Annotated in this window: 54 protein-coding genes and 3 pseudogenes (1 of these 57 only partly in view); 45 read left to right on the top strand and 12 right to left on the bottom strand. The window is 71.0% G+C overall.

What is annotated here, in order from left to right; genetic code table 11:
- Positions 1-174 precede the first annotated feature (174 nt).
- Positions 175-486, bottom strand: a complete 312-nt coding sequence (locus EDD32_RS14080; protein WP_123918441.1) for a hypothetical protein — start codon at positions 484-486, stop codon at positions 175-177.
- Positions 487-629: 143 nt separating this feature from the next.
- On the opposite strand from EDD32_RS14080, the gene EDD32_RS14075 reads away from it, so the two are divergent.
- The 5 genes from EDD32_RS14075 (at position 630) to EDD32_RS14055 (ending at position 4,987) form a co-directional block, all read left to right on the top strand.
- Positions 630-1,583 carry an ABC transporter ATP-binding protein gene (locus tag EDD32_RS14075; RefSeq protein ID WP_123918439.1) on the top strand — a complete coding sequence of 318 codons (954 nt, stop codon included), beginning with the start codon at positions 630-632 and terminating at the stop codon, positions 1,581-1,583.
- Positions 1,580-2,395 (top strand): ABC transporter permease, encoded by an 816-nt coding sequence (locus tag EDD32_RS14070; RefSeq protein ID WP_123918437.1) that lies wholly within the window; start codon positions 1,580-1,582, stop codon positions 2,393-2,395. The genes EDD32_RS14075 and EDD32_RS14070 overlap by 4 nt, the downstream gene beginning before the upstream one ends.
- Before the next feature lie 44 nt (positions 2,396-2,439).
- Positions 2,440-3,546, top strand: coding sequence for a sensor histidine kinase (locus EDD32_RS14065; protein ID WP_123918435.1), 1,107 nt, complete (start codon positions 2,440-2,442; stop codon positions 3,544-3,546).
- Positions 3,543-4,148 carry a response regulator transcription factor gene (locus EDD32_RS14060; RefSeq protein WP_123918433.1) on the top strand — a complete coding sequence of 202 codons (606 nt, stop codon included), beginning with the start codon at positions 3,543-3,545 and terminating at the stop codon, positions 4,146-4,148. Before EDD32_RS14065 ends, EDD32_RS14060 begins: the two co-directional genes overlap by 4 nt.
- A 116-nt stretch (positions 4,149-4,264) precedes the next feature.
- Positions 4,265-4,987, top strand: coding sequence for an alpha/beta fold hydrolase (locus EDD32_RS14055; protein WP_123918431.1), 723 nt, complete (start codon positions 4,265-4,267; stop codon positions 4,985-4,987).
- A gap of 123 nt (positions 4,988-5,110) precedes the next feature.
- Here EDD32_RS14055 and EDD32_RS14050 read toward each other — a convergent pair whose 3' ends face one another.
- Positions 5,111-7,063, bottom strand: coding sequence for a PTS mannitol transporter subunit IICBA (locus EDD32_RS14050; protein ID WP_123918429.1), 1,953 nt, complete (start codon positions 7,061-7,063; stop codon positions 5,111-5,113).
- A 174-nt stretch (positions 7,064-7,237) separates the two neighbouring features.
- Between EDD32_RS14050 and EDD32_RS14045 the strand changes: the two genes are divergently transcribed.
- The 6 genes and pseudogenes from EDD32_RS14045 (at position 7,238) to EDD32_RS14020 (ending at position 11,408) form a co-directional block, all read left to right on the top strand.
- Positions 7,238-8,284 carry a zinc-dependent dehydrogenase gene (locus tag EDD32_RS14045; protein ID WP_123918427.1) on the top strand — a complete coding sequence of 349 codons (1,047 nt, stop codon included), beginning with the start codon at positions 7,238-7,240 and terminating at the stop codon, positions 8,282-8,284.
- A gap of 230 nt (positions 8,285-8,514) precedes the next feature.
- Entirely contained in the window at positions 8,515-9,282 is a 768-nt protein-coding gene (locus tag EDD32_RS14040) for a DeoR/GlpR family DNA-binding transcription regulator (RefSeq protein WP_123920561.1), read from the top strand.
- Positions 9,283-9,386: 104 nt separating this feature from the next.
- Positions 9,387-9,629: pseudogene (locus tag EDD32_RS14035) on the top strand (response regulator transcription factor); the annotation flags it as partial.
- 266 nt (positions 9,630-9,895) lie between these two features.
- Positions 9,896-10,270 (top strand): DUF1622 domain-containing protein, encoded by a 375-nt coding sequence (locus tag EDD32_RS14030; RefSeq protein WP_123918423.1) that lies wholly within the window; start codon positions 9,896-9,898, stop codon positions 10,268-10,270.
- Positions 10,267-10,572, top strand: coding sequence for a hypothetical protein (locus EDD32_RS14025; RefSeq protein WP_211338835.1), 306 nt, complete (start codon positions 10,267-10,269; stop codon positions 10,570-10,572). The genes EDD32_RS14030 and EDD32_RS14025 overlap by 4 nt, the downstream gene beginning before the upstream one ends.
- 260 nt (positions 10,573-10,832) lie before the next feature.
- A complete protein-coding gene (locus tag EDD32_RS14020) occupies positions 10,833-11,408 on the top strand; it encodes a DUF305 domain-containing protein (protein ID WP_211338834.1) in 576 nt (191 codons plus the stop codon).
- A 211-nt stretch (positions 11,409-11,619) separates the two neighbouring features.
- On the opposite strand, the gene EDD32_RS14015 is transcribed toward EDD32_RS14020, so the two are convergent.
- Both EDD32_RS14015 and EDD32_RS14010 read right to left on the bottom strand, forming a co-directional pair.
- Positions 11,620-13,620, bottom strand: a complete 2,001-nt coding sequence (locus EDD32_RS14015; RefSeq protein ID WP_123918421.1) for a heavy metal translocating P-type ATPase — start codon at positions 13,618-13,620, stop codon at positions 11,620-11,622.
- Positions 13,620-14,051, bottom strand: a complete 432-nt coding sequence (locus EDD32_RS14010) for an ArsR/SmtB family transcription factor (RefSeq protein ID WP_123918419.1) — start codon at positions 14,049-14,051, stop codon at positions 13,620-13,622. The genes EDD32_RS14015 and EDD32_RS14010 overlap by 1 nt, the downstream gene beginning before the upstream one ends.
- 515 nt (positions 14,052-14,566) lie before the next feature.
- Between EDD32_RS14010 and EDD32_RS14005 the strand changes: the two genes are divergently transcribed.
- The 14 genes and pseudogenes from EDD32_RS14005 (at position 14,567) to EDD32_RS13945 (ending at position 26,538) form a co-directional block, all read left to right on the top strand.
- On the top strand, positions 14,567-15,628 hold the full coding sequence (locus EDD32_RS14005; RefSeq protein ID WP_170175306.1) for a DUF418 domain-containing protein: 1,062 nt from the start codon (positions 14,567-14,569) through the stop codon (positions 15,626-15,628).
- 346 nt (positions 15,629-15,974) lie between these two features.
- Entirely contained in the window at positions 15,975-17,456 is a 1,482-nt protein-coding gene (locus tag EDD32_RS14000; RefSeq protein WP_123918415.1) for a gamma-glutamyltransferase family protein, read from the top strand.
- 167 nt (positions 17,457-17,623) lie between these two features.
- The gene (locus tag EDD32_RS13995) at positions 17,624-18,694 is read left to right on the top strand and encodes an ABC transporter permease (RefSeq protein WP_148087414.1); all 1,071 of its coding nucleotides are present in this window, start codon (positions 17,624-17,626) and stop codon (positions 18,692-18,694) included.
- Positions 18,691-19,833, top strand: a complete 1,143-nt coding sequence (locus EDD32_RS13990) for an ABC transporter permease (RefSeq protein WP_123918411.1) — start codon at positions 18,691-18,693, stop codon at positions 19,831-19,833. Before EDD32_RS13995 ends, EDD32_RS13990 begins: the two co-directional genes overlap by 4 nt.
- A pseudogene (locus tag EDD32_RS13985) lies at positions 19,830-20,516 on the top strand (ABC transporter ATP-binding protein); the annotation flags it as partial. The gene EDD32_RS13990 and the pseudogene EDD32_RS13985, both read left to right, overlap by 4 nt.
- Before the next feature lie 9 nt (positions 20,517-20,525).
- Positions 20,526-20,735 carry a YHS domain-containing protein gene (locus tag EDD32_RS20135; protein WP_447926000.1) on the top strand — a complete coding sequence of 70 codons (210 nt, stop codon included), beginning with the start codon at positions 20,526-20,528 and terminating at the stop codon, positions 20,733-20,735.
- 182 nt (positions 20,736-20,917) lie between these two features.
- Positions 20,918-21,319: a four-helix bundle copper-binding protein gene (locus EDD32_RS13980; protein WP_123918409.1), complete on the top strand. Its 402-nt coding sequence runs from the start codon at positions 20,918-20,920 to the stop codon at positions 21,317-21,319.
- A gap of 73 nt (positions 21,320-21,392) precedes the next feature.
- Positions 21,393-22,001: a DUF305 domain-containing protein gene (locus EDD32_RS13975; RefSeq protein WP_123918407.1), complete on the top strand. Its 609-nt coding sequence runs from the start codon at positions 21,393-21,395 to the stop codon at positions 21,999-22,001.
- Between the two features lie 183 nt (positions 22,002-22,184).
- A complete protein-coding gene (locus tag EDD32_RS13970) occupies positions 22,185-22,421 on the top strand; it encodes an SHOCT domain-containing protein (RefSeq protein ID WP_211338833.1) in 237 nt (78 codons plus the stop codon).
- Positions 22,418-23,206, top strand: coding sequence for a hypothetical protein (locus EDD32_RS13965; RefSeq protein ID WP_211338832.1), 789 nt, complete (start codon positions 22,418-22,420; stop codon positions 23,204-23,206). Before EDD32_RS13970 ends, EDD32_RS13965 begins: the two co-directional genes overlap by 4 nt.
- The gene (locus EDD32_RS13960; protein WP_123918405.1) at positions 23,203-23,940 is read left to right on the top strand and encodes a response regulator transcription factor; all 738 of its coding nucleotides are present in this window, start codon (positions 23,203-23,205) and stop codon (positions 23,938-23,940) included. Before EDD32_RS13965 ends, EDD32_RS13960 begins: the two co-directional genes overlap by 4 nt.
- Positions 23,937-25,052: a sensor histidine kinase gene (locus EDD32_RS13955; protein ID WP_123918403.1), complete on the top strand. Its 1,116-nt coding sequence runs from the start codon at positions 23,937-23,939 to the stop codon at positions 25,050-25,052. Before EDD32_RS13960 ends, EDD32_RS13955 begins: the two co-directional genes overlap by 4 nt.
- A gap of 104 nt (positions 25,053-25,156) precedes the next feature.
- Entirely contained in the window at positions 25,157-26,038 is an 882-nt protein-coding gene (locus EDD32_RS13950; protein ID WP_211338831.1) for a potassium channel family protein, read from the top strand.
- Positions 26,039-26,196: 158 nt separating this feature from the next.
- On the top strand, positions 26,197-26,538 hold the full coding sequence (locus EDD32_RS13945) for an NADH-quinone oxidoreductase subunit A (protein WP_123918401.1): 342 nt from the start codon (positions 26,197-26,199) through the stop codon (positions 26,536-26,538).
- A 362-nt stretch (positions 26,539-26,900) separates the two neighbouring features.
- Here the strand turns inward: EDD32_RS13945 and EDD32_RS18900 are convergent, their stop codons facing one another.
- Positions 26,901-27,164 carry a hypothetical protein gene (locus EDD32_RS18900; protein ID WP_170175304.1) on the bottom strand — a complete coding sequence of 88 codons (264 nt, stop codon included), beginning with the start codon at positions 27,162-27,164 and terminating at the stop codon, positions 26,901-26,903.
- Between the two features lie 132 nt (positions 27,165-27,296).
- On the opposite strand from EDD32_RS18900, the gene EDD32_RS13935 reads away from it, so the two are divergent.
- The 10 genes from EDD32_RS13935 to EDD32_RS13890 all read left to right on the top strand — a co-directional run bounded on the left by EDD32_RS13935 (position 27,297) and on the right by EDD32_RS13890 (position 38,307).
- Entirely contained in the window at positions 27,297-27,776 is a 480-nt protein-coding gene (locus tag EDD32_RS13935; RefSeq protein WP_123918399.1) for a hypothetical protein, read from the top strand.
- Positions 27,769-28,713 (top strand): complex I subunit 1 family protein, encoded by a 945-nt coding sequence (locus tag EDD32_RS13930; RefSeq protein WP_123918397.1) that lies wholly within the window; start codon positions 27,769-27,771, stop codon positions 28,711-28,713. The genes EDD32_RS13935 and EDD32_RS13930 overlap by 8 nt, the downstream gene beginning before the upstream one ends.
- A gap of 111 nt (positions 28,714-28,824) precedes the next feature.
- A complete protein-coding gene (locus tag EDD32_RS13925; RefSeq protein WP_123918395.1) occupies positions 28,825-29,394 on the top strand; it encodes an NADH-quinone oxidoreductase subunit J in 570 nt (189 codons plus the stop codon).
- Positions 29,391-29,708, top strand: coding sequence for an NADH-quinone oxidoreductase subunit NuoK (locus tag EDD32_RS13920; RefSeq protein ID WP_123918393.1), 318 nt, complete (start codon positions 29,391-29,393; stop codon positions 29,706-29,708). Before EDD32_RS13925 ends, EDD32_RS13920 begins: the two co-directional genes overlap by 4 nt.
- On the top strand, positions 29,705-31,636 hold the full coding sequence (locus EDD32_RS13915; protein ID WP_211338829.1) for a proton-conducting transporter transmembrane domain-containing protein: 1,932 nt from the start codon (positions 29,705-29,707) through the stop codon (positions 31,634-31,636). Before EDD32_RS13920 ends, EDD32_RS13915 begins: the two co-directional genes overlap by 4 nt.
- A gap of 2 nt (positions 31,637-31,638) precedes the next feature.
- Positions 31,639-33,630 carry an NADH-quinone oxidoreductase subunit M gene (locus EDD32_RS13910; protein ID WP_246006301.1) on the top strand — a complete coding sequence of 664 codons (1,992 nt, stop codon included), beginning with the start codon at positions 31,639-31,641 and terminating at the stop codon, positions 33,628-33,630.
- 5 nt (positions 33,631-33,635) lie between these two features.
- The gene (locus EDD32_RS13905; RefSeq protein ID WP_123920554.1) at positions 33,636-35,042 is read left to right on the top strand and encodes an NADH-quinone oxidoreductase subunit N; all 1,407 of its coding nucleotides are present in this window, start codon (positions 33,636-33,638) and stop codon (positions 35,040-35,042) included.
- A 402-nt stretch (positions 35,043-35,444) separates the two neighbouring features.
- Positions 35,445-35,729: a YHS domain-containing protein gene (locus tag EDD32_RS19570; protein WP_123918391.1), complete on the top strand. Its 285-nt coding sequence runs from the start codon at positions 35,445-35,447 to the stop codon at positions 35,727-35,729.
- 22 nt (positions 35,730-35,751) lie between these two features.
- A complete protein-coding gene (locus tag EDD32_RS13895; RefSeq protein ID WP_123918389.1) occupies positions 35,752-36,639 on the top strand; it encodes a F510_1955 family glycosylhydrolase in 888 nt (295 codons plus the stop codon).
- A gap of 15 nt (positions 36,640-36,654) precedes the next feature.
- Positions 36,655-38,307: an ABC1 kinase family protein gene (locus tag EDD32_RS13890; protein WP_123918387.1), complete on the top strand. Its 1,653-nt coding sequence runs from the start codon at positions 36,655-36,657 to the stop codon at positions 38,305-38,307.
- Between the two features lie 63 nt (positions 38,308-38,370).
- Here EDD32_RS13890 and EDD32_RS13885 read toward each other — a convergent pair whose 3' ends face one another.
- From EDD32_RS13885 to EDD32_RS13870, 4 genes are all read right to left on the bottom strand, one after another.
- Complete coding sequence (locus tag EDD32_RS13885) at positions 38,371-39,111, bottom strand: SGNH/GDSL hydrolase family protein (protein WP_123918385.1); 741 nt, start codon at positions 39,109-39,111, stop codon at positions 38,371-38,373.
- Between the two features lie 826 nt (positions 39,112-39,937).
- The gene (locus EDD32_RS13880) at positions 39,938-40,204 is read right to left on the bottom strand and encodes a hypothetical protein (protein ID WP_123918383.1); all 267 of its coding nucleotides are present in this window, start codon (positions 40,202-40,204) and stop codon (positions 39,938-39,940) included.
- 365 nt (positions 40,205-40,569) lie between these two features.
- Positions 40,570-41,799: a heparan-alpha-glucosaminide N-acetyltransferase domain-containing protein gene (locus tag EDD32_RS13875; RefSeq protein WP_170175303.1), complete on the bottom strand. Its 1,230-nt coding sequence runs from the start codon at positions 41,797-41,799 to the stop codon at positions 40,570-40,572.
- Positions 41,796-42,581: a cytochrome b family protein gene (locus EDD32_RS13870; protein WP_123918379.1), complete on the bottom strand. Its 786-nt coding sequence runs from the start codon at positions 42,579-42,581 to the stop codon at positions 41,796-41,798. The genes EDD32_RS13875 and EDD32_RS13870 overlap by 4 nt, the downstream gene beginning before the upstream one ends.
- 331 nt (positions 42,582-42,912) lie before the next feature.
- Here EDD32_RS13870 and EDD32_RS20130 point away from each other — a divergent pair.
- The 5 genes and pseudogenes from EDD32_RS20130 to ccsB all read left to right on the top strand — a co-directional run.
- Positions 42,913-43,051, top strand: a pseudogene (locus EDD32_RS20130) (IS256 family transposase); the annotation flags it as partial.
- A 607-nt stretch (positions 43,052-43,658) separates the two neighbouring features.
- Positions 43,659-44,132: a TlpA family protein disulfide reductase gene (locus EDD32_RS19565; RefSeq protein WP_246006142.1), complete on the top strand. Its 474-nt coding sequence runs from the start codon at positions 43,659-43,661 to the stop codon at positions 44,130-44,132.
- A 3-nt stretch (positions 44,133-44,135) separates the two neighbouring features.
- On the top strand, positions 44,136-44,918 hold the full coding sequence (locus EDD32_RS13860) for a cytochrome c biogenesis CcdA family protein (RefSeq protein ID WP_123918375.1): 783 nt from the start codon (positions 44,136-44,138) through the stop codon (positions 44,916-44,918).
- A 5-nt stretch (positions 44,919-44,923) separates the two neighbouring features.
- A complete protein-coding gene (resB, locus tag EDD32_RS13855) occupies positions 44,924-46,660 on the top strand; it encodes a cytochrome c biogenesis protein ResB (protein WP_123918373.1) in 1,737 nt (578 codons plus the stop codon).
- A complete protein-coding gene (gene ccsB / locus EDD32_RS13850; protein WP_123918371.1) occupies positions 46,660-47,643 on the top strand; it encodes a c-type cytochrome biogenesis protein CcsB in 984 nt (327 codons plus the stop codon). Before resB ends, ccsB begins: the two co-directional genes overlap by 1 nt.
- 453 nt (positions 47,644-48,096) lie before the next feature.
- Here the strand turns inward: ccsB and EDD32_RS13845 are convergent, their stop codons facing one another.
- Together EDD32_RS13845 and EDD32_RS13840 are read right to left on the bottom strand one after the other, a co-directional pair.
- Positions 48,097-49,173: a cytochrome b gene (locus EDD32_RS13845; protein ID WP_123918369.1), complete on the bottom strand. Its 1,077-nt coding sequence runs from the start codon at positions 49,171-49,173 to the stop codon at positions 48,097-48,099.
- Positions 49,173-49,889 carry a hypothetical protein gene (locus EDD32_RS13840; RefSeq protein ID WP_123918367.1) on the bottom strand — a complete coding sequence of 239 codons (717 nt, stop codon included), beginning with the start codon at positions 49,887-49,889 and terminating at the stop codon, positions 49,173-49,175. Before EDD32_RS13840 ends, EDD32_RS13845 begins: the two co-directional genes overlap by 1 nt.
- 331 nt (positions 49,890-50,220) lie before the next feature.
- Here EDD32_RS13840 and EDD32_RS18890 point away from each other — a divergent pair, with 331 nt between their 5' ends.
- The 5 genes from EDD32_RS18890 to EDD32_RS19205 all read left to right on the top strand — a co-directional run bounded on the left by EDD32_RS18890 (position 50,221) and on the right by EDD32_RS19205 (position 55,745).
- A complete protein-coding gene (locus EDD32_RS18890; protein ID WP_123918365.1) occupies positions 50,221-50,856 on the top strand; it encodes a hypothetical protein in 636 nt (211 codons plus the stop codon).
- Between the two features lie 165 nt (positions 50,857-51,021).
- The gene (locus EDD32_RS13830) at positions 51,022-52,494 is read left to right on the top strand and encodes a glucose-6-phosphate dehydrogenase (protein ID WP_123918363.1); all 1,473 of its coding nucleotides are present in this window, start codon (positions 51,022-51,024) and stop codon (positions 52,492-52,494) included.
- A gap of 115 nt (positions 52,495-52,609) precedes the next feature.
- The gene (locus tag EDD32_RS13825) at positions 52,610-52,840 is read left to right on the top strand and encodes a hypothetical protein (protein ID WP_123918361.1); all 231 of its coding nucleotides are present in this window, start codon (positions 52,610-52,612) and stop codon (positions 52,838-52,840) included.
- Positions 52,841-53,002: 162 nt separating this feature from the next.
- Positions 53,003-53,131, top strand: a complete 129-nt coding sequence (locus EDD32_RS19815) for a hypothetical protein (protein ID WP_281274885.1) — start codon at positions 53,003-53,005, stop codon at positions 53,129-53,131.
- A 1,795-nt stretch (positions 53,132-54,926) separates the two neighbouring features.
- Positions 54,927-55,745 (top strand): prolipoprotein diacylglyceryl transferase family protein, encoded by an 819-nt coding sequence (locus EDD32_RS19205; RefSeq protein ID WP_211338827.1) that lies wholly within the window; start codon positions 54,927-54,929, stop codon positions 55,743-55,745.
- Positions 55,746-55,847: 102 nt separating this feature from the next.
- Here EDD32_RS19205 and EDD32_RS13815 read toward each other — a convergent pair whose 3' ends face one another.
- On the bottom strand, positions 55,848-56,592 hold the 3' portion of the coding sequence (locus EDD32_RS13815) for an SAM-dependent methyltransferase (RefSeq protein ID WP_123918359.1). Its footprint extends 512 nt past the window's final position; only the last 745 of its 1,257 coding nucleotides appear in the window; its start codon lies off the right edge, out of view; the stop codon is at positions 55,848-55,850.

Below are 56,592 nucleotides of genomic sequence, written 5' to 3'. Positions count from 1 at the left end.
CACCACGGACGTGGGGTCGCTGTCCGTGGTGGCCATTGATGAGCCTCAAGGCTCTCTGGTGGGCGATCGCCGCTCCACCGTCACCACCCGCACAGTGCCTGGACGCAGCTGGTCCACCCAGCGCCCGCACGGGCGGGCCCGGTCTGCCGGGCTGTCAGGGCGGCCCGACTCGAGCTACGACCACTCCACGAGTCGTCCGGCGTGGCGGACCAGCTCGTCGAGGACACCCAGGTCGACATCGTCGGCGGAGGTGAACGACACGCTGGCCGAGCCGACCTTCGTCCTCCCCAGTCGCTGCCCGTAGGTCTTCGCCAGGTACGCGCCGTCGTCGGCGGCGTTGACGTCGACGCTCAGGTAGTTCTTCTGCCGGGCCAGGCCGATGAGGAACCACTCGACGGTCCTGCCCTTCGGCCGGGGCTGCTCGATCTTCCCGTAGCCAATGATCGACTGCTCCGTACCGCCCCAGAACACGCCTTGCCACAGCACCCGCGTCGCGCCGGGGAGGGCCGCGGTGATGACGACTCACCACGGGACTCCGCCTATCTGCGCCCCCGCACATGACATCTGTCATGCCGAGATCGTGATTCCGGTCACTACTCGCGCTGCACCGACGGCGTGAGCATGGATGTATGACAACCACGCAGCAGACACACCGTCACCCACCCACCAGCCACGACACGCCTGTTCTGGCGGAGCTGCTCGGCGCCTCCAAGCAGTTCGGCAGAGGCCCCGCGACGGTTCGTGCGGTCAGCGGCCTGGAGCTGGAGGTGCGTTCGGGTGAGCTCCTGGCCCTCCTGGGACCCAACGGGGCGGGCAAGTCCACGGCGATCGGGATGCTGACGGGTCTGACAGCACCGACGTCCGGACGGGCGCGGCTCTTCGGGCGCGACCCCCGCGACGTCTCTGCGCGACAGCGTCTCGGTGCGATGCTCCAGGCCTCCGGCGTACCCGACACGCTGCGGGTGCGCGAGCTGCTCACCCAGTTCCGGGGCTACTACCCCGAGCCCCTGCCCATGGCGCAGATCGTCGCCGCGGCCGGCCTCGACGGGCTCGAGGGCCGGATGTTCGGCGAGCTCTCCGGCGGCCAGCAGCGTCGCGTGCTGTTCGGGATCGCCCTGGCGGGCGATCCCGACCTGGTGGTGTTCGACGAGCCGACCACCGGCCTGGACGTCGAGGCTCGGCGGGGCCTGTGGGCCACGTTGCGCGATCTGGCCCGGTCGGGGCGCGGCGTGGTGCTCACCACGCACTACCTCGAGGAGGCCGACGCCCTGGCGGACCGGATCGTCGTGATCGACCGCGGCGTGGTGATCGCGCAGGGCACGCCCGCCGAGATCAAGGCGCGGGTGCCGGGGCGACGAGTCCGTGCCCGTACCTCGGCGAGCCTGACGGTGGCGCACCAGTGGCCCGGCGTGGCTCGCGCGTCGCGCGAGGGACCGTGGCTCGAGCTGCTCGCCGCGTCCGCCGAGCCCGTCCTGCGCGCACTGCTCGACCTGGACCCGTCGGCCACCGAGGTGACCGTCACCGAACCAAGCCTCGAGGAGGCCTTCCTCGCCCTGACCCACGACCTGGAGGACCCACGATGATCACCACCCCAGCGGTACGGATGACGACCGACGCCGAGATGCCCCGGTGGAGCACGGCGAGGATCTACGTCACCGAGGCCCGGCACGAGTTCCTCAAGCTGATCCGCATCCCCATCTTCGCCGTGAGCACGATCGCCCTGCCGGTGATGTTCTACGTGCTGTTCGGGTTGGCCTTCGGTGGCGGCGACGAAGCCGGCGGAGTCGGCCGGAGCACGTACATGCTGGCGACGTACGGCACCTTCGGCGTCATCGGCGCGGCCCTGTTCGGCTTCGGGGTCTCGGTCGCCCTCGAACGTGGGCAGGGATGGGTGCGACTCAAGCGGGTCTCGCCGATGCCCCCACAGGCCTACTTCGTGGCCAAGGTCGTGATGAGCGTGACCGTCTCCGCGCTGATCATCGGGGCGTTGTTCGTCCTCGGGGCCACACTGGGTGGTGTGCGCATGCCCGCCACCCAGTGGATCGGCCTCGGCCTCGTGCTCCTCATCGGGGCGCTGCCGTTCTCGGCCATGGGCCTGGCCTTCGGCTACCTCGTGGGCCCGAACTCGGCACCGGCCATGCTGAACCTCGTCTACCTCCCGATGGCGTTCGCCTCCGGGCTGTGGATCCCGATCCACCAGCTGCCCGCCTTCGTGCAGGGGATCGCTCCTGCACTCCCGCCCTACCACTTCGCTCAGCTCGCCCTCGGCACCGTCGGTGCCTCGGAGAGCGGGGCACCGACCATGCACGCCGCTGTGCTGCTCGCGTTCACGGCGTTCTTCCTGGCCGTGGCCGTCTGGGGCTTCCGGCGCGACGAGGGCCGGACCTACGGATGAGGCGCACCCGATGAGCCAGAGCCCGCCGCAACCCCGCCGCTGACATGCGCTACGTCTGGCTGGTCTACCTCGGAGCCCTGTTCTACCAGCCCCTCTTCAACCCCACGACCGACGCCCGGGACTGGCTGGCCGTCGCGGTGCTGATCGCCCTGTTCCTCCCGATCTACGCAGCCACGTTCCGGGCTCGCGGCGACCGGCAGACCCTGATCCTCATCGCGGGCCTCGGCGCCCTGGCCCTTGCGGGTTCGCTGGTCAACAGCGGGGCCAGCGTGTTCGCGATCTACGCGGCGGCCGTGGCCAGCCGCCTGTACCCGGTCCGTCGGGCCGTGTACGTCGTCGCCGCTCTCGTCGGGGTGCTCGTGCTGATCTTCGTGATCTCGCCCGTCCCGATGCCGTGGCGGCTGGCGGCACTGGGCCCCGCAGTCTTCTTCACCCCGGTCGTGGTGGCGACGAGCATCTTCGACGCGGAGCGCCGACGGGCCAACCGTCGTCTCCTGCGCGCCGACGAGGAGATCGAGCGGCTGGCGACGATCGCCGAACGCGAGAGGATCGCGCGGGACCTGCACGACCTGCTGGGGCACACACTGTCGGTCATCGTGCTGAAGAGCCAGCTGACCGCCCGACTGGTGCGCGTCGACCCGGATCGGGCAGCAGCGGAGATCGACGACGTCGAGAAGATCAGCCGCGAGGCCCTGGACGAGGTGCGCGCCGCGGTCGCCGGCTACCGGGCCCGTGGCCTCGGCGCCGAGCTCGACGGTGCACGGGTGGCCCTGCAAGCAGCAGGCGTCGACGTCGACATCCGGGCCGACCGCACCGAGCTGCGCCCCGAGCAGGAGTCAGCCCTGGCCATGGCGCTCCGTGAGGCGGTGACCAACGTGGTGCGTCACGCCGACGCCCGGCGTGCCACCGTCACCATCACCACGGCCGGTACCGACGTCCGACTCGAGGTGAGCGACGACGGCCGCGGCTACGCGGGGGAGGCAGGATCAGGGCTCACCGGCATGCGGGAGCGGATCGCCGCCGTCGGTGGCCGTGTCGTGCTGGGCGACCCGCAGGGCGGCGACGAGAGGCCCGGGACCGTCGTCCAGGTGACGGTTCCCCACGCGGGTGCGACCGACGAGCACCGGACAGGACAGGAGGGCGGACGATGACGATCACCGTGGTCCTGGCCGAGGACCAGCTCATGGTCCTCGGTGCCCTCAGCACCCTCTTGGGGCTGGAGGACGACATCACCGTGGCGGGCACCGCCGCTGACGGCGAGGAGGCCGTGCGCCTGGTGGAGGCGCTGCGGCCCGACGTGCTCCTGGCGGACATCGAGATGCCCGGGATGACGGGGCTCGAGGTGGCCGCCGAAGTCCTGCGACGGGGCCTGCCGACCCGGGTGGTCATCCTCACCACGTTCGCCCGCAGCGGGTACCTCCGGCGAGCGCTGGACGCCGGCGCCGTCGGCTACCTGCTCAAGGACGCGCCCGCCAGCGCCCTGGCCCAGGCCGTCCGCGACGTGCACGCCGGAGGCCGCGCCATCGACCCCCAGCTCGCCGCCGACGCGTGGGGCGAACCGGACCCGCTGACCGACCGCGAGCGCCGCGTCCTGCGCCTGGCCGGCGACGGGCTGGCCAACAGCGAGATCGCCGGGCAGCTGCACCTGTCCGAGGGCACGGTACGCAACTACCTGTCCGAGGCGATGAGCAAGCTCGGAGCCCCCAACCGCATCGCGGCGGCCCGGAAGGCACGGGACCGAGGATGGCTGTGATGTCCCCGCGCTCACAGCCTGGCCGGTGACGCGGCGGAGTAGCCTCGAAGCCCCGGGGTCCGAGGAGAACGCGCGGACGCCGGCACGGAGTGCCCACGAAGCCCCGGAGCGTGGCCATGGACGTCCTTGGCACAGCGGTGCTGGTGCACGGCACCTGGGGGCATCCGAGCGACTGGGCCTGGGTGACACCGTTCCTGCAGGAGCGCTCCGTCGAGGTGCGGGCCGTCGACCTCCCGTCCCACCGCGTTCCTGGCGCGAGCCTCGTGGACGACGCCGAGCACGTCCGGCATGTCGCGGCCGAGTGCCGGGCGCCGGTCGCCCTCGTGGGCTGGTCGTACGGGGGGCGGGTCATCACGGCCGCCGGCCAGGGCGCCGACCCGCGAACCACGGCGCTCGTCTACGTCAGCACGATCCCGGAGCAGCTCGGTGGGGTGAACGACACCGCGTGGATCTACGAGAACCCGCGGATCCATGTCCTGCCCGGCGACAGGCACGTGCTCGACACGCGCGAGTGGTTGGAGGAGGACGGCATGCTGACGTTCCCGGAAGCGGTCCGCGCGGCGCTGCGAGACCCGCCGCGCCGGCCGGTCCCGTTCACCATCGAGACGGATCCCGTACCCGCGATCGCCTGGCAGGACCTGCCCACGACCATCCTCATCGGTACGGACGACGGCTTCGCCTCGCCGGAGGACCAGCGGCAAGCCGCCGCGACATTCCCCTCGACCACGATCGTCGAGGGCGACCACCTGCTCATCTTCCGCCAGCCGGCCGTCGTCGCCGACGTCATCACCACGGCCCTCGAGGACCTCCGCCACCACACCGACGACCACCCGCACTAGCCGCAGAGTCTCGACGGCGACCGCCTCGGACCCCCGCCGGTTGCCCTCTCCGCGCTGCCGGCGCCGTCGCGGACGACGACGCCGGCCGGTGTGGCCAGGGCGCGGACACCCTGGCCGACCTGGTCAGACGCGGGCACCCTCGAGGATCTCGCGCACCTGCGCCGTCGAGGTCGCCGAGCGGAGCAGCTCGACCTGGGCGGGGTCGGTGAAGACCCCCGCGATCTTCCGCAGCAGGCCCAGGTGGTCGTTGCCCGTGCCGGCGATCCCGATGACGAACTCGGCCGGCTTGCCGTTCCAGTCGATGCCCCGCGGGTAGCGCACGAAGGAGATCGCGGTCCGGTGGATCGACGACTTGGCGTCGTTCGTGCCGTGCGGGATGGCCAGGCCGTTGCCCATGTGGGTCGAGACCGACGTCTCACGCTCGTGCATGGCATCGACGTATGACGGGTCGACGGCGCCGCTGGCCACGAGCAGCCTGCCCGCCTCGGTGATGGCCTCGTCGCGCGTGGCGGCGGTGCCGTCCAGGACGATGGAGTCCTCGGCGAGGACCGCGTGCGCGGCGACGTCGTCATCCGCCGCTGCCGTGCCCCCGGTACCCGCCCCGAGCATCCCGACGATCTCGTCGTAGCGGGGGCTGTTCATGAAGTTGTCCACGGAGACGTGGGTGGCCGAGGGGGTCCGCTGACGGGCCCGCTCGGTGAGGTCCTGGTGCGTCACGACGAGGTCGTAGGTGTCGCTGAGGTTGGCGATGGACGCGTTGGTCACCGTGACCTCGGGGTGGCCGGCGTCGCGGATCTTCTTGCGGAGCACCGACGCGCCCATGGCCGAGGAGCCCATGCCGGCGTCGCAGGCGAAGACGATGGTGCGGATCTCCGCGCCGGCGGCCGCGCGGGCCCCGAGCACCGTGGAGGCGACGGACTTCTTGCCCTTCATCGCCTCCATGTCGGCCGTGGCGGCGACGAGGTCGCCCTCGTCCGCGGAGCGGTCGGTCTTGAGCAGGACGGCGGCGACCGCGAAGGACGCCGCGGCGGCGCCCGCCATCGCGACGGTCACGCCGAAGATGTTTTCGCTCGCCACCTGGGCGTACACGGCGAAGACCGACCCGGGGGCCGCCGGGGCGCGCAGGCCGACGCCGAACAGGACGTTGAGGAAGACGCCGGTCATGCCACCGACGATCATCGCGATGATGAGCTTCGGCTTCATGAGGACGTACGGGAAGTAGATCTCGTGGATCCCGCCGAAGAAGTGGATGATCGCCGCGCCGGGCGCGGAGGCCTTGGCCATCCCGCGGCCGAACAGCGAGAAGGCCAGCAGGAGCCCGAGGCCCGGGCCGGGGTTGGCCTCGAGCAGGAAGAGCACGGACTTGCCCTGCTCGACGGCCTCGGCCGTACCGAGCGGCGTGAGTACGCCGTGGTTGATGGCGTTGTTGAGGAACAGGATCTTGGCCGGCTCGATGACCACCGAGGTCAGCGGCAGCACGCCGTTGGACACCAGGAAGTCGACGCCGGAGCCGAGCCGGTCGCTGAGCCAGGTCACGATCGGGCTCATGACGAAGAAGCCGAACGTGGCCACGACGGCGCCCCAGATGCCCGCGGCGAAGTTGTTGACCAGCATCTCGAAGCCGGGCCGGATCTTGCCGTCCCAGATCGCGTCGATGTGCTTCATGGTCCACGCGCCGAGCGGGCCCATGATCATCGCGCCCATGAACATGGGGATGTCGGTGCCGGCGATCACGCCGATCGTGGCGATGGCCCCGACGACGCCGCCGCGGGTGTCGTAGACCATCTTTCCGCCGGTGTAGCCGATGAGGATCGGCAGCAGGAAGGTGATCATCGGGCCGACGATGCCGCCGCTGGTGGAGTCGCCCCACCCGCCGATCTCGGCGACCCAGCTGCCCGGGTCGTCACCGATGCCCAGCTGGGGCAGCCAGCCGACCTCGATGAACAGCGCTGTGATGAGACCCCAGGCGATGAAGGCGCCGATGTTGGGCATCACCATGTTGGACAGGAACGTGCCGAACTTCTGGACGTGCACGCGCGCTCCGGCGCGTGGTGCCGCTGTTGTAGTGGTGGACATTTCGGATCCTCCCGAGGAGACGTCATTGACCCCGATCACGCAGTGCTGCCCAGTAAACATCATGATCGGGGCAGTTGCCAACCACTCGGGCAGACATTCATGCCCGAACCTGTGGCGTTCGGCGGGGGACGCGGCTACTGTGGGCACCATCGGAATGCCAAGGAAGGAATCACGATGAAGGCTCTGCGCTTCTACGCCCCCGAAGACGTCCGGCTCGTCGACGTCCCCGAGCCCGAGTGCGGGCCCGCCGAGGTGAAGATCAAGGTCAAGAACTGCTCCACGTGCGGGACGGACGTCAAGATCAAGAAGAACGGGCACGTCAACATCACCGGCGAGACCACGATGGGTCACGAGGTCGCCGGCGAGGTCGTCGAGGTCGGCGCCGACGCGCTGGGCGGCTTCGTGGTCGGCGACCGCGTGCAGTGCATCGCCGCGGTCCCCTGCGGGGAGTGCCACGAGTGCCGCAAGGGGTGGATGGAGGTCTGCCAGAACCAGACCTCGGTGGGCTACCAGTACGACGGCGGGTTCGCCGAGTACATGATCGTGCCGGAGCAGGTTCTCAAGGTCGACGGCCTCAACCGCATCCCCGACAACGTCGGGTTCGACGAAGCCTCGGCCGCCGAGCCGTTCGCCTGCGCGATCAACGCCCAGGAGCAGCTCGGCATCGAGGAGGGCGACTTCACCGTCATCTTCGGCGCCGGCCCGATCGGGTGCATGCACGTGCGGATCGCCCGCGGTGTCCACAAGGTCGGCACCGTCGTGCTCGTGGACGTCAACGCCGAGCGGCTGCAGATGTCGGCCGACGCCGTCTCCCCCGACCACACCATCGACGCGTCGAAGGTCGACGTCGTCGAGGAGATCATGCGGCTGACCGGCGGCCGGGGCGCGGACGTCGTCATCACGGCCACCCCGGCCAACGTCACCCAGGAGCAGGCGGTCGCCATGGCCGCGCGGCAGGGCCGGATCTCCTTCTTCGGCGGGCTGCCCAAGACCGACCCGTCCATCAAGCTCGACTCCAACCTCGTCCACTACCGCCAGCTGCACATCCACGGCGCGAACGGCTCCTCCCCCGACCACAACAAGCGGGCGCTGGAGTACATCTCGACCGGCCAGGTGCCCGTCAAGGACCTCATCACCCGGCACGTGCCGCTGGCCGAGGTCATGTCGGTCTTCGACATCGTGGCCAAGGGCGAGGCGATCAAGGTGACCGTCGAGCCCTGACCCCGCGCCGTCCGGACCAGCCTGCTGACCGGACCCGCCCGCCGACCCACCTGCCCGCCTGCCCGCCTGCCCGCCTGCCCGCCTGACCGACCCTGCCAGCCGCGACACGTCGGCGGACGGTCGCCTCCGGATCCTGCCCGGGTGGCAGGATCCGGTTACGGACCCACAGAGACCCACAGGCACGGGCGCCGCGGGAGCCGCCCATGTCCCGCACCCACGAAGGAGCGCCGGTGTACGCCGAGGAACGCCAGCACGCCATGGCCCAGGTGATCACCCGGCAGCACCGGTCCTCCGTCGCGGAGCTGGCGGAGGAGTTCTCCGTGACGACCGAGACCGTCCGGCGGGACCTCTCGGCTCTCGAACGGCTCGGCCTGGTCCGGCGGGTGCACGGCGGCGCCGTCCCGGCCAGCGCGCTCGCCGTCGCGGAGCCGGGCCTGACCGAGCGGGACGTCGCCAACACCGCCGCCAAGGACCAGATCGCCGCTGCGGCGCTGTCGCTGCTTCCGCCGCCCGGGTCGACCATCATCCTCGACGCGGGGTCCACCACGGTCCGGCTCGCCGCGATCCTTCCCCGGGACCACCGGCTGACCGTGGTCACCCACGCCGTCCCGATCGCCGCCCGGCTCGCCGGACTCCCGTACATCGACCTCGTGCTGCTCCCGGGCCGGGTGCGCCGTACCACCCACGCCGCGGTCGGTGCCGACACGGTCGGGGCCCTGGCCGACATCCGGGCCGACGTGTCGTTCCTCGCGACGAACGGCCTGAGCACGACGTACGGGCTGACGACCCCCGACCGGGACGAGGCCGCGACCAAGCGCGCCATCGCGTCAGCCGGGCGACGGACCGTCGTGCTGGCCGACTCCAGCAAGATCGGGGTCGAGTCGTCCCAGCGGTTCGCGGCGATCACCGACGTCGACGTGCTCGTCACCGACTCCGGCATCAGCCCCGACGACCGGTCCGCCCTGGACGCGGCGGGCGTGGAGGTGGTGGTCGCGTGACGGCCCGCCCGCGCCCCGCTCGACTGCGGTGATGGTCAGGCGGCGAGGGTTCCGACGAAGATCTGCCAGGCGCTGTCGCCGGTTTGGTGGTAACGCTCCTGCAAGGCCGGGCCGTCGACCCCCACCTCGCCGCCGACGCGTGGGCCGAACCGGAGCCGCTGACCGACCGGGAACGCCGAGTCCTGCGCCTGGCCGGCGACGGGCTCTCCAACGGCGAGATCGCCGGGGAGCTGCACCTGTCCGAGGGCACGGTGCGCAACTACCTGTCCGAGGCGATGAGCAAGGTCGGAGCGCCCAACGGGGTCGCGGCGGCGTACAGGAAGGCACGGGACCGCGGGTGGCTGTGAGGCTCCGCCGTTGCGGGTCATCACCGTCTCCGGCCTGTTCGGGTCGCCCCGGGGGACTCCCAGCCCCCGGCCGAGCAACTGATCGATGACGCAACCCTGCTCCGTCGGCCGGCGAGTGCGGCGTCCCTCTCGAAGGCTGCTGCCGCCCGCCAGCCACGTTCGCCCGACGGCGACATCTCGGCGAACCTCCCGTCGCCCGCTGACGCCGGGTTGCGCGCTCATGCGAGTCGCGTGAATGTGGGTCCCCCGCACCTCCGGGAGGAACCGTGTCTGAGGAGCTGCTCCGTCAAGCCGTCGACTGGCTCGTCCGACTCATCGAGGCCGCCAGCGCCGTGGTCGTCGGTGCTGGCGCACTCACGGCATTCGTGCTGTTCCTCACCGCCCTGGTACGGCGCGACACGTCCGGCTTCGTACGGGTCCGCCTGCTGCTTGGCCGATTTCTCGCCCTCGGTCTGGAGTTTCAGCTCGCCAGCGACATTCTCACCACCGCCGTGGCACCGACGTTCGAAGAGATCGGCAAGCTCGCCGCCGTCGCCACCATCCGTACCGCGCTGAACTACTTCCTCGCGCGCGAGATCAGGACCGAGCGTCGTGAGCTCGAGGAGACCGACACCCCCACGGACCAGGCATCGCCGTCATGATCGCGGACGCGATGAGTGCCGCCCTCGCGATCACCGCCGCCGGAGTCGTCATTTCGGTCGGTGTGGCTTCCCGTGCCGGGCTGCACCAGGCGACACCGGTCCTCCTGGACTTCATGCTCGCGGCCGGTCTACTCCTGCTCAGCTCGGGGCCGGACTGGGACGTTATCGCCGCCGTCGCCCTGGTCGTCGCGATTCGCCATCTCGCCACCGCCGGTCTCTCCGTCGGCACACCGCCGGCACGGTGGCACGACACCCTGCGCTGTCCGCGTCAGGGTTCGGTGGACCGCCTCGCGCACGAGTAGGTCCGCCCGAGCAGCGGTTGCGCCAGGGACGCCCGGATGCGGTCCCTCTCGTTCCTGGCTAGCGTCGGTGCCGACCACGAGGGCGCCGGCAACTCCCGCCCTGGGAAGCCTGGGTGGGCTGCAGCACGGTGGGTCGCGCCAGGCGGCCCGGAGCCGACGCGGCGCCGTGTGCCGCGACCTCCCGCGCTCGGGTGGACGTGGACACGACGATCCCGCAAGGGTGATTGGGAGGCTGACCTGTGCCGAACAACGAAGACAACATGACCGAGATGCACCACGACCAGGGCCGTTCGCACGACCCGAAGAAGATGTACCTACGCTTTGCGGCGATGATCCTCACCGCGATGGTTGTCATGTACTTCGTGATGTTCGTCGGCTCGTGGGAGTGGAGCCACATCCGCTTCAGCCAGAGCCGGGTGTTCATGGCGATCACCATGGGCGGGGCGATGGGCCTGGTGATGCTTGCCTGGATGCTCAACATGTACAAGAGCGCCAAGGCCAACATCGCCGTCGTCGCCGTGAGCCTTCTGCTCCTCGGCGGTGGGACCGCGCTCGACCGCAGCCAGGCCACCGTGGACGACACCGCCTTCATGCGCGGGATGATCCCTCACCACTCCCTGGCGATCACCCGGTCGGAGCGGGCCGGCATCGAGGACGTCCGGGTGTGCGAGCTGGCGGTGGAGATCAGCGAGGCCCAGCGCCGGGAGATCTTCGAGATGGACTGGCTGATCGAGGACATCGAGCGCAACGGTGTCGCGGCGTCACCGGCAGAGGCTGAAGCGCGCTCGGTCCCCGAGTACGAGGAACCGGCTGAGCGTGAGTGCCCCAGCTCCTGACCCAGTCACCCGTGAGGCGGGCGCCCGAACGAGACGCCGCGACCCTGGAGCTGGCTGCGCGTGCCGGAGACTCCCGGTTGCTCCCTCGGGGCGAGGTCGCGGCGTGGCCAAACAGGCCGCAAACCCCGCCCGACGAGGACGACCACGCCAAGGCCGATCAGGACGAGGGGCACGGAGGGCCGCGGTCGCGCGACCGCGGCACCGCTCGTGCTCAAAGGACTGTCGGGACACGGGCGGTGCCCGCCGCTCCCCTGCTGTGAGGGTGGCCGGCGACGGACGACGACGCCAGGGCGATGATGGCGCTCAGGTCCGCGGACCGGCCGGCCCGGACGCCGTTGGCGATGACGACGACCTCGGCGAGCTCGTGGACCAGGACGACCGCGGCCAGGCCGAGGATCCCGGCGAGGGCGAGCGGGATGAGGACGGCGATCAGGACCAGGGACAGGCCGACGTTCTGCAGCATGATCCGCCGCGAACGGCGCGCGTGTGCCAGGGCCTGGGGCAGCAGCCGCAGATCGTCGCCCATCAGGGCGACGTCGGCGGTCTCGATCGCCACGTCGCTGCCCATGGCGCCCATCGCCACCCCGAGGTCGGCGGTGGCCAGGGCCGGGGCGTCGTTGACGCCGTCGCCGACCATCGCCGTGACGCCCCGGGCGCGGAGCTCGCCGACGAGACGGGACTTGTCCTCCGGGCGAAGCTCGGCGTGCACGTTGGTGATGCCGGCCTCGGCGGCCAGCGCCTGCGCGGTGGCCGCGTTGTCCCCGGTCAGCATCGTCACGGTGTACCCCTCGCGGCCCAGTCGTGCTACGACCTCGCGGGCCTCGGTCCGGAGCTCGTCACGCACCGCGATCGCGCCGAGCACCCGGCCGTCGACCTCGAGGAGCACGGCGGTGGCACCGGCCTGCTGCATGCCGGTGACCTGGGCGGCGAGCCCGGCCGGGTCGACCCACCCCGGACGCCCCAGCCGGACACGGCGGGCGCCGACGGTGCCGGTCAGCCCCGCGCCGGTGACGGCCTCGACGTCGGCCGCTGCCGGCACGGTGCCGGCCGCGGCCAGGACGGCTCTGGCGAGGGGGTGGTCGCTGCGGGCCTCGAGCCCAGCGGCCAGCGAGAGCACCTCCTCGCGGGAAGTTTCGTCGGTGGTGGCGACATCCACGACCACCGGGCGGTTCGCGGTCAGGGTCCCGGTCTTGTCCAGGGCGATCGTGCGGACCCGGCCCAGGGTCTCCAGCGCCGCCCCGCCCTTGATCAGCACGCCGAACCGGCTGCCGGCCCCGACCGCGGAGACCACCGCGACCGGCACGGAGATCGCCAGGGCGCACGGGGACGCGGCGACGAGGACCACCAGCGCCCGCTCGATCCAGAGCTCGGGGTCACCCGCGAGGGAGCCGACGACGGCGATGAGGGCGGCGAGGATCATGATGCCGGGCACCAAGGGCTTGGCGACCTTGTCGGCCAGGCGCTGGGTCGCGCCCTTCCGGGACTGCTCGGCCTCGACGATGTGGACGATCCGCGCCAGGGAGTTGTTCTCCGCGGTCGTGGTGACCTCGACCTCCAGGGCACCGGTGCCGTTGATGGACCCGGCGTAGACCTCCGCGCCCGGACCGGCCTCGACCGGCATGGACTCCCCGGTGATGGCCGAGACGTCCAGCGCGGTGCGTCCCGCAATGATGGTCCCGTCGGTGGCGAGGCGCTCACCGGGCTTGACGAGCATGACCTCACCGACGTGCAGGTCCTTGGGGGCGACGGCGACCTCGGTGCCGTCGCGGCGCACGGTGGCAAGCTCCGGGACGAGGGAGAGCAGGGCGCGCAGACCCCCACGGGTCTTGGCCAGGGAGTACTCCTCCAGGCCCTCGCTGACGGAGTACAGGAACGCCAGCGTCGCGGCCTCCTGCACCTCACCGAGCACCACCGCGCCGACCGCAGCGATGGTCATCAGGGTGCCGACCCCGATCCGGCCCTTGACCAGGGCGCGCAGCGTCCCGGGAACGAACGTCGCCGCCCCCGCCAGCAGGGCGGCGATGTTCAGCCCGAGCGCCCAGCCGTCCTGCCCCGCCCGGGAGAGCAGGAAGCCGGCGGCCAGCAGTACGCCGGACAGCGCTGCCCCGCGGATCTCGTCGACGTCCCACAACCGCTCGGCCTGGGCCTCACCGTGCTCGTCGTGGTCGGTGCGCTCGTCCTCGTCGGGGTGGGCACAGCAGGCGTCGCTCATCAGGCACTCTCCGACTTCTCGTGAGACTTCAGGTGCTCGACGTCCGGGGTCGTGGTGGCACCGACGCCGTAGTTGGGGCACAGCTCGACGGCATATCCCGTCGAGGCCAGCAGCTGCTCCGCCGCCGCAAGCACCGCAAGCAGCTCCGGGGCCGTGGTCAGGGAGAACATCGACGCCCGTCCCTCCGGACGGGAGGTCACCAGGCCGCAGTCCCTCAGGCACGCCAGATGCGCGGACACCGTCGACTGGGCCAGCCCGAGGTGCTCGGTCAGGTCCCGCACCCTGTGCTCGCCCACCGTCAGGTGCTGCAGGATCGCCAGACGGGCCGGGTCCGACAGCCCGTGGAACATCGCTGCCGCCGGCGCGAGAGCGGCAGCATCGACCGCGCCCCGTTCTGCGCTGATATCGGGATACGAGGCTTGCATCGTCATACGACGATGTTACGCGTCGGGCCGAGATCAGACGAACGTGACCGCCGGGCGGGCCCTGGCTCAGTCCCTCGCCAGACCTCCCGGTGCTCTCCACTGCGCCGCTTGACGCCGTCGCCCCAACCTCCACGCCCGCCGCGATGTGGTGAGGACGACACCGCGTATGAAGAATCGATGAAGACCGTTACCATAATGTGACACCGGCGGCGGGGGTGGTTAACGTGGCACCGCCCGCAGGCCTCAACCGGTGGTCAGGCGGACATCTCTCTGCCGCCGACGCACCTCCGGTGCGAGGGGCGTGCGCTCGTGACAACATCCGGCGGCACCCGGACAACAGCACCCGCCCATCTCGAGCTCGGCCGATGGGCGACCCCGCCGGCACGGAACCTCCGGCCGCACATCGAATCGGAGTGATGGTGACGGCAGTCAGACCGGCCCCCGTGGCCCCGATCAGCTCACCGCCCTCACCCGGGCGTGGGCGGGTCGCCGCGATCGACGCCGCCCGCGCCCTCGCCGTCATGGGCATGATCGTCGTCAACGTCGGCCCGCGCAGCGGGGACAGCATCTCCGACGTCCTCTACCGGCTTCCCCTCGGGCGAGCCTCCCTCCTGTTCGTCCTCCTCGCCGGGGTGGGCATCTCACTCCTCACGAGGCGGGCCCGTCTGCCCGGGGGCCGCCTACCCTGGGCCACCCTGCTCTGGCGCGCGGGCCTGCTCATGACCGGAGGGCTGGCGCTTCAGCTGCTCGACCACGGCGTCAGCGTGATCCTGCCGACCTACGCCCTGCTTTTCGTCATCGCGATACCCCTGGTCCGCGCGGGGAGCCGCGTCGTGGGGCTTCTTGCCGTCGCGCTCACCGTGCTCGGCCCAGTTGCATGGATCGGTCTGCAAAGGATTCAGGGGGTCACCTGGGACGTCCGGTCGGCGACGGCTGCCGACTCGCCGTCTGAGGTCCTGCACAGCGTCCTGCTCTCGAGCCCCTATCCCGTCATCACGTGGGCCGGGCCATTCCTGCTCGGCATGTGGCTGGGCCGACTCGATCTGGCCGACCGGGCCCTTCAGCACCGGATGATCCTGTTCGGTGCGTTTGCCACAGTCATCGGTCGAGCCGTGTCTCTGGTCCTGGTCGCATGGCGGGGTGATCCCGCAGAGACCATAGGGTTCGACCGACTGGTGACCTCGGTTGCCCACTCACAGATGCCGCTCTGGCTGATCAGTGGCACGGGGAGCGGTGTCCTCGTCCTCGGCCTGCTGTTGCGGACAGGCACCGTTGTGGAACGCCGACTGCGGCCGCTGGTCGCCATGGGACAGCTGGCACTGACGATCTACGTGGCCCACCTGCTGGTTCTCGATCTGCTCGTCCGGCCCGAGCCTCACGTCCTCGCCGAGGGCATCGGCATCAGCCTCGCCCTGAGCGCCTCAGCACTGATCTTCGCGACTTGGTGGCGCCGGAACTTCGACCGGGGACCGCTTGAACGGCTGCTCCGGCCGCCGTGGAGAGAGGCGAACGCCCCGGACGGGCTCGGCGAGATCCGCACCCAGCGGTCGGCCGCTCCCGGACGACTTTCTGCCTCCCGGTGACCCGCCCAGGATCCCCGTTCCGGATCCCATGCCGACCATTGACCGTCGCCGCCCGTCACGAGACGCTCTGCAGTCTCGGCGTCGTGAGCTGCGCAGAAGAGGAAACCCGTTGCTAGCCCGCCTGAGCCGATCTCTCCCTGCCGCCGGGGCGGCGCTCGCCCTCGCCCTCGTGGCCGGATGCTCCCAGACACCCGCCCCCGCGCCGGCGCCGACACCAGCCCCCGCACCCTCAGCCGCCCCCGACGCGTCGGAGCCGCCGAGGAGCCCGGGACCGACGACGCAGTCCCCATCGGCGTTGGTGAACCAAGCCGTCAGTGCGGCCCATCCAGCAGCGGTCGAGGCCGGCATGAGTGTGCTGGAGGGTGGCGGCAACGCCGTCGACGCGGCGATCGCCACAGCGTTCGCCGTCTCGGTGGTCGAGCCGTTCGCATCCGGGATCGGCGGCGGCGGGTCGGCGGTCGTGGCACCCACGGGCGGCGAGCCGCTGAACTACGACTACCGGGAGGTCGTCGCCCAGGACGGCACCATCCCCGAGTCCGGAGCCGGCATCCCCGGATTCGTCGCTGGTATGGCCGCCCTCCACGAGGACCACGGCCGGCTGGACTGGGCACAGCTCGTCCAGCCCGCGATCGACCTCGCCGCCGACGGCTTCCCGATATCGGACTTCCTCGCCCTGCGGATGCGCAGCGACTACGGACCGGCCGCCGTCTCCGACCAGCGGCAGTTCAACGGCCTCGGAGGCATCTTCCCCCTGGGCGCGGGCGACGAGCTCGTCCAGGAGGAGCTCGCGGAGACGCTCACCGTCCTCGCCGAGGACGGGCCACAGAGCTTCTACACCGGCTCGGTTGCCGACCGGCTCGACGACGTCGACGGGATCGACCTCGCCTCGCTCGCCACGTACGACGTGGTCCGCTCGGAGCCGGTCCGCGGGAGGGTCGGAGACTACGAGATCGTCTCGGCCGCCCCGGCCCTGCCCGGCGTGGCCCTCGTCCAGATGCTCCAGGTCGCCGAAGCAATGGGCATCGCCGGCACCGAACCGGGTTCCGCGGACTACGTCGAGACGCTGTCCAACAGCTGGCTGGTCGCGGACGGGTCGGTCGCGCAGCACCTCGGAGACCCCGCGTTCGTCGACGTCCCGGTCGACGAGCTCACCGACCAGGCCCAGAACGCCGACCTCGCCGACGACATCACGACCTCCGCCGCGTCCGCCGAAGTGTTCGGCTCGGACAACGTCGCCGGCGCCGCGGACCTGGTCCCGGGCAACACCACCCACATCACAGTGGTCGACGCGTCCGGACTGATGGTCTCGATGACCAACACGATCACGAGCTTCTGGGGCGGCAGCGAAGCACAGGCCGTCGGCGGGTTCTTCCTGAACAACCAGCTCTCGCGCTTCGCTGCTCTCGACACCCCGCAGAACCAGCCCGCACCGGGCCGTCGTTCGGTCAGCTGGGCCACCCCTACCGTCGTCCTGGACGAACAGGGCCGGCCTGTGCTCGGACTCGGCACACCCGGCGGGCACCAGATCCCGACCATCCTCGCCAACGTCCTCACCCGCTGGGCGCTGCACGACCAGCCGCTCGAGGATGCTGTGGCCGCGCCCCGCTTCCACCTCCAGGACGGCAAGCTGACCCTCGAGGAGCGCCCCTCCCCCGAGCTCGCCGAACGCCTGGACGACCTCGGCTGGGCCAGTGAGGTCGTCACCGTCGAGGAGGCCGTCTTCGGGTCGGTCCAGGCCCTCGAGGTCGATCATGACACCGGCGAGATATCCGGGGCCGAGGACAACCGTCGGGAGGCGACGTTCACCGTGTCGGTCGCCGGCCGGTAGGACTTGATCGAACGGTCATCGTGTCTTGATCCTCGTCGGTGGTCCGCCGACACACAGTGGTGGACAGACCGTTCTCGACCCTGAGCTCCCCGGGCCGGGCCGGGCCGGAGGTGGTCACAGTGGTGCGCTGGTCCGTCGCAGACAAGGTCCCGCTGGGACGTCGGCTGATGACCGCGCGCCCGGCACGACTGGTGGCCGGTGTGCTCGCGATCGGGCTGGCCCTCATGATGATCCTTCTCCTGGACGGCCTGTGGGCAGGGGTGCAGGAGCGGGCGACCACTTATGAGGACCATCTCGGGGCAGAGCTTGTCGTGGTGGCGCCTGGCACCGAGTCGCTCTTCTCCGACCGCAGCACCCTCCCGACCGAGGTCGCCGACGTCGTCGCTGCGGTGCCCGGCGTGAGCGGGACCAGCCGGGCCCGGACGATGTACACGATCCTCGAGCTGCATGGCGAGAAGGCCGCGGCCGCCGTCGTCGGCTTCGCTCCGGGCGGACCTGGCGAGCCGTGGGACATCGCCGACGGCCGCACCCCGGCCGACGGCGAGATCGCCGTCGACCGGCTGCTGGCCGAGGAGCACGGGCTCACGCTCGGCGACACCCTGCCGCTGATGGGGCGCAGCCTCACCGTCGTGGCTCTCACCGATGACACGGCGATGTTCATGACGCCGCTGGTCTTCGTCACCGAGTCGACGCTGACCGACGTCCTCGGCGCTGCAGGCACGACCGGTGTCGTGCTGGTGACCACCGAGAACCCGGAAGCCACGGCCGAGCGCCTGCGGTCGCAGGGACTGACGGTGCGCACCCCCGCGGAGCTGGCCGGTGCCGCACGGGAGCTGACGACCCGGATCTTCGGTGTGCCGATCCGACTGATGGTCGCCGTGGCCTTCGCGGCGGGCGTCCTCATCGTCGCGCTCGTCTCCTACACCGTCGTCGCCGAGCACCGCCGCGACCTGGGCGTCCTCAAGGCCATCGGTGCGCCGGCCGCGCGCCTGCAGTTCGTGACGCTCACGGTGACGCTGGGCTTCAGCGTCGTCGGCGGCCTGGTGGCGGTCGGCCTCCTGGCCGTGGCTCGGCTCGCGGTGACCGCCTGGCAACCCGCGTTCATCGTCGCGGTCACCCCGGCGGCGCTCGGCCGCACCGCCGTCGCCGCGGCGGCCATGGCCCTGCTCGCCGCGTGGGTCCCCGCCCGGCAGGTCAGCCGGGTCGACGCGGCCACGGCGTTCCGGAGCGGGTCATGAGCCACCTCCCGGTCCTCACGGATCTCCGCCGACGGGTACCCCTGGGTCGCCGGGTGCTCTTCGGTGACAGGCGGCGCGGGGCTCTCACCGTGACGGGGGTGGCCGTGGCCCTCCTGCTCGTCCTCGTCCTCGACGCCCTCAGGGTGGGGGCCCTTGAGCGCGTCACGGCGTACATCCGAACCTCGCGCGCCGATGTCGTCGTGTCCCAGGAGGGCGTGCGCACCATGCACATGAGTGCCTCCTCCCTCCCCGAGGACACCGCGGACAAGGCGGCCGCCGTCCCTGGGGTGGCGTGGGCGGTGCCTGTCGCGTTTACCTCCACCGCGGTGGACGGCCCCGACGGCCGGCTCCTCACCTACCTCATCGGCTACGACACCGTGACCGGCCGCGGTGGCCCGACCCGCATCGAGGAGGGACGAGCCCCCGGGCGGGGGGAGGCGCTGGTCGACGACGCCGCCGCCGCGGCGCTGGACCTGCCCGTCGGCTCGGCCGCCACGGTGCAGGGCGTCCCGCTGACCGTCGTCGGTCTCGTCTCCGGCGGCACGAGCATCACCAACACCACCGTCTTCGTCTCCGCGCAGCAGTACGCCGACCTCGTCGCGCCCACGGTCTCCTACGTCCTCGTCGCAGGCGACGGTGCGGCGCACGCCGCTGAGCTGGCTGCCGCGGTGGCCGCGGCGCTGCCGGGAACGACCGTGCAGACGCGGGAGCAGTTCATCGCCTCGGAGTCCGCCGTCGTCGGCGACATGAGTGCCGACCTGCTCACGTTGATGGACCTGGTCGGGTACCTGATCGCGCTGGGCGTCGTCGCGCTCGGCCTCATGACGTCGACGCTGGACAGGTTGCGCGACTACGGCGTTCTCAAGGCACTGGGAGCGCCCACGCGCCGGCTCGCCGGAACCGTGACCAGCCAGGTGCTCTGGATCACCGGTCTCGCCGTCACGGTCGCGACGGTGTTGGCCGTGATCCTCTCGGCGCTGGTGCCCCTCCTCGCGCCCACGGTAGAGCTCAGCGTGACGGCAGGCAGTGTCGTGAGTGCCGCGATCGGCGCCCTCGCGGCGGGTCTCGTCGGCGCCCTCCTCCCCGTCTGGCGTCTCGCTCGGGTCGACGCCGCCACTGCCTTCCGGAGCTCACGATGACACCTTCTCCGATCCTTGCCGTGCGCGGACTGACCAAGAACTTCCGGTCCGGGCCGAGCGTCGTGCACGCGGTGCGGGACGTCGACCTGGACGTCGGCGGCGGCGAGGTCGTCCTGATCATGGGTCCGAGCGGGTCGGGCAAGACCACCCTGCTGCTCATGCTGGGAGCGCTGCTACGCCCCACCTCCGGGACCGTCACCGTGCAAGGCCCAGCGGGCCCGGTGGACCTCACCGCCGCCGGAGAGCGCGCGCTGCCGGCCCTGCGGGCCGTCACCTTCGGGTTCGTCTTCCAGGACTACGCACTGCTCGGCGCGTTGACCGCGGCGGAGAACGTCGAGGTGGCGTGCAACCTCGCCGGGGTCGCGGGCCGGGCGGCCTCCGCCCGGGCGGCTTCCCTCCTCGATCGGGTCGGGCTCGCCGACCGCGCCCGGTTCCGGCCCGCGCAGCTCTCCGGCGGCGAGCAGCAGCGCGTCGCCGTCGCCAGAGCCCTGGCCAACGACCCGCGGGTCCTGCTGGCGGACGAACCCACCGCCAACCTCGACGCCGCGCACGGACGCGACCTGGCCCGGCTGCTGCGGATGCTCGCCGACGAGGCCAGGGCCGTCGTCATCGTCAGCCATGACACCCGCCTGCGCGAGATCGCCGACAGGGTGCTGTGGCTGGAGGACGGCCAGTTCCGTGAGCTCGCATCCATGGCGCGAGACCCGGTCTGCGGCATGGATGTCGAGCGCACCGGCCCGCACCTCGAGCGCGACGGAGCCATCTACTGGTTCTGCTCAGCCGGCTGCCGTGACGAGTTCGCCGAGGGCTCGCGGACGAAACCGCTCCATCGGCACAGGCTGCCTGCCGAACCGCGGACCGCACGGTCGAACGGTGCGACCGACGGCATGCGGGGCACCTGACCTGGTGAGCGGCCGCTCCCCCACCGCTCTGCGACGAGTAGTGAAGTGTTCACCGTGTTCATCAAATCTTGACCGGGTCCACCGGTATCCCGGCGTGCGTACCCGCGGACCCATGTCTAGCGTCGATCTGGCCAGGGCACCGCCCCCTCGTGCGGTGTCAGCGATGACACACGGAGGAACCGATGCAGACATCAGCGATGATGAAGACCTACCCGGCCGAGATCAACCTCGACCGTGACCTTCTCGCCCGCACCGTCGACGCCCTCGTCGAGTGCAGCCAGGCGTGTACGGCCTGCGCCGACGCGTGCCTGAGCGAAGACATGGTCGCCGAGCTCCGGAAGTGCATCCGCACCAATCTGGACTGTGCGGACATCTGCACCACCACGGCACGGGTCCTCTCCCGGCACACCGGCTACGACGCGAACATCACCCGCGCCCAGCTGCAGGCCTGCGCCCAAGCGTGCCGGTCGTGCGAGGACGAGTGCAACCTCCACGCCGACATGCACGAGCACTGCAAGGTCTGTGCCGAGAGCTGCCGCCGCTGCGAGCAGGCCTGCACCGAGCTCCTCGCCGCGGTCGGCTGACCCGGGTCGCTTCTGTCACCACTGCAGCACACACATCCCGACCGGACAGCTGGAGTCAACTAAGGAGCGAGTCATGAACGTCAGTCACCACCGTCGCACCCGCCGCCCCGCGGCCTTCCTCGCCGCCGGAGCGCTCGGTGTGAGCGCCTTCACGGGTGCCGGCATCGCTGTCAGCGCAGTGCCGGCGTTCGCCGAGGCGCCGGCCACCGACGCGCAGGCCGCCAGGTTCGAGGAGGACTTCCTCAAGGACATGATCGACCATCACGCCATGGCGGTGATGATGGCCGAGATGTGCGTGGATGAGGCCGTCCACCCTGAGCTCATCAGTACCTGTGAGTCGATCATCGCCTCGCAGTCAGCTCAGATCGAGCAGATGCAGGGCTGGCTTCAGGACTGGTACGGCGCCACCCACGAACCTGACATGACGGGCATGCAGTCCATGCACCGGCTCATGGATCTCGACGGCGCGGAGTTCGAGATCGCGTTCATGCGCTCGATGATCCGCCACCACTGGGGTGCCATCAGAGAGGCCGAGAAGTGCCTCGACAACGCTGAGCACCCCGAGCTGCTCGGCCTGTGCGAGGACATCTACGCGGCCCAGCTCGGCGAGATCGAGCAGATGCAGACCTGGCTCGCCCAGTGGTACGACGTGCGCGGCGGCCGCCCGGTCGAGACCGCGTAGCAAAGGACCGTGTGGTCCCCGGGGCCCTTCCTCGGGGACCACCGGCACGCGCCAACCGATCCGCTCACCTTGATCCGATCTAGAGGTTCGCCTGACAGTCGCTTCATCCTGGTCCCGCATCGTGGTTCTCGTTAGCGGTTAACCACGAGAGAGGACAGGACGATGATGGGTTGGGGATGGGGAATGAGCGCCGGTGGCTGGATCGCCATGGTGGTGTTCTGGGTCGCGCTCATCGCGCTGATCGTCTGGGCGGTCGTGAGGGTGTTCCCGAGCGCCGGCAAGGATGAGGCCGGGCCGCGAGCGGAGACCCCACAGGAGATCCTCGACCGGCGCTTCGCCGCCGGCGAGTTGAACGTCGAGACCTATCGGTCGATGCAGGAGACGCTCGCCGCAGGCCAGCTCGGAAGGAGGCTGCCGTGAGGATCGGGATCACACGCTTCCTCGTGCCGACGGTTGCCCTGGCCGGCACGCTCGGCTCCGGCACCTGGCTGTTGACCCAGGAGAGCCCCGCATGGGCCTCCAGCACCTCACGAGCCAGCGACGGCTACGGCGGCACCGGCATGATGGGCACCGGCGGCACCGGCATGATGGGCACCGGCGGCACCGGCATGATGGGCACCGGCGGCACCGGCATGATGGGCACCGGCGGCACCGGCATGATGGGCACCGGCGGCACCGGCATGATGGGCACCGGCGGCACCGGCATGATGGCGGGAGGTGGGTCGAGTGGGAGCGGCACGCCCGTCGACGATCTCGCCGAGGCTCGTGATCGCGCCGAGCTGTTCGCCGGTGACCTCGACGGCAACCTGCAGGTCGGCGAGATCATGGAGTTCGAGAACCACTACTACGCCGACCTTCTGGACGCCGACGGCGCGGGCGTCACCGAGATCTTGGTTGACTCCCGGACAGGAGCGGTACGTCCGGAGTACGGGCCGGCCATGATGTGGAACACCCGCTACGGGATGGCGCGTGGTGCCGACACCGCACCTGAGATCTCGGCGGACGAGGCCTTGGCCGTGGCCGAGCGCGAGGTCGACGAGGAAGGCCTTACCGTGGGGGCGCCGGAAGAGTTCCCCGGGTACTACACCCTGCACACCGTCCGCAACGGCGAGATCGAGGGCATGCTCTCCGTCAACGCCGTCACAGGTGAGGTGTGGCACCACGACTGGCACGGTGCATTCGTCGCGATGTCGGAGGACGGATGAGCGTTGGGGGCCGCCCGGGAGAGCCCGCGGACCGCGGCGAGGTCTCACGGCCGCGGATCCTCGTGATCGAGGACGAGGCTGCGATCGCCCGGGTCGTCCGTGGCTACCTCGAGCGCGACGGCTTCGAGGTCGTGGTCATGGACGACGGTGAGACCGGTGTGGCCGCTGCGCGGGAGAGCCCGCCGGACGTCGTCGTGCTGGACCTCATGCTGCCGGGCATCGACGGACTTGAGGTGTGCCGCCGGCTCCGGACCTTCTCCGACGCCTACGTCATCATGCTCACTGCCCGCACCGAGGAGCTCGACCGGCTCGTGGGGCTGTCGAGCGGTGCCGACGACTACGTCGGGAAGCCGTTCTCCGCCCCCGAGCTGGTCGCGCGGGTCAGGGCCATGCTCCGCCGGCCCCGGTCCGGCACGCGGCAGGGCCAGGCGACCCGGCAGCTCGGTGACCTCACCATCGACGTCGGCGCCCGGGAGGTGCGACGCGGGGCGCAGCGTGTGGAGCTGACCCGCACGGAGTTCGACCTGCTCGACGCCCTCACGGAGCAGCCCCGACGTGTCCTGAGCCGGGACCAGCTGTTCGAGCAGGTCTGGGGCGGGCAGTGGTTCGGCGACCGTCACGTGGTGGACGTGCACGTGGCGAACCTCCGCCGCAAGCTCGGCGACGACGCGCAGTCCCCGCGCTACATCCGCACGCTGCGCGGGTTCGGCTACGGCCTCGGCGGGGACACGTGAGACGCTCCTCCGAGGGCCCCCGGCTGGGGGCGAGACTCTTCCTCGCCCAAGCCTTGGTCATCGTCGCCGGGGCGTCGACCCTCGCCGTCGTCGCGCTCATCCTCGCACCGGGCCTCTTCGAGGAACACCTGCGAGGTGTCCCCGAGCCGATCGACGACACGACCCGGCAGCACATCGACACCGCCTTCAGCGGAGCCACCTTCACCTCCCTGTCGGTGGCGATCCTTGCGTCGCTGATCACCGCGTTGGCCGTCAGCTGGTTCGTGACCCGGCGTGTCGTCCGGCCCGTCGAGGCCATGGCGACAGCGGCCGGCCGGATCGCGGCGGGCGACTACACCGCACGGGTTCGCATCACGGGGTCCGGCCCCGAGCTGGCCTCCCTGGCCAGCGCACTGGACCTGACGGCGCACGAGCTGGCGGCCACCGAGCGGACGCGGGCGGAGATGCTTCGCGACGTCGCGCACGAGCTGCGGACGCCGCTGACCGCGCTGCGCGGCTACATCGACGCCCTGGCCGACGGGGTGCTGCCCCTCGACGGAGACGCCGTCGACACCGTGCACGCCGAGCTCTCGCGCGTCGAGCGGCTCGTGGACGACCTGGGCACGGTGTCCCGCGCAGAGGAACGTCGCCTGGACCTCCATCTGCGGACGGTCGCACCGAGCGAGGTGGTGGCCGCCGCCGTCAAGGCGGCCCGGGCAAGGTTCGCCCGAGCCGGCGTGGACCTCCAGGTCATCGTCGCCGACGATCTGCCATCGGTCAGCATCGATGAGGACCGGATGCAGGAGGTCCTGGCCAACCTCCTCGACAACGCCCTGCGGCACACCCCGCCCGAGGGCGTCGTCACGGTCAGCGCGCGGCCCGCGCCCGGCGTCGTCGAGCTCGCCGTGACCGACACGGGTGAGGGCCTGGCACCCGAGCACCTGCGACGGGTGTTCGAGCGCTTCTACCGCGTGGACGCCGGTCGCTCTCGCCAGAAGGGCGGCAGCGGCATCGGCCTGGCCATCGTCCGCGCACTGACGGAGGCCCACGGTGGTCACGTCGGGGCGGAGAGTGCAGGCCCGGGCCACGGCACGACGTTCTCCGTGAAGCTGCCTGCCGACCGGCCTCGATAGACCGAGCTCACCGCCACGGGCCCGGTCGACGCGGACCCGGCTGGAGGCCCGCCGAGTCGACGCGGAGGGCCGCCCCGCCACCCGATCCCAAGGAGGACCACCCGTTGAACGTCCTGACCCAGATCCTCGGCGGCGCCCTGGTGGCTACCGCCCTGTGGGACCTCTTCCACACACTTGCTCATCCCAGCGGGCAGGGCGCGGTCAGCAGCCGGGTCCTGGCCCTGGTGTGGCGGCTGTCCAAGCGGCTGGGCCGGTCAGCCAGAAGGCTCGCGGGGCCGGCGGGTGTGGTGATGGTGATCGGTACGTGGGGACTGCTCGTGATCGTCGGCGCCGCCCTCGTCTACCTCCCGCACCTCCCTGAGTCGTTCAGCTACGCCACTGGCCTGGATCCGCTGAGCCGCAACATGCTCGTCGACGCGCTCTACCTCTCCCTGGTCACCGTGGCCACGCTGGGCTTCGGGGACATCGTGCCCACCGCCCCGTGGCTTCGTCTCCTCATCCCCCTGCAGGCCCTCATCGGCTTCACGCTCCTGACCGGTGCGGTGACCTGGGTCCTGCAGATCTACCCGGCACTGAGCCGCCGACGAGTGCTCTCGCTCCGGCTGGCGACCCTGGCGAAGACACGCACGGCTGAGCGGCTGGATCAGCTGAGTGAGAGCACCGCCGCTCGGGTTCTGGAGAACCTCGCCGCCGGGCTGACCGAGGTGCGGGTGGATCTGACGCAGTACACCGAGACTTACTACTTCCGCGAGGTCACGCCGGAGGGCGCCTTGGCACGAACCATCGGGTACGCCGCCGAGCTGGCTGAGGCAGGCCAGCGTTCCTCTCAGGAGGACGTCCGCATGGCGGCGGACGTCCTTCAGCACACCCTGGAGGGCTTGGCGCAGGTGCTGGACGCTCAGTTCCTTCACACCGGGCGCGAGACGACGGACATCTTGAACGCCTACGCCGCCGACCACGGGGACACCCCGCGAGGTCGCGCCTGACCGGTCAGTCAGAACCTCACCGATCCGGCCCCGGCGCGCCGGCCGTCCCAACCGTTCCGCTGGCCGCGGACGGGAACGGCACCTAATCTGGCACACACTCGCTGGGAGCACCCTCGCTGGTACTCCGCAGTCCCGACAACTTGCCCGGAGGAGGTCAGATGGCAGCGGCCGCGTCGATGCTCCTGGCGACGCTCGCCCTGGTCGGCGGCCTCTTCGGGCTGGCTCGTGCCGCCACCCGTTCACAGCAGCCCGCGCAGTCCTTGCCGTTCGAGTCCGGTGGCCTTCCCGAGCAGCACGCCGTCTCCCGCTACCACGTGCGCTGGTACACCGTGACGGTGCTCTTCCTCGCCTTCGACATGGAGATGATCTTCATGTACCCCTGGGCGGTCGTGGTCGCCCAGCTCGGCGCGGCCGCCGTGGTGGAGATGTTCGTCTTCCTTCTGCTGCTGCTCGTTGGCGTGGTGTATGTGTGGCGCGAGGGGGCACTGCGGTGGACGTGATCGCGCGGCTCGCACCGTGGGCACTGGCGCGACCCCGCGTCCTGGTCGTGGACGGGCCGGGAACGACCGAGCTCCGGTGGGACCTGGAGGCCGAGCTCGACCGGCGGGGGTGGGTCCTCGCGGATTCACCGGCCCGCACGGACATTCTGCTCACCGTGGGCCGGCTCGGTGACCAGCTCTCCGCGGCTGTAGAGGTGCTGTGGTCCCAGGTACCGACGCCACGTCACCGGACATCGATCACCGTTGGGCCGGTCGACCGCCAGCTCGACACGGCCGCTGAAGCCTTGTCGAGCGCAGGGGCCTGGGCCCGGACCCGGGACGAGTCCGACCACGACCCAGTCCTCCTGCTCGAGGCGAGGCGTTCACCAGGAGCCGGCCACAGTGACGACCACCAGCAACACGGCGAAGCCCACGGCGGGCACGACGACCACGGCGAAGCCCACGGCGACCACGGCGACCACGACGACCACGACGACCAGGGCGACCACGGCGAAGCCCACGGCGACCACGACAACCACGGCGAAGCCCACGGCGAAGCCCACGACGGCCACGGCAAAGCCCACGGCGAAGCCCACGACGGCCACGGCGAAGCCCACGGCGAAGCCCACGGCGGCCACGGCGGCCACGGCGGTGACGTCGCGGGGCTCCCGATGGCAATGACTTCCGCAGATCGTGACGGGCTCACCCTCGACACCTTGACTGTCCGACTCGGACCGGTGCTGCCCGGCTGGCCCACCGGCCTCGTGCTACGAGGCGCCATGCAGGGGGACGTGCTCAGTGACGTCGACCTGAGCTGGGCGGACGCGCCTCCACCCCAGGACGGGGTGAGCGATCCGGCCGTCTGCGCGCTTGACGCGCTGAGCGGCTTCCTGATCGTGGCGGGGTGGCCTGCCGCGGCGCGGGAGGCGCGCGAGGCTCGCGACGCTCGGCGCTCGTCGCCCGATCAGGCGGAGGCAGTGAAGCTGGTGAACCGCCTCACCCGAAAGGTGAGCCGCTCCCGGGCGCTGGCGTGGTCGGTCCGCGGTATCGCGCCCGCGCTGGGAGACGGGGATGTGCTGGGGCGGGTGCGCCGGTGGTGCGACGCGGCTGAGCACGGTGCACCCGTCCACGCCGTCAGTCTGGAGGAGCTCGCCGCTGCCCTTGAGGGGATGGAGCTTGCCGCGGCCCGGCTGGCGGTGGCCAGCGTAGAGCTGCGACGCGCTCCTGTTCCGGCGGGCGGCGGGCATGGCCATGCCTGAGTCCCTCACACTGGCAGACTCCTTCGGCACGGTTCCCGCCGTCGTTCTGGTCGTTGCGGTCGGCCTGGCCCTGGGGTTGCTGGTGGCGGCCGTGGACCGTGTGGTCCTCAGCGGTGGGCGGCTAGGCGCTGGGGTGGATCCCGTGCGGTCGGCCCTCCGTGCCCTGATCGAGCAGCGACGCACCACTGTTGCGCCCGACCGACTGCTCGGCCGGATCGGTGCTGGTGCGGTGTTGGTGCTCGCACTGCTGTCGGTGGCGGTGATCCCCCTGGCCGGGCGGAGCCTGGTCTCCACCAGCGCGGACCTCGTGTGGTTCAACGCGGCCGAGGCGCTGCTGTGGGCGGCCGTGTGGCTCGTCGGGTGGGCCCCCAACGCCGTTCACCCCCTTGTCGGCGGGTACCGGTTCCTGGCCCAGGGGCTGGCGTACGAGCTGCCCCTGATGTTCACCCTCATCACCACCGCCGTTGCGGCCCGCTCGCTGCGCACCACCGACATCGTCGCCGCGCAGGCCGACCTGTGGTTCATCGTCTCCATGCCGCTCGCCTTCGCCGTGTTCCTCGCCAGCGGTGCCGCTTTCGCGTTCTGGGGTCCGTTCGCCGCGCCGGCCGGGTCCGACATCGCAGGCGGGGTGCTCGCCGAGCTCTCCGGGCCCGACCGCCTGTTCGTCGAGGCCGGCCGGGCGGTCTTCCTCGGTGCCACCGCCGCCATGGCGACGACCCTCTTCCTCGGCGGGCACACCGGCCCGGTCCTGCCCGGCCCGGCCTGGTTCCTGCTCAAGACGGCAGCGGTGGTCGTGCTCGTCGTCGTCACCGGCCGACGGCTGCCGTTGGTCCGGCCGGACCGGTTCGTCGAGGTGGCGTGGATGGTTCTCGTGCCGCTGACGCTGCTCCAGGCGCTGGTGGTGGCCGTCCTTGCGGTGAACGGGTTCTACCCGTGAGGGCCGGACCGAGGAGCACGCGCGGAGCGGACCGGTTCCCGAACACCGAAGGTCGCACCGGCCGCCGCGGGCAGGGACCGACAGCCGAGCAGGAAGGCAGAACCGATGCCGATGAGTGAGATTCTTCCCGTCGCAGCGCTGACGCTGGGGGTGGTCGCCGTCATCCTGGGCGTCTTCGTCTTCGTGGTGGACTCCATGGCCCGGGCCACCTTCGCCCTTCTGGGCTCCTTCCTCGCCGTCGCCGTCATCATGCTCGTCCTCGGCCTGCACTACCTGGCGCTCGTGACCGCGCTGATGATGACCATGGAGATGGCGGTCATGGCGGTGTTCATGATCATGTTCATGATGAACCCGGCGGGGCTGATGCCCATGACCATGGTGCACAACGCGAAGGGCTCGGCAGTCGCCGGGGCAGCGGTGTTCGCCGCCCTGACCGCCGGGGTGTGGCTGGCCGACTGGCCGACCCGCCGCGGCAACGCCCCGGCGGACGCCACCGTGCAGATCGGCCAGGCCGTGATGGGCGAGTACATGCTCGTCATGATCGTCGTGGGCGTCAGCTTGTTCGCCACCATCATCGCCGGGACCGTGCTGGCCACCGGGCGGGGCCGCTACGACCGGTTCGGCCCGGACCTGAGCCGCCGCCGGCCGCAGGACCCGGTGCCCGGGGGGTTGCCGCGATGAGCGAGACGCTAGTGCTCCAGATGCTGCTCACCGTGGCTGCCGCCCTGGTGGGGGTAGGGACCTTCGGGGCCCTGTCTCAGCAGTCCATCGTCATGGTGATGATGGGCCTGGAGCTCCTGGTCAACGGCGTCCTCCTCGCCGGCGCCTCCGCCTGGTACTTCCTGACCCCAGACGCCCCGGACGGGCAGATGCTCGTCGTCCTGGCCCTGGTGGTCATGGCGGTGGAGATGGTCATGGGCTTCGCCGCGACCATCGCGATCTACCGGGCCAGACAGATCGACATGGTGGACATGGCGACGGAGCTGCGCGGGTGACCGCCCAGACCGCACCCGCCGCCCTGGCCGCGCTGGTGGTGCTGCCCGCCCTCACCGGGCTGGCCCTGCTCCTGGCCGGACGCCGGGCGGACCGGTCGGCCGGCCCGGTCGCCGTCGTGGCCGCCGCGGTCACCGTCGCCCTGGCCGTCGTCGTCGCGACGCTCCGGCCGAGGGCCACGGCTCCGTTCCTGGGTCTGGTCGACGGCGGTGAGCTCGCGCTGGCCGTCGACGGCCTCTCGGCGGTGCTGGTGGTGGGGGTGGCCGTCGTCGCCGCGGCGGTGATGGTCTTCGCCGTCGCCGACACGGCACGCTCGTCGGCCCGGGCACGCTTCTTCGGCTACCTCCTGCTCTTCACCGCCGCGATGCTCGCCACGGTCACCGCGACGACGCTGCCCACGCTGCTGCTGGCCTGGGAGGTCATGGGCGCGACCAGCTACGCGCTCATCGGGTTCCACTGGTACCAGGCCGGCAAGGTGGCCGCCGGCACCACCGCCTTCCTCGCCACCCGGGCGGGTGACCTGGGCCTGTACGTCGCGGCCGGGGCGGCGCTCGCCGGGACCGGCTCCCTGGAGCTGACGAGCCTGGCGACGGTGCCCGGGGGGTGGCGGGACGTGGCCGCCGCCGGTGTCCTCCTCGCGGCGCTGGGGAAGTCCGCCCAGCTGCCGTTCTCAGCGTGGCTCTCTGCCGCGATGGAGGGTCCCAGTGCCGTCAGCGCCCTTCTCCACTCCGCGACCATGGTCGCGGCCGGCGGGTACCTGCTGCTGCGCCTGGAGCCGCTGCTCGAGGGATGGGCCGGGCCTGCGGCGGCCTGGATCGGGGCCCTGACCGCCGTCGTGCTCGGCCTCGTGGCCGCGGCCCAGACGGACCTCAAGCAGCTCCTCGCCGCGAGCACCGCGGCGCAGATCGGTTTTGTCGTGCTTGCGGCGGGGGTCGGCTCCGTGGCGGGTGGCACGGCCCAGCTCCTCGCCCACGCCGCGGTCAAGGCCGGGCTGTTCGTCATCGCCGGGGCGTGGCTGACCTCCCTGGGGACCAAGAAGCTCTCCGAGCTGCGGGGAGCGGCCCGCCGTCATCGCGGCGTCGGCGCGGCCGTGACCGTGACCGCGCTCGCGCTGGCCGGGGTCCCTCCGTTGTCCCTGTGGGTCACCAAGGACTGGGCCATGGCCGGGGCCGAGGGCCCGCTGCGGCTGACGGCCCTGGTCGCGGCGGCGCTCTCCGCCGTCTACGCCGGGCGTGTGCTCGCCGTGGTCCTGGCCGCCCCGCCCGGGGCGCGCGACTCCGAACCGGGCCGTGAACCGCACGGGACTGGTCGGATCCCGGTCTCGGTCGCCGTCGTGGCGTGGGTGTTTGCCCTGGTGACACCGGCGCTCGCCCTGCTCGGCGTCCCCGCGGTCGCCGAGCGGCTCGCGCTCGCGGTCGGGGACACCGCGCACCCGCCGAGCCTGGGTGAGCTCGCCGTGAGCGGTGCCATCGCCGTGGTGACGCTTGCCGTGGTCGTGTCCCGGCCTCCCGTGCTCGCGCCGTTGCGGCACGGCCGGCTCGCCGGGTGGGCGGGGCTACGGGCGTTGCTGAGCCCCCGGCCGTGGCTGGCGGTCGCGCGGGGCGCCGCGACCGTGGACGAGCAGGTCATCGACCGCGGCGTGCACGCGGCTGGCGCCCTGGCACTGCGCATGGCTACGGTCCTGCGCCGCGCCGATGACACCATCCTCGATGGTGCCGTGGGAGCGCTCGCCGCCGGCACGCGACGGGGAGGCGATGCCATGGCCGCCGTCGACGGCCGCGTCATCGACGCAGCCGTGATGGCCTTTGGTGCGGAGGTCAGACGCCTCGGCGGATTCATGCGGCGACCGCAGACCGGTCTGCTGCACCAGTACTACGCCCAAGCGCTGCTCGGTCTGGGTGTCCTTCTTGTTGTGCTCCTGGTGAGGTGACCATGCTGACTGTTGTCGTCCTGCTCCCGGTCCTGGTGGCCGGCGCCCTGCTGGTGCTGCCGGTGTCGGACCGCGCCGCGTTGCGCGCCTGGGTCGGGGCGGCCGCCGTCGACCTCGCCCTGGTGGTGTGGATGTGGGTGAACTTCGACCCCGGGACGGGCGCCCGCGGCATCGTGGACGGGATCGCGTACGAGACGAACGTGCAGTGGATCCCGACCGTCGACGCGTCCTACCACGTGGGCGTGGACGGGCTGTCCCTCCCACTCATCGCCCTGACCGCGGTCCTGTTCCTGGCGACGGCGGTCTGGTCGCTGCGTGAGGACCGGCGCCCGCGCCGCTACGCCGCACTGTTCCTCTTCCTCCAGACCGCCAGCCTGGGTACCTTCGCGGCGCTGGACCTCATCCTCTTCTTCGTCTTCTTCGATCTGTCGATCGTGGGGATGTACTTCGTCATCGCGGGGTGGGGCCACGGCAACAACCGGCGCAGCGCGCTGAAGTTCTTCCTGTACACCTTCGTCGGCTCGCTCGCGCTGCTCGTCGGCTTCATCGGGTTGTTCCTCGGTGGGGAGGAACGCACCTTCGACATGGTCCGCCTCGCCGCGAACCCACCGCTGGAGGACTCCCCGCTGCTCGGGGGGCTGGTGCTGCTGGCGATCGGTCTGGGCCTGGCGGTGAAGACGCCGCTCTTCCCCTTCCACACCTGGTTGCCCGACGCGCACACCGACGCCCCGGCGGCCGGCTCGGCCATCCTCGCCGGTGTTCTCCTGAAGCTGGGCACGTACGGCTTCGTCCGGATCGCCATGCCGATGCTCCCGGGGGCGTGGCAGCGCTGGGCCATGGTCGCCGTGGTGATCGGTGTGATCAGCGTGCTGTGGGGGGCTTTCGTGGCCCTGGCACAGCGCGACGCCAAGCGGATGATCGCCTACACCTCGGTGAACCACATGGGCTACGTGATTCTCGGGCTGGGGGCGGCTGGCCTCGTGGCGGCGGACGAGCAGGCGCGCACCATCGCCACCGTCGGGGCGCTGGTGCAGATGGTGAGCCACGGGCTGCTCACTGGGGCGCTCTTCCTGCTCGCCGGGGTTCTCTGGACGCGCGGCCGGACCTATGACTTCAGCCGATGGGGCGGCCTCGCGCGCCCGGCGCCGCTGTTCGCCGCCGCTTTCGCCGTGGCCGCCTTCGGCTCGCTGGGGCTGCCCGGGTTCTCTTCCTTCATCGCCGAGTTCCAGATCTTCACCGGCACGCTGCGGGCGGCCCCGGTCGCGGGGGTCATCGCCGTGACCGGCATCCTCGTCACCGCCGGGCTCTTCCTGCTTGCGGTGCAGCGACTGCTCACGGGCCCAACCCTGCTGAACGCGCCCGAGAGCGGTCAGGCCGGAGGTGACGGCGAGGACGAGTTCGGTGTGGACGAAGCCGGGGTGCCGGCTGCCATCGGCGCTGTCGGGCATGCAGGTCACACGGCCGGTGGCCACCGCCACCCCGACGGTCCCCGCCTGAGTGGTGGCCGCGACGACAGCAGCACCAGCGGCCATGACGGTGCACACCAGACCCACGGCGGGGGGGCCGCCCACCACGACGGACACCCCGCTGAACACCGAGGCCACGACGGACACCCCAGCGGTGACAGCACCGCCGGCGCCATGGATCACCCCACCGGCCCCTCACCTCACGGCGGTCACACCGAGGACCACAACACTCACACCGCGCCCGTGGAGACCGCGGACGACAGGCCTCGACCGGATCGGGACCAGGACCTCACAGCGAGTGACGCTGGGCCCGCGACCGACCCGGTGGACCAGGACCTGCCTGTCGGACCGAGCGGGCCGGGTGGTGGGCCGCCCCGTCCGGCGGACTTCCCGGACCTGTTCGGCCGGGAGGGAGCCGCGATCCTGCCCCTGCTGGTGCTCTCCGTTGCCGTCGGCCTGCTGCCCCGCTTCCTGCTGGACGTCGTCGAGCCGGCCGCTGCGGCCCTTGTGTCGCTCGTCTCCCGGTGACCGGGATGGAGGGGATGTCGGGCAGCCCGCTGGACCTTCTCCCGGAGCTGATACTGGTCCTGGGTGCCGTCTCTGCCCTGCTTCTGGGCCTGTGGACGCCGCAGTCTCGGCAGGTGCGCGCCGGGGCGGTGGCCGCCCTGGCCGCACTGGGCAGCGCCGTCGCGTCAGCCTCGACGCTGGGCTCCGGGCGGGTGGTGTACGGCGGTACGTGGACCGTCGACGACGCGGCGGGCGTGGCGCGGTTGACCATCACGCTGGCCACTGCCGCCGTCATCGTCCTCGCCTCGTCCTCGCTGAGGGGGCACCCGCGCCAGACCGAGGCCTACGTCCTCATGCTCCTCGGCGCGACCGGCGCGATGGTCTTGGCGGCCGCGTCGGACCTGCTCATGCTGGTCGCCGGGTACTTGCTGGCCAGCGTGCCCCTCTATGCCCTGGCGGGCTTCCGCAAGGACGACCGCGGGGTGGAGGCGACGCTGAAGTACTACCTCATGGGGGCCTTCGCGGGGGTCCTCATGCTCCTCGGTGTGGCCGCGCTGATACTCTCCGCAGGCGCCACCGACTACGCGAACCTCGCAGCCGCGCTGCCCGCCGCCCCGGTCCCGCTGGTCGCGGTGGGTGTGGTGGGGCTGCTGGCCGGCGTGGGCTTCAAGGCGGGCGTGGTACCGGTGCACTTCTGGGTGCCCGACGTCACCGCCGGGACCACCCCGGCCATCGCTGCGTTTCTCACCACCATCCCTAAGATCGGTGCAGCGGTGGCGGCATTCCGGTTGGTCCGGGATCCCCTCTCCGGCATCGCGCTCGACGTCCCGCTGGTGGTCGCGGTGATCGCAGCGGCCAGCATGACGCTGGGCAACCTCGCGGCGTTCCAGCAGCAGGAAGTGCTGCGGCTGCTCGGGTACTCCACAGTCAGCCAGGTGGGGTACCTCTTCATGGTGGTGGCGGTCGCGGCCCGCACCGACCTGGCCTTTCCAGCCCTCGCCATCTACCTCGCGGGCTACGCTGTGACCAACATCGGGGCCTTCGCCGCGGCGGCCGCCCTGCCGCGGGCCCGGACCCTGGCGCAGTGGGCGGAGGCCTCCCGAGGCCAACCCGGTCTGGTGCTGAGTCTTGTCGTCGTCCTCCTCGGCCTGGTGGGAACACCGCCTACCGCGGTCTTCGTGGCCAAGCTGGCCGTGTTCTCGGCCGCGGCCGACGGGGCGCTGGGATGGTTGGTGGTGCTGGCAGCGGTCAACACTGTCGCCAGCCTGTTCTACTACCTGCGGTGGTTCGGCCCGGCCGTGAGGCGCAGCAGCCCATCCAGCTCCACCCGGGCGCGGCGAAGTCTTCCGCTGCTCACCGCTCACACGGCAGCCGTGACTTCCCTCGTGCTCGGGGTCGGCGCCGGGGCGTGGCTGACCCTGGTCGTCGCCTGAGCCCCACGGTGTCGGAGTGCCCACCGTGGGCTGGAGCCCGGACCCGCGTCGCAGCACCGGACTCACATGAGGGACGGCGATGAACGGTGCGTGCCCGGCAGGGTGTACGAGGAGAGCCACCTCCACCGGTGGCGCAGGTCGACGCGGTGAGACCCGCAGCCGGCGACCTGACGCCCGCCAGCTCGACCACGGCATGAGGTCTCGGTAGTCCACGACGGACGGATCACCCGTGCCGGCGGTCCAGTGGCCGCCCACACCGGCTGGATCCTGACGGCGGCGCCGGCCGAGAGTTCGTGAAGGTTCGCTGAAGACATGGCCCGTTCGGGCTTCCGCGCGCCTGACGTCATACCCCGCGGGGGTAGCCTCGTCACGAGATGGCACGACGACCGAAGGAGGAGCGTGATGGATCACAACCACGAGGACCACGACCACGACCACAAGCACGGGGGTAACGGTGGGGGCGGCTGTTGTTCCGACGGGGGCCACGACCACGGCCACCACGGCGACGTCGTCGCCGGCCCCGGCGACGACGTGGTCACCTGCGCGGTGATGGGCAACCCGACGGTGCGCTCGCGGGCCGAGGCGAGCGGGCTCGTGCGCGACTTCGAGGGCGAGCGTTACTACTTCTGCTGCGGGCACTGCGCCGAGACCTTCGACGCCGACCCGCTGGCGTACACCGCCGCCTGACATGCCCGATGGTGCAGGACCCGTGCGGCGTGTCCGGCACGCGACCCTTACCGTCGCAGCCATCGCCCTTGCGCTGGGCGGCGGCGCGACGTGGCTGGTGCTGCGGGGGGTGCCGGGGCAGGCGCAGCCGACGGACGAGTTCGCCAACGTCCTCATGCACGTACACGGCCTCGGCGTCGACCCCGCCGACGGTGTCCTGTACGCGGCGAGCCACACGGGCCTGTTCCGCCTTCCTGAGGACCCCTCGGGCAAGGCCGAGCGGGTCGCCGACCGATGGCAGGACACCATGGCCTTCACCGTGGTCGGACCCAACCGGTTCCTCGCCAGCGGCCACCCGGACCTGCGCGAGGATGAACCGGACATGCTCGGCCTCATCGAGAGCCGCGACGCCGGGGAGACCTGGGAGGCGCTCTCCCGGCAGGGCGTGAGCGACTTCCACGTCCTGCAGCCCGCGGGCGGCCTCCTCTACGGCTACGACAGCACCGCCGGCCGGCTGCTCGTCACCGTTGACCAGCAGACGTGGCAAGCGCGGTCCACGATGGTGATGACTGCCCTGGCAGCCAACCCGGCCGACACCGGGACCCTCCTGGCCGTCGCCGCCGACGGCGGGCTGCGGCGCAGCGAAGACGGCGGTCGGTCCTTCACACCGCTGCCGGGAACCCCGGTCCTGGCCACGCTGGCGTGGCCGGACCCCGGTGTGGTGTACGGCACCGACCCCGATGGGACGGTGCTCACCAGCCCCGACGGGGGCACCACCTGGCAGCCGCGCGGCACCCTGGACGGACCGGCCGCAGCCCTGACGGCCGAGGACCTCGCCACCGTCCACGTCGCCACCGACACGGGCGTCTACACCTCGACCGACGGCGGTAGGACCTTCGAGGTCCGCTACCCCATCACGCTCGGCCGGTAACGCGGGGTCGCACACATGAGCCCGAGGACGCAGCGCTACCGCGAGATCGTGGAGATCCTCTCCGTGCATGGCTTCGGTTTCGCGGTCGGCGCCATGGGGATGACCGGCAGGTTCCCGTTCCGGCGGGGACTACCCGGCCACCAAAGGGGCCGGACGTACGCGCAGCCGGAGCACCTCCGGCTCGCGCTCGAGGAGCTGGGCCCCACGTTCGTCAAGATCGGGCAGATCCTGTCCACCCGTGCGGACCTGCTGCCACCGGACTACCTCACCGAGGTAGCCCGGCTCCAGGACGACGTCGCGCCGGTGCCGGTCGCCGTGGTGCTGGAGACGATCACCGAGGAGCTGGGCGCTGTCACCATCTTCGACACCCTCGACCGCGACCCCCTGGCCAGCGCCTCGATCGGTCAGGCACACGCGGCCACCGTGGCGGGGGCGCGGGTCGTGGTCAAGGTCCGCCGGCCCGGCGTGGTGGCAGTGGTCACCGAGGATCTGGAGCTTCTGCAGGACCTCGCGGTGCGTGCGAACCGCCACTGGGAGGTCGCCCGTGACCACGACGTCGTCGGGATCGCCCAGGAGTTCGCCGCTACGCTCCGCAACGAGCTCGACTACCTCCGGGAGGGGCGCAACGCCGAACGGTTCGCGGCCGCGTTCGCAGCGGATCCCGCGGTCCACATCCCGGCCGTGCTGTGGGAGATGACGACCTCCCGGGTCCTGACGCTCGAGCGCATCGAGGGGGTCAAGATCGACGACGTCGACGCCCTGGTCGCTGCCGGGATCGACCGACCAGCCCTGGCCCGACGGGCCGCGGGCGTGCTGTGCAAGATGGTCTTCGAGGACGGCTTCTTCCACGCCGACCCCCACCCCGGTAACTTCTTCGTCGAGGTCGACGGCCGGCTCGGGATCATCGACTTCGGCATGGTGGGCGAGATCGATGACGCCCTCCGGGCGAACCTGGGCGACCTCCTCGTTGCCGTCATGAGCTCCGACGTCGACGGGGCCACCGACGCAGTCCTCCACCTCAACCTGTCCGGCGGGACCGTCGACCGAGCCGCTCTGCGTGCGGACGTCGGACGGCTGGTGAAGTCGTTCAGCAGCCGCTCGCTCGCCGACTTCCCGGTCACCGCCGTGATCAACGACCTCCTGGTGACCCTCCGCCGTCACCACCTACGCATGCCCGCCGACCTGGCTCTGCTGTTCAAGACCTTGATCATGGCCGAGGGGCTGGGCGAACGGCTGGACCCGGACTTCCGGCTCGTCGACGTCCTCGCGCCGTACGCAGAACGCCTGGTCTCCCAGCGATTCTCCGCCGACGCCCTGACCCGGCTGATCACCGAGCTCACCCACGACCTACGATCGGCCGGTGCCGGCGTACCCCGTGCACTGCGCGGCCTGGTCGAGGCGCTCGAGCAGGGCAGTGTCGAGGGGCGGGGCCGCGCCGAGGAGCTGCGTACCGTCCTCGACCAGGTCGACCGGGTGGGCAACCGCATCGTTGCCGGAGTTGTCGCAGCCGCTGTCGTGGACGGTCTGGGCCGGACGGTGTTCACCGCCCCTGACCGGTGGTCCGCGCTGCGCGGACTCATGGTCCTCGCGGAAGCCGGGGGCCTCGCGGCGCTGGCCGCCTACTTGGCGCGGACCGCCCCGCGGGACCCCGGACGGTCGGGCACCTGAGCGCAGGACTGGTACCGGCGCCCCCGTGCACACCTTCCGCGTGCCTGCCGGCGGCATGCGCCATCAGCGCTCGGCCGCTCGGAGGTGGGCGAGGACGGCAGGGGCCAGGGCGTCGGCGATCCGGCCGTAGCCGGCAGCGGAGGGGTGGAAGGAGTCGGTGCTCATCATGTCCGGGTCCTCGACGAACTCCTCACCCACGGCACCGACGACGTCGACCAGGCGCACCCGCGGCCGTGGGGCCGCTGCGCGGCGCTGGACCGCCCCGACCATGCTGCCGTACCCGCGTGCCGCCGACATCACAGGTCCCGGCAGCGCCCGCATGGCCCGGAACTCCGGCAGGCTCGACATCACCACGGGCGCACCGATCGTCTCGAGCGCGTCGAGCATCGCCTCACAAGTGCGGGTCAACGCGAGCGGTGAGGTGGCGTGGATGACGTCGTTCGTGCCGACAACCAGGACCGATACGTCAGGTGTCCGGCGCACCGCCGGGACCTGCCGGGTCAGCACGTCCAGGGTCCGCGCACCCGAACGGGCGTAGCCCACCACGTGCACGGCACGCCCAGTCGCGTCGGCCACCCGCTGGGCAAGCTGTACCGACAGGACGTCGTCGAGCCGGTCGACGCCGACGCCCGCCATGGCCGAGTCACCGAACGCCCCGAGCTCGACGACGCCGGCACCGGCGCCCGTGGACGGGGTCACCGTCACATCCACCGCCAGGGGGGCCGTCGAGGGCCAGTCCCGTCGGCGCAACGCGGCCACCTGGCCCCGGGCGAGCGCCGCGGCCAGGGCCGTCATCACCGTCATCAGGGCCAGAGCGCCTCCTCCGGTGGCCCCGACCGCGCCACCCCTCACACGGTGTCCCGCGCGTTGGGCGCCGAGCTCGTCGCCGGGGTGCTGGAGGTCAACCGTTCGCATCGTCGTCGTCCTCTCGTCACAGGTTCGAATACCCGGAGGGGGTAGGGGCTTCGGGTGGGTGAAGTCTCCCCCGCGTCGGGGGTACAGGCGTGCATCATCTGATGAACCTTCGGTGAATCGTTGCTCCGGGCCACCCACGGCCGACGGACGTGACCAAAGGACCGTCCTCCCCGGGCATGCGTCATGCGGACGGAGGCATCCGGGCATCCACCCCCGACGGACGCCCTGTTGCGGTGGAAGCAGAAGACCGAGATGTCGATCAAGAGCCCTCCCGCCGCGTCGTGGAGCCGGTATCGCCGTCGCGGCCGCGGTGATGTGGATGGCGGGCGTCTCAGGACGATCCTGCCCCTCGCCATCTTCGGCGCCACGGTCGCGATGCGCCACGGCGGCCACGGCGTGGGAAGCGGAGCCTCCGGCAGCACCGACCGGCCGCGGCAACACCACCGAACGGACGCCGCCCCCCACGGCCGACCCCGGCTACCACTGCCCCCCTGGCACTGGTCGTCGCCGTCGAGGACCCCACCACAACCGGGGCTCGAGTCGAGCGGGTGAGCCAGCCCGACCGCCGCGCCCGGTCCCGGCGGCCGCCGTCGCCCCGCAGCTCTCCGGCGGCAAACAACAGCGCGTCGCCGTCGCCAGGTCCTCACCCGGGAGGGCCGGCCTTCCGCCGGCCGACCTTCGACCGTGCGGCGTCGGTCGGTGCCGCCCCGAGCGGCTACGGCCGCCCGGCGGCCATGGCGGTCCTCAGTGCGGTGAGGATGATCCTCTCGAGTCGGAGCCCGTACTCGCCGGTGAAGTCCGCGTACCTGCCGTCGAGCATGACCGAGAGGTCTGTCGCCGGCCGGAGCGGCTCGACGACCGCCCGGTCCTCATCAGTGCATTGCTCCATTGCGACGACCACGATCGGGAAGCGCCCAGCAAGAGACGCCGATGGCGCCTGAAGGTCGGCGCAGAGCTCCTCGGGCGCCTCGACCACGGTCACCTCAAATGCCTTGCCCGATGCCGTCACGTGTCCACCCCCTCGACCTCCGGTGCGTCCCACCATGGCATCACGGGAGAAACGACCGATCACGCTCCGGTCAATTGATGATGAAGAAACTCGCCGGCCGTCCAGGTCTGAGCCTGCACTTCCTGCCACAAACCTGTGCGGGACCCGGTCCGACGAGCCGGTTCGGGCAGCCAGGAGTTCCACCGTGCCGGTGTGAACCGCACCGGCCGCCCGAACGACTCGTGATACCGAGCACTCGGCGCCGCCGCACTGCCACCTACCCCGACAAGGCGCCTGGACCAGACCGGTTGCGCGGAACCCCGGCTTGACACGCAGCCCAGGTGGTGGACGTGCGGAACTCAGCGCGGCGGGGCGGACGAGCGGTAACCAGCGCTCGCGCCCCCACGCGCGGCGGCACTCATGACGGACGCGACGTTCTCGAGCGGACCTCGGCGACCGGTGAGTTGCCACGCCAGCGCCAGCAGGACGGCAACGATGACGCTCACCGCCCAGAGGGCCGTCGGAGACGTTGTCGTCGCGCTGGTCACGCCGCGGATGACCGCGAGGCTGGTGACGTGCAGCGTGTAGAGGGTCAGCGTCATCGACCCGGCGGCCGCGACGGGAAGCACGAGCCACCGCCACCGGGCGCGCAGGCCCGTGACGAGCACGAGGCAGCCTCCGATCACGGCCAGGGCCGTCCCCGTCGTGTGGAGCAGGTCCAGGGGAACGGCGGAGTGCGGCGTCGACACCGCAAGCCACCACCACGACGAGGTCGGCGTCGTCCCGTACATTCCCGTCTGAAGGATCGTGCCGAGCTCACGACCGGCAAGCGCCGACGATCGCGGCACGGTCAGCCGGTCCAGGCCACCCGCCGGTCCGAGGAGCACTGCCGAGACAAGTTTGGCAGCCACGGCGAGCAAAACGCCGATGACCAGCAGCCAGAGTCCTATTGCCGTCCGCCGGAGCGGCAGGCGACCCAACGCCATCCCGACGAGGACGTACCCAGTCCACTGCAGCACCGGGTAGTAGCCCGTGAGGAGGATCGTGAGAACGAGCTGTCCCGGGTCGGCCAGGGAGGCCAGCGACGGACTCGCACCCGGACCGGCGGGCATGTCCTGACGCAGCAGATGGCCAACGACGGGGCTCAGCACCATCCACGCAGTTGCCGTCAGCAGGAGTGGCCGGGCACCCATACCGATGAACAACGCTCCGATCGCGAACAGCACCGCGTAGTGCACCAGGATGATCGCGACACCGGAGCCCAGAGAGCCGAGGAACAGACCCACCGCAGCGACAACCGCAGCCCGTCCAAGGATCCCTCGGCGCGCCCCAGACTCCGGCGGCGCGTCCTTCTCCCCCTTCAGGGCCAGGATCAGCGACAACCCTGCCAACACGGCAAAGAGGGCAGAGGCCCGCCCTGCGAACAGCCGGTAAGCCCACGTAACCGCCCCGTCCGGCGCGAGGGACGGCATGACATGGACCGACATCATGCCGATCAAGGCGATGCCGCGCGCCACGTCCACGCCGAGGAGCCGCCGCCGATCCAACAGCCGGCTCCGCGCCGCGACCGGAACCGGGGTGACGGTCACCTCCCCCTGTCCATCCGGGCCGGGCCAGCCGCGCGGGCTCGGCTGCGACGGATGGTTCGAGTGAACGCCGCCCACTTGAGGGCCAGCACCATCGCGGCGAGCACGAGCATGGGAAACCGGAACCAGTTCTCGGCCGGGACAGCACGGTGGAAGGACGCGGTGTAGTGCATGAACAAGAAGTATCCCGCGTGCAGCACGACGAGGTAGAACACGACGTGGGACCCACCGTGCAGCCACTTCCATCCACGTGGGCCCAGCCAGCGCACGGCTCGGTCGGACGACGTCGCGAGCAGCACCAGCAGCCAGCCAACCGCAACTAGTCCGATCAGGTTCGCCAGGCCGAACCCGGGCTCCAGACGGACGTCCCGCCCCAGCTCGGGGACGAACTCGTAGCCCAGGAACCGCCGCACGCTCCACCGCGCCCAGCCGTCGATCGTGAGCAGCGAGTGCGCGAACGCCGCTAGCGCTGCCCACACGCCGACCTGTCGCCGCCAGGACAGCGCTCGAGCAGCGACCGCCGACAGCCGCGCCGCCGGCCCCATCGCCAGGGAGGCGAAGAGCAGGACGACCGCTGCATCACCGAGGGCCCGCCACAGCCTCATGTCCGGCGTCCACTCCATTCTGCTGCGCCAGAAGGCGAAGACGAGCACCAGCGTCGCGACGGCGAGCACGCCGTGACGGACCGATGCCGATCGCCACGCCGCGGCCGCCGGAGGCGAGTCGCGCGGTGTCGGGCCGACGTCCGGATCGACGACGTTGCGGCGGACGTTCTCAGTGGACATCGGGCGTCTCCCGGGCTCGTCGGCGTTGTGTGGACGTCGTGCGGCGACGGTTCAAACCAACGGTTCACGCCCCACTGCGTGTCACGATAAGGGAAGCAGGCGGGACGCGGTGAGGTCGACCCGGAAATCCCGTGGCTCGCACCTGTGAGACGACTCGGCCGGCCGACAGAGCCCCGTCGAGTGGTGCGGATGGAGGTTGTGGCGCGGCTTCGGTGAGCCACCGGCGAGACACCCGATGTGTCCCGCCAACTCCTCACCAAAGGAGAAGCTCACCGATGGCCTTGCCTGAGTCTGCCTTGTCCGGTTCTCCGCACCGGTAAGGTGCCGGCTCATCCGTGAGTGCGTGCATGTCGCGATGCGGGAGCTGATCGAGGCCACGGCCGCGGCCGGCGCCGGCCGGTACGCGCGGACCGGGTCCCGGCCACCGAGCTCACGGCTCACGTTCGTGGGTGTTGACCACGCACGCCGGGACATCCGGGTAAAGTCGGCAGGACGTGATACCGGTACTGGGATGAACGCGTTGCCCTCGCATGGTGGGACCTTCCCGCGCGTGGTAGGACCTTGCCGACTCGCGGTGACGGGCAGGGGGATGCCAGAACCCAGGTGCCCAGCTCTCCTCAGAGTCCGACGGGGTATGCGTCTGGCCCCTCGATTTCGGTCCGCTCGGGCTCATGAAGATTCACTGAAGATTAGGTCGCGTGAGGGGGGTCGTTGGAGTTTCTTGGTTCTACCAGAGACGATGGTCCCGTCTTCGGCATGTCCGGCCCGTGGCACTCGCCACTGGACCGAATCACGGTCCGGCCACTGTGGTTGGGGCGCTGGTCCGAGTCGTGGTACCCGCCCGTGGCAGGCAGGCAAAGCCCCACGGGGTCGACCGTTACCGAGAGTTGTGAAGTGTCTGCAGTGAACCCAGTCGTCAGCCGCAGTCCGTCCCACCGCTGGCGTCCCCGGCCGGCACGCTTGCGCACACGTCGAAACCTCGCAGTAGCCATCTCCGCGGTCCTGGCCCTGCTGCTCAGCGCCTGCGCCCCTGGCGGTTCGACAGTCACCACCTCCGACAGCGCAGGCGGTGGCTATGTGGCCGGAGATGGCACCTTCGCCACCTGGGCCCCGGAGGAGCGCGCCGCGCCCATCTCCCTGGTGGGCACCACCTACGCCGGGGACGAGCTGGACCTGGCCGACTGGCGTGGTGATGTGGTGGTGGTGAATTTCTGGTACGCCGCGTGTCCGCCGTGCCGTGCCGAGGCACCAGATCTGAAGGCCATCTACGAGGACTACTCCCCCGACGGCGTGGAGATGCTCGGCGTGAACCCCCGCGACGACGTCGGAACGGCGCAGGCGTTCGAGCGCACCTTCGAAGTCCCCTACCCGTCCCTGAACGACGCCGACGCCCGCGGGGTGGCTGCCTTCGAAGGCCTCGTCCCCCTCCAGGCGATGCCCACGACGGTAGTCATGGACCGCCAGGGGCGTGTGTCCGCCCGCATCCTGGGCCAGGTCGACCCGACCATCCTCAGAGGCCTGATCGACGACGCCCTGGCCGAGGAGATCTGACCTATGGACTGGGACCAGATCGCCAACCTCTTTCAGTCGACCGTGCTCACCGGACCGATGCTCGCCGCCCTGCCCGTGGCCGCGGTCGCCGGAGCCATCTCCTTCGCCTCCCCGTGCGTGCTCCCCCTGCTTCCCGGTTATGTCGGCTACCTCGGTGGCATGGTCGGCGCTCAAGGAGATTCCGAACGTGACCGTCGATCATGGGTCGGCAACGGGCGGATGCTCACCGGCGTGCTGCTCTTCGTGGCGGGCTTCACCGCCGTCTTCGTGCTGCTCGGCGTGGTGTTCGCCTGGGCAGGAATAGTTCTCGCCCCCTGGATGGACGCGATCGTGCGCGCGATGGGCGTACTCGTCATCCTCATGGGGCTGGCCTTCATGGGCGCCGTGCCCTTCCTTCAACGTGACTACCGCCTGCACCTGAGTCCGCGTCAGGGAGTGTGGGGGGCTCCCCTCCTCGGCGTCGTGTTTGGGCTCGGCTGGGCACCGTGCATGGGCCCCACCCTGGCCGCTGTCCTGACGTTGTCCTTCAGCGAAGCCGACCCGGCACGCGGGGCCGTTCTCGTCCTGGCCTACAGTCTCGGCCTCGGCGTACCCTTCGTGGTGCTGGCGATGGCGTTCTCGCGCTCGACCCGGGTACTGGGATTCCTGCGCCGACACCGTCTGAGGGTCCAACGTCTGGGCGGGGCCTTGCTCGTCGCGCTCGGGCTGGCCATGGTCACCGGGCTGTGGGGCCTGCTGTCGGGATACCTGCAGGGCCTGGTCGCCAACTTCGAGACGCTGGTGTGAGAACGATGAAGACCACCACCGAGGTCGATGCGACGAACCTGAGCTCCAAGGCTGGGCAGGGGGAAGAGGGCCCCGAGGTGGGGACGGGCCGGGCGCAGTCGCCCGCGCTGGGTGTGACCGGCTGGCTCCGGTGGATGTGGCGTCAGCTGACCAGCATGCGGGTCGCGATCCTGCTGCTGCTGCTGCTGGCCGTGGTCGCAGTGCCGGGGTCGTTGTTTCCCCAGCGGCCGCAGAACCCTGCACGGGTGGATGAGTACTTCACCGCCTACCCGCGCCTGGCTCCTTGGCTCGAGCGGGTCGGTCTCTTCGACGTGTACGGCTCGCCGTGGTTCGCCGCGGTGTACCTGTTGCTGTTCATCTCGCTGATCGGGTGCATCGTGCCGCGCGTCCGAGTCCACTGGCGGGCGCTGCGCGCGCGGCCGCCGCGGGTGCCCCGCAGCTTCCAGCGGTTCCCGGTGCGGGAGGAGCTCGCGGTCACCGAGTCCCGCCCGGCGGTGGAGGCGAACCTCATGGCCGCCCTGAAGGGGCGTTACCGCGCGGCGGTCACGACCGAGGGCATCACCGCCGAGCGGGGGTATCTGCGCGAGAGCGGCAACCTCGTCTTCCACCTCTCCCTCATCGGAATCCTCCTCTCTCTCGCGGCCGGCCAGCTCTACAGCTACCGCGGGCAGTTCATCGTCGTGGAGGGGGAGTCCTTCGCCAACTCAGTGCTCGACTACGACACCTTCGAACCGGGCACCTTCTTCGACCCCGACTCCCTCGCGCCCTTCACGTTCACGTTGGAGGACTTCGCGTCGGAGTTCACCCCCGATGCCCTCGCGCGTGACTTCGCCGCGACCGTGCGCGTGAGCGAGCCGGACGGATCGACCCGCCGAGAGGTCATCAAGGTCAACGAGCCGATGGACGCCGGCGGGGCGAACCTCTACCTGATGGGCAACGGCTTCGCCCCCGACATCACCGTGCGCGACGGTGCGGGACAGGTCGCCTTCTCCGGGCCGGTCCCGTTCCTGCCCCAGGACTCCGTCTACACCTCCCGCGGTGTCGTGAAGGTGCCCGACGTCAGCGTCGGCGAGCAGCTCGGGCTCACCGGCGCCTTCCTGCCCACCGCCATGATGGCTGAGGACGGCTCGGGGGTGTACTCCGCCCACCCCGAGCCCAACGCCCCACTGATGGCCCTGACCCTGTGGGCCGGTGATCTCGGCCTGGACGACGGTGTGCCCCAGAACGTCTACGTCCTGGACACCGCCGACATGCGCCAGATCTACGAAGAGGCCCCAGACGGCTCCCCCGGCTCCGCCGAGGGGGGCCAACGGCCGGTGACCCTCTTCCTCTCCCCGGGTGAGAGCGTGGAGCTGCCCGAGGGACTCGGGACCGTGACGTTCGGCTCCCTCCCGCGCTTCGTCGGCCTCGACCTGCGCTACGACCCCACCCTGCCCTACCTGCTGGGCTCCTCCGTCTTCGCCTTGCTCGGCCTGTTCGCCTCCCTGTTCGTCCCCCGCCGACGCCTGTGGGTCAAGCTCACCGACACCCCCAGCGGGGGTACCGTAGTCTCCGGGGCGGCCCTGGCCCGCGGGGACGACCCCGGCCTCGCCCGCGACCTCGCACGCGTGCTCCGGAGCGCCGGTTCCCCCGTCGACCCGCCGCGCCGGACGACGACGGAGACGCACGACGCAGACCGAGCCACCACCGGACCAACGACAACGGCACCCACCGACGCCGACCCAGCCCGGAAAGGACACTGATGCCCGAGACCGCCCTGGGCCAGATCAGCCTCGTACTCATCTACGGAGCGATGGCCGCCTACACCGTCGGCTTCACCGCGTTCGCCATCGACCTCTCCGGACTGCGCGACCGCGGCCCCCACCGCGATCGCCGTCGCGCGGTCGGCATCGCGATGACCACCACCTGGCTCGGCTTCGCCCTGCACCTGCTCGGTGTCATCACCCGGTCCGTCGCCGCCGCCCGCGTGCCATGGGCGAACATGTACGAGTTCTCCATCCTCTCCTCCCTCGTCGCGATGGTCATCTTCCTCGCCCTGCAACGCGGCCGGGACATGCGCTTCCTCGGCACCTTCGTCCTCGGCCCCGTACTCCTCATGCTCGGCGTCGCCGTCTCCGTGCTCTATGTCCGCGCCGACGGCCTCCAACCGGCCCTGCAGACCTACTGGCTCATCATCCATGTCTCCATCGCCACCCTCGCCGTCGGCGTCTTCACCATCGCCGCGACCCTCTCGACACTCCAGCTCGTCCAGGAACGCGCCGAGCAGCGCCAGTCCCGTACAGCCACCCCGCACCCACCCCCCTTCCCGGCGCCTCGGCCGGACGGTGCGGCCGCGACCACCACGCTGCCCCAGGAACGAGCGCGGACAAAGCCGCACGGTCTGTGGGGGCACCTGCTCGACGTCGCGCCCTCCTCGACCGAGCTCGAACGCCTCGCCTTCCGGCTCAACGCAGTCGGCTTCATGATGTGGACCTTCACCCTCGTCGCCGGCGCGATCTGGGCCGAGTACGCCTGGGGCCGCCCCTGGGGCTGGGACGCCAAGGAGGTGTGGTCCTTCGTCATCTGGGTCATCTACGCCGCGTACCTGCACGCCCGCGCCACCCGCGGGTGGGAAGGACGCCGGGCCGCCTACCTCTCCATCACCGGGTTCGTCGCCATCCTGGCCAACTACTTCCTCGTCAACCTCGTCTTCAACAGCCTCCACTCCTACAGCGGCATCGGATAACGCTCGAACCGGCGTCGAGCCACACCGCCGCATCGCCCGTGGCTTCTGCGACAAAGACAACAACGGACTGAGTATGGCCATGGTCGGCGGAGGACTCACCCACCCGCAACGCCGGTGAGCCAAGGGCAACGCGACGGTCCGCTCACGGGACCGGACGGGCCGGCGCGACTGGGTCGTCCCGCGAGGGCCCACCCGCGGTGGTCGCGCTCCTGTGCCGCCGGAACCATCGCGGCACGCGGACCGGTCCCTCGAGCGCCGCCCAGATCCGGGTCGCCTGCACTAGCGCGACCAGCACGACTACCGAGCCGAGCAGGAAGGCCGTCCCTACGGCAGGGGAGGACGGGGAATCGATCGACCGGTAGACGACCCCCATGCCTAGGACGGCGACGACGAGGAGCGACCAGAACCACCGTCGGGCGCGGCGCCGCGCGGCGCCGACGGCCACGGAGGCCATCAGTGGCCCTGGGCGTTGTTGACCCACACGTACACGCTGACCACGAGCATGAACAGCGCCAACAACCCGAGCAGCGTGACGGCCAGCTTCCGCTGGCGCCAGCCACGTTCTGGGCTCCGGTCCAGGAACGGGACCAAGAACAGTGCGAAGAAGACGCCACCCATGATGATGCCCACCGAACTGACGCCGAACCACTGCTCGAAGGGGAAGAACCACCAGAACATCCATAGCGGCCGGGTGGTCTCGATTCCCGCCACCGGGGTGGGTCCGATGATCGGCGGCAGCAGCACCGACAACGCCGCGAGGATCCCGAGCAGCACCAGACCGTAGGCACCGGCCCTCTTGAGGTGCTCGGTGAACGGCGCCGGCTCCTCCAGCGTGGCGGGCGGGATGTCCGGATGCGGCGAGATCTTGTGACGCTTGACCAGCAGCGCGTGGATGACGAACAGCGCCAGGATGAGGCCGGGGATGATGACCGCGTGCCCGATGTACAGGCGCAGCACGAGGGGCACCTCCGGTGCCAGCTCACCCGTGAACCAGATGCCCAGACCGCCGATCAGCTCGGCGACGTCCAGGTTGTGCGTCAGTGCCTCGAAACCTTCTTGGTCCCACTTGAGAACCGTGCCGGTGAACACCGCGAGGAAGGTCAGCAGCAGCATGGCCGCACCGACGATCCAGTTGCCCTCGCGGGGACGCTTGAAGGAGCCGGTGAAGAAGACGCGCAGCATGTGCACCAGCGCCAGGATGTACATCGCCTGCGCCGCCCAGTAGTGCAACCCACGGGCGAAGGCGCCGAGCGGGGCCTGCGTCATGATCGTGCGGACCGACTGGTTGGCGACCTCGGGCATGGGGTTGTACCACTGCGCGATGTAGATGCCCGAGACCAGCAGGAGGAAGAAGGAGATGGCCGTCAGCGCCCCCAGGCTCCAGGCCAGGTTGTTTGCGTGCTCGGGCACGTCGTACGCCAGCGCCTTGAGTCCCATCCGCTCGTCCACCGCGTCGATGGCACGACGCCACCGTGTGGGACGCCGGCCCGCCGCCTGTGACGAGGTGTGCCCTTCCGTGCGCGCGCTCATCACGCCACCCCCTTCCGAGCGCCGCGTGCCCGCAGCTGCCGCAGGCTGTGATGCGGGCGCCACAGCCGTGCCAGATACAGGCCCAGCCCGGCGGAGGCGGCGGCGAGCACGAGCAGCACGATGTCGCCTCCGTCACTGACCCCGCGGGCGGGCGTGAGGTCGTCGAGCACAACGGTCGTGCCGGTCATCAGGCCCCCGGTCATCGCCACCGGGGAGGGCTCGTTCAGCGCCGGTGCCGCCTGCAGCAGGATCTGCCGGCTCTGCGCGAGCGACTCCTCCCGGGCCGCGCCGGGCGCGGCCTCCTCCACCACGGTCGCGGCCTGCTCCACGAGCGCCAGGTCGACACCGGACGGATCAGGCGCCTCGAGGGCGTCCTCCATCTTCTCCAGCGCCCGGTCCGCGCCGCCCCTGTTGGCGATCAGGGAGATCGCCTGCTGCACGAGGTCGACCGCGAACTCGCTCTCCTCCTCGTCGGGGTTCGCCCAGGCGGGGGGCCCCCAGAGGGTGAGGGCAAAGACGACGGCCACGGCGAGGAGCGCGGAGATCCGGCCCACCGGGCGACCGTCCTCCGTGACGCCCATGTCACCGCTGCTGAAGTGTGCCTCCTCGACGTCGTGCTCGGGCAACGACGCCGGCGCTGCGCGGCTGACCTCGGGCAGCGGGGCTGTCGGATCCTCCGGTTCGTCGTCGCGGCGCCAGTGGTTGAGGTCCATCATCGTTCGCGTCCCTTCTTGGTCCGTATCCGCTTCTCTCGATGCTCGGTGTTGATCAAGCGTCGGTCAACGCCGCTCCTGATACCGATCCACCGTCGCGACGATGAGGGTTCGGCTCAAGTCCTTTCGTCCAGGCGTCTTCCCGGGGTGGTGGCGCCTGTAGGCCGTGCGGGGCGGCCTGTGGGCCGGCCCGCGCCGCCTGCCCCCGGGTCAGGCGGGGCCACGGCTCATCCCGACCCGGTCTCGGGGCGCCGGACGACGCCCAGGCGGGCGAGGTTGAGCGCGGCGAGCAAAGAGAAGTCGGCGGCGACCTCCTCGGTGCGTAGCCGATCGCGTGCAGGTCCACGACGTGGGGGTGCCCGGTCGGCGCCGCGACGCCGACGGATGCGTCAGCCTCCACATCGCCCGGATCCGGCGCGTCGCAGAGGGCAACCTCCCTATCATCACCACACGCAGCGAGCACTGGCACCGTCATCTCCTCGGCACCGATCATGAGGAGGGCGACGACGGCGTCGGCCGCCCGCACAGCCTCGATGCCCGTCGCTGCGTGGTCCATCTCAGCGACGAGACCGATGAGGCGACGCTCCTCAACCGCCATGGCGGCACCGGGAAGGTCGGCACGTGGAGCGGCCGGCGTGTCCCCGAAGACGATCTGCTCGACGGCGACCTGAGGCAGGATCTCGTCACGCAGGACCGGCATGTGCGCTCGCTGAGCCAGCTCGTGCGTCTCGCGGGCACCGACGGCTGCCAGGAGCGCATCCGTGAGCGTGATCAGCTCGCTCTTGACAGCCGCGTCATGGGCTCGCTCCGACGCCGTGCCGGGGTCGGTGCCGATCGTGGTTGTCATCCTGGCTCCAGTGACTACTGCGCGACGAAGGGGTCCATGGACTGCGGACGAGGGGCGATCCCGCTGACCGAGCAGGCCGCGTCTCGTCGGCCGGGCCGCTCCCGCGTCGACGGGCACGGCTGACTGCCGAGACCGCGATGTGTCACCAACGAGTCAACGCCCGGTTCGTGCTTGTCCGGTGTGACGACGACGAAGTTTCGACGAAGCCCCGGCCCACCGCTGAGCCGGCAGATGCCCGCACCGACGCCGGGACGCCGGTCGTCCGGAAGGGCGCCGTAGGGTGGGCGTATGACAACCGAGAACGCCCGGCCCGTCGTCGTCGTGCTGTTCGGCGCGACCGGTGACCTGGCCCGACGCATGGTCATGCCGGCCCTGGTCGAGCTGCACGAGCGCGGACTGTTGCCGGCCGGCTGGCGCCTGGTCGGGTGCGCGACCGACCCGTGGGACGAGCAGGCCTTCCGGGCGCGGCTCGAGGCGTCCTTGGCCGAGCACGAGCGGGGGCTCCCCTCGGACTGGGACTCCGTACGTGATCGTGCGAGATACGCGGGACGCGGATTCACGGACGCGGACCCGGGCGAGCTGCCCGAGGTGCTCACGCAGGTGCGGCGGGAGCTCGCTGACGAGGGCGGGTCGGACCCGCTCGTCGTGTACTTCCTCGCGGTGCCGCCCGCGGCGTACCCGGCTATCACCCGTGGGCTCGGGCGCCACGGCCTCGCGCCCGGTGCCCGGGTGGTCTACGAGAAGCCGTACGGCACATCGCTGGCGGACTTCGAGGAGCTGGACGCCACCGTCCGGCAGCTCCTGACCGAGGACCAGGTCTTCCGCATCGACCACTTCCTCGGCAAGCAGGCGGTGCAGTCCATCTACGCCCTCCGCTTCGCGAACCGACTCTTCGGGTCCCAGTGGGACGCCCGGAGCATCGAGCAGGTCCAGATCGACGTCCCCGAGGCGCTCGACGTCGCCGATCGAGCCGCCTTCTATGAAGCAACCGGTGCCGCCCTGGACATGCTGGTCACGCACCTGTTCCACGTCGCCAGCCAGGTCGCGATGGACCCGCCGACCGACCTGCGCGACCCGCGGGCGATCGTGGCTGCCCGGGACGCCGTCATGAGCCGCTTTCGCCCCCTCGATCCTGCCCGGGACGTCGTGCTGGGCCAGTTCGACGGGTACACCGACATCGACGGCGTCCCGTCGAACTCCGCGCAGGACACCTTCGTCGCGGCCCGGCTGTGGATCGACACGGACCGGTGGCGAGGGGTGCCCTTCGTCCTCCGCACAGGCAAGCGCATGGCGCTCAAGGCGCAACGGATCACCCTGGTGATGCGTCCGCCGGAGGGCCCGCTCGCCGGCGAGGCGCCAGGCCCGGACACCATCGAGATCGACTTCAATGGCCCGGGGCACATCAGCGTCGGCGTCACCGTCCAGACTCCTGGGCCGGACCCGGAGCTGACCCTGGGCCGCGCAGGCCTTGCGCTCGGTGACGTGCCGGGGAGTGAGCCGATCTCCGCCTACGCCTCCTTGCTCTTCGACGTGCTCGCAGGCGATCACACCTTGTTCACCACCTCGCACTGCCTGCGCTCGGCCTTCACCGCGTTCGCGCCGCTGCAGGGGCCGGACCGTCCGCTCCCCCTCCCCTATCCGCCAGGGTCGTGGGGTCCGCCGGAGGCCCAGCGGCTCACCGCACCGCACCCGTGGATGCTCGAGCCGAGCGGCGACGCGACTGGCTTGACCGCTCCCACGGTGAACCCAGGGCGAGCCTGACGAAATGACGTCCTTTCGGTGGACTGTCGACGAACGTTCGTGACTCGGGCCCCCGCCTCGGAGAGGATCGAGGGAGCGCACCGGTACGCGGCGCGCCAAGCAGCCGGAGGACGACATGATCAACCGCAAGCAGCTGTGGCTCTACGCAGGTGTGGTGGTCCTCGGCGTGGTCCTGTGGACCGCCGGCGTGTCCACGACAACGATCGTCACCCTCGCGCTCGTGGCGCTCATGATGGTCATGCACCTCGGCGGGCACGGCGGGCACGCTCACGGACAGGGCGGAGATCAGCGCCCCGACACCACGGCCCGCACCGGTCGGCAGCCGGGCGGAGGACACCAGCACTGACCCCGGTTCGCCAGAGGGTCGGACCCGTTTCGCAGGAGCGCGAGGCGACGGTGCCCGTGCCAGGGCGGGCCGGCCGCCAGCCCGGGTACGGCCGGCGGGCTCCACCCCGGATTTCGGCCCGAGCTCGGCGTAGACCCGGGTGAGTTGGAGCGGCCCGTCTTCATGAGCTGTCCGACGCTCGCCGGCACGGCCGCCTACGCCCCCGGTGACATCGACCAGGACAACGACCTCGTCGTCGGCCCGCATACCGACGCCCCGATCAGGCGCGCGATCGTGCCCAACGGCGGCTGACGGATGGTTGAGGCCTCGCTGACGACGTACTGAGGTCGAGCGCCGCCGAAGTCCCGCGGACGAGGTGCCATGACATGGCGCATGCCTCGCCCCGCGTTCCATCTGGTGCAGGCCGTCTGGTGGAGCCAGGATGCGCTGCCGCCCGCGCGCCTCGGTGAACGTGCCGCCGTCGGGGCAGATGACCCAGGCGTCGCCCCCGTCCAGGCCCCGGGTCAACTCGTGGATGTGCTGCGTCGACTCTGCGATCGTCCCTGCTCCTCGGTGGTGAACTGTGCTGAGGGGCGAATGAGCAACACGTCGATGGCGGGGTACCGCTGCGAGCTGTCCTTGAGTCCGCGGCCGACGTCGATCGACAACCGCCCGGGAGCATCGAGGACAGGGCGGTCCCCAGGAAACAGCCAGGCCGGGCCTCGTGATCACCACGCGCTTGTCTAGCTGATCTCAGGGAGCATGAGGACGGTGACCCGGTCTGGTCGGCCGTTCCTCCTCAACCGCCGGAGATCTGGTTCAGGGACGCGGCCTACGCAAGCGCGCCGAGACGGGACTGGACCCATGAATGCGGCGCTCCTGGCGCACGCGCTGGCCCGCCGGGCCCGGTGGCGCGCCCCTGAGCGGCGGAGCGCCCGTGATCGGCGGAGCGCCCGTGATCGGCGGAGCGCGGGCAGCCGGCAGCCCACCAGCGGCGCGCGCTCGAGGTGATCCGCCGTCGTCGGCACTGCCCTGGTCGCGGGAGCCGGCAGGACGGTCCTCCTCGGCGTCCGGTCTTGCCGCATCCGTGCCGGTGGTCCTCGAGCTCAGGCGGCCGCGCTGCGGGAGCTGGTTCGTGTTCGCTCCCCCCTTGGCGCTAGGGGTCTTCGCCGTGGTCTTTGAAGTCTCCACCTTCATCGTCGGTCCTCGGATCAGCGGGGTGGCGCCACTGGTGGCGCCGGCCGTCACGGATATGACCGATGTGCTCGGGCACGACGCCCACCACTACCAGCCTGGCGCCCCAACCAGTAGGCCGGAGTATCCTCATGTCTCGATTGACTCGGAGCGACGTGTTCTCCGCCATGAGATGGACACCGACATGAACGACGTGGAGCGCACGAAGCCGGCCCGCACCGCGGGCCAGGATGGGCGCGCGCCGGTCGACCGGCAGCAGCCTGGTGCCGGCTCTGCCTTCTTCCGGCAGCCGACCGGGCGGAGCGGACCGCCGCGCCCGGTCCGGGCACGCCCCACGGCAACGCCTGCCCCGCGTGGTGACGCCCGAACCGGCATGGCGCGGGCCACGGGTGCCACCGGCTCCGCCCGGACGGCGCCGGGGACCTCCACACCGGGACGCAAGGTCCCGGCTACACAGCCCTCCGCGAGGTCGGCGGACGAGGCCAGCGTGGTGCCGGCACCCCGTCGGCCGGCGGCTGCGACGGCCGGGGCACCGCGTGTTGCACCGCCGCACGGCGTGTCGGAACCTGCACCGGAACCTGCCACGCCGGCGCCAGGACGGGCACCCCGCCTCGCGGGAACACTCCCCACGTCCGCCGTCGCGATCACCGACTTCACGTGCAGCGCTCTGGAGGACAGCGAGGAGCAGTCGCTCGGTGTGACGTACTGGTTCGATGCCGAGTCTGCCGGTGAGCCCTACTCCGTTACGGTGCACCTCAGCGGCAAGCTCAAGGGCGATGCCGCATTGCCCCCGTCTGAGACCCGGGCCCGGACGAGCTTCCAGGCCGTGTCCACCGTCGAGGACGTGCTGCCAGGCTCGGGGCGCGTCGCGGTCACCACGCGCGTGCCCAACCTGACTCGGGGTGAGTGGGAGGTGACCGCGACACCTGTCACCCGGGCCCCCGAGGGCTCCCCCGCCCCGTGGGTCGAGATGAGCACCCCTCGGCTGGTGCGCGGCACAGCCTCGGGACGAACCGCCTTCTCCCCCTTCGTCCGCAACTTGGCTCCCGGGGTGCGCCTGGGTGCCTGGCCGGCGCTGGTCGGAACGGGATTCGTCATTGCGCTGGTGGTCCAGGCGCTGCTGGCGCGGCAGCTCGACCTGCCGGCGCTCCGACTTTCGCTGCTCACGGTCGTCGCCAGCGGACTTGGCCTGCTGGCGGCCAAGGTCTACTACCTGATGACCCACCCGAAGGAGCCGCGGACCTTCGCGAAGCCTGGCATGTCCGTTCAGGGCTTCGTGACAGCCACGATCGGCACCCTGCTCATCGGCTCTCCGCTGCTGGGCCTGCCGCTGGGCTGGGTCTTGGACGCGACCGCACCAGGACTGCTCTTCGGCATGGCGATCGGCCGGCTCGGGTGCCTGCTGGGTGGCTGCTGCACGGGCCGGCCCACGACGTCGCGGTGGGGCATCTGGTCCTCGGACCGGCGGCTCGGGGTTCGGCGCATCCCGGTCCAGCTTCTCGAGTCCTCGTTCTCGGCCCTGCTCGGGACGTTGGCCCTGCTGGCAGTCGTGCTGCTGTCCGCCGGCAGCGGTTTGGTGCTCGTGGCCACGGTGGCCGCGTACGTCCTCGGCCGGCAGATCCTCTTCCCGCTCCGGAGCATCCCACGTGCCACCGCGCACGGACGCAGCATCAGCTTCGTGGTGGCCGGGCTCGTCCTCCTGGCGTCCCTGGTGGGCTCGCTCCTGGCATGACCCGCCCGCGTCGTTCCTGACCCACCTGCACTGTTCGTGCTGTCCCTGGCCCACCCGTCGCCGACGGGTGGGCCAGGGCGAGCCAGTCCACTCCGGGGCCGGTCAGTCCCAGTCCGGTCGCCGCGGCATCCGGCTGACGCCGTCGTCCGCGCGGACGGCGAGGGTCTGGTGGATCTCGATGTCACCGCGCTCGAAGCCGACGGCAGAACCGGCGAGGTACAGGCGCCAGACTCGGGCGCGGCCCGCCCCGGCGAGCCGGGTCGCCTCGTCGTAGTGCTCCTCGAGATTGCGTACCCAGGTGCGCAGCGTCAGGGCATAGTGCTCGCGCAGGTTCTCGGTGTGCCGGACCTCCAGGCCGGCGTGCTGGACCGCGGAAACGACTCGGCCGATCTCCTGGAGCTCGCCGTCGGGGAAGACGTAACGCTGCACGAAGCCGTTGCGGCGCATCGGCCGTTGCCCGGCCGGGCTGCTGATGCCGTGGTTGAGGAGCCGTGCACCGGGAGCCAACAATTCACGCATGTGTCCGAAGTACTCCCCGAGGTGGGCGGTGCCCACGTGCTCGAACATGCCGATGGAGCTGATGGCGTCGTACGGTCCGTCCGAGACGTCGCGGTAGTCGGCGAGCCGGATCTCGACCTGGCCGCTCAGCCCCGCGTCGGCCACGCGGCGTCGTGCGAGCTCGGCCTGTTCCTGCGAGAGCGTGACGCCCACCGCGCGGACGCCGTGCCGGCGGGCGGCGTGCATCACCATCCCACCCCAGCCGCAGCCGACGTCGAGCAACCGCATCCCCGGTGCCAGGCCCAGCTTGCGGCAGATCAGCTCGTACTTGGCCTCCTGCGCGGCGTCC

Origin of the sequence: Georgenia muralis, from assembly GCF_003814705.1 — a bacterium.
In the GTDB taxonomy this organism is placed as follows: domain Bacteria; phylum Actinomycetota; class Actinomycetes; order Actinomycetales; family Actinomycetaceae; genus Georgenia; species Georgenia muralis.
The sequence above is the reverse complement of the archived record's forward strand: the minus strand, read 5'-3'. Positions and strand labels throughout refer to the sequence as shown.

Coding starts and splice junctions, on each gene's coding strand:
- EDD32_RS13995 (WP_148087414.1), top strand. CDS start 17,624: ATGACCGCGCGCCCGGCACGACTGGTGGCCGGTGTGCTCGCGATCGGG.
- EDD32_RS13930 (WP_123918397.1), top strand. CDS start 27,769: ATGCCTGAGTCCCTCACACTGGCAGACTCCTTCGGCACGGTTCCCGCC.
- EDD32_RS19815 (WP_281274885.1), top strand. CDS start 53,003: ATGAGCTGTCCGACGCTCGCCGGCACGGCCGCCTACGCCCCCGGTGAC.
- EDD32_RS14050 (WP_123918429.1), bottom strand. CDS start 7,063: ATGTCCACCACTACAACAGCGGCACCACGCGCCGGAGCGCGCGTGCAC.
- EDD32_RS13990 (WP_123918411.1), top strand. CDS start 18,691: ATGAGCCACCTCCCGGTCCTCACGGATCTCCGCCGACGGGTACCCCTG.
- EDD32_RS13935 (WP_123918399.1), top strand. CDS start 27,297: ATGCAGGGGGACGTGCTCAGTGACGTCGACCTGAGCTGGGCGGACGCG.
- resB (WP_123918373.1), top strand. CDS start 44,924: ATGAAGACCACCACCGAGGTCGATGCGACGAACCTGAGCTCCAAGGCT.
- EDD32_RS13980 (WP_123918409.1), top strand. CDS start 20,918: ATGCAGACATCAGCGATGATGAAGACCTACCCGGCCGAGATCAACCTC.
- EDD32_RS14015 (WP_123918421.1), bottom strand. CDS start 13,620: ATGAGCGACGCCTGCTGTGCCCACCCCGACGAGGACGAGCGCACCGAC.
- EDD32_RS13910 (WP_246006301.1), top strand. CDS start 31,639: ATGCTGACTGTTGTCGTCCTGCTCCCGGTCCTGGTGGCCGGCGCCCTG.
- EDD32_RS13860 (WP_123918375.1), top strand. CDS start 44,136: ATGGACTGGGACCAGATCGCCAACCTCTTTCAGTCGACCGTGCTCACC.
- EDD32_RS14020 (WP_211338834.1), top strand. CDS start 10,833: ATGACCGAGATGCACCACGACCAGGGCCGTTCGCACGACCCGAAGAAG.
- EDD32_RS13870 (WP_123918379.1), bottom strand. CDS start 42,581: ATGTCCACTGAGAACGTCCGCCGCAACGTCGTCGATCCGGACGTCGGC.
- EDD32_RS13830 (WP_123918363.1), top strand. CDS start 51,022: ATGACAACCGAGAACGCCCGGCCCGTCGTCGTCGTGCTGTTCGGCGCG.
- EDD32_RS13905 (WP_123920554.1), top strand. CDS start 33,636: ATGGAGGGGATGTCGGGCAGCCCGCTGGACCTTCTCCCGGAGCTGATA.
- EDD32_RS13825 (WP_123918361.1), top strand. CDS start 52,610: ATGATCAACCGCAAGCAGCTGTGGCTCTACGCAGGTGTGGTGGTCCTC.
- EDD32_RS13920 (WP_123918393.1), top strand. CDS start 29,391: ATGAGCGAGACGCTAGTGCTCCAGATGCTGCTCACCGTGGCTGCCGCC.
- EDD32_RS20135 (WP_447926000.1), top strand. CDS start 20,526: ATGGCGCGAGACCCGGTCTGCGGCATGGATGTCGAGCGCACCGGCCCG.
- EDD32_RS19570 (WP_123918391.1), top strand. CDS start 35,445: ATGGATCACAACCACGAGGACCACGACCACGACCACAAGCACGGGGGT.
- EDD32_RS14010 (WP_123918419.1), bottom strand. CDS start 14,051: ATGACGATGCAAGCCTCGTATCCCGATATCAGCGCAGAACGGGGCGCG.
- EDD32_RS14025 (WP_211338835.1), top strand. CDS start 10,267: ATGATCGCGGACGCGATGAGTGCCGCCCTCGCGATCACCGCCGCCGGA.
- EDD32_RS13890 (WP_123918387.1), top strand. CDS start 36,655: ATGAGCCCGAGGACGCAGCGCTACCGCGAGATCGTGGAGATCCTCTCC.
- EDD32_RS14055 (WP_123918431.1), top strand. CDS start 4,265: ATGGACGTCCTTGGCACAGCGGTGCTGGTGCACGGCACCTGGGGGCAT.
- EDD32_RS13975 (WP_123918407.1), top strand. CDS start 21,393: ATGAACGTCAGTCACCACCGTCGCACCCGCCGCCCCGCGGCCTTCCTC.
- EDD32_RS13960 (WP_123918405.1), top strand. CDS start 23,203: ATGAGCGTTGGGGGCCGCCCGGGAGAGCCCGCGGACCGCGGCGAGGTC.
- EDD32_RS13925 (WP_123918395.1), top strand. CDS start 28,825: ATGAGTGAGATTCTTCCCGTCGCAGCGCTGACGCTGGGGGTGGTCGCC.
- EDD32_RS14005 (WP_170175306.1), top strand. CDS start 14,567: ATGGGCATGATCGTCGTCAACGTCGGCCCGCGCAGCGGGGACAGCATC.
- EDD32_RS14060 (WP_123918433.1), top strand. CDS start 3,543: ATGACGATCACCGTGGTCCTGGCCGAGGACCAGCTCATGGTCCTCGGT.
- EDD32_RS14075 (WP_123918439.1), top strand. CDS start 630: ATGACAACCACGCAGCAGACACACCGTCACCCACCCACCAGCCACGAC.
- ccsB (WP_123918371.1), top strand. CDS start 46,660: ATGCCCGAGACCGCCCTGGGCCAGATCAGCCTCGTACTCATCTACGGA.
- EDD32_RS14000 (WP_123918415.1), top strand. CDS start 15,975: ATGAGTGTGCTGGAGGGTGGCGGCAACGCCGTCGACGCGGCGATCGCC.
- EDD32_RS14070 (WP_123918437.1), top strand. CDS start 1,580: ATGATCACCACCCCAGCGGTACGGATGACGACCGACGCCGAGATGCCC.
- EDD32_RS13845 (WP_123918369.1), bottom strand. CDS start 49,173: ATGAGCGCGCGCACGGAAGGGCACACCTCGTCACAGGCGGCGGGCCGG.
- EDD32_RS13945 (WP_123918401.1), top strand. CDS start 26,197: ATGGCAGCGGCCGCGTCGATGCTCCTGGCGACGCTCGCCCTGGTCGGC.
- EDD32_RS14045 (WP_123918427.1), top strand. CDS start 7,238: ATGAAGGCTCTGCGCTTCTACGCCCCCGAAGACGTCCGGCTCGTCGAC.
- EDD32_RS14065 (WP_123918435.1), top strand. CDS start 2,440: ATGCGCTACGTCTGGCTGGTCTACCTCGGAGCCCTGTTCTACCAGCCC.
- EDD32_RS13840 (WP_123918367.1), bottom strand. CDS start 49,889: ATGATGGACCTCAACCACTGGCGCCGCGACGACGAACCGGAGGATCCG.
- EDD32_RS13970 (WP_211338833.1), top strand. CDS start 22,185: ATGAGCGCCGGTGGCTGGATCGCCATGGTGGTGTTCTGGGTCGCGCTC.
- EDD32_RS13885 (WP_123918385.1), bottom strand. CDS start 39,111: ATGACGGTGATGACGGCCCTGGCCGCGGCGCTCGCCCGGGGCCAGGTG.